This window comes from Crocinitomix catalasitica ATCC 23190 (genome assembly GCF_000621625.1).
Classification (GTDB): domain Bacteria; phylum Bacteroidota; class Bacteroidia; order Flavobacteriales_D; family Crocinitomicaceae; genus Crocinitomix; species Crocinitomix catalasitica.
The window spans coordinates 1-57,671 of sequence record NZ_JHXV01000015.1 but is presented as its reverse complement, the minus strand read 5'-3'; the positions used below and the strand labels follow the sequence as shown (position 1 = coordinate 57,671).

At 34.3% G+C, this 57,671-nt stretch carries 40 protein-coding genes and 1 tRNA gene (1 of these 41 running past the window's edge); 27 read left to right on the top strand and 14 right to left on the bottom strand.

Annotated elements, in window-relative coordinates; all coding sequences use genetic code 11:
* A protein-coding gene (locus T367_RS0110185; protein ID WP_027419748.1) for an aminotransferase class V-fold PLP-dependent enzyme crosses the window boundary here: on the top strand, positions 1 to 85 show its 3' portion. It extends 1,067 nt beyond the left edge of the window; the window shows 85 of its 1,152 coding nt (coding positions 1,068-1,152); its start codon lies beyond the left edge, outside the window; its stop codon occupies positions 83 to 85.
* 36 nt (positions 86 to 121) lie between these two features.
* On the opposite strand, the gene pepT is transcribed toward T367_RS0110185, so the two are convergent.
* Positions 122 to 1,369, bottom strand: coding sequence for a peptidase T (gene pepT / locus T367_RS0110180; protein ID WP_027419747.1), 1,248 nt, complete (start codon positions 1,367 to 1,369; stop codon positions 122 to 124).
* Between the two features lie 145 nt (positions 1,370 to 1,514).
* Between pepT and T367_RS0110175 the strand changes: the two genes are divergently transcribed.
* The 7 genes from T367_RS0110175 to T367_RS0110145 all read left to right on the top strand — a co-directional run bounded on the left by T367_RS0110175 (position 1,515) and on the right by T367_RS0110145 (position 19,370).
* Positions 1,515 to 2,774 (top strand): gliding motility-associated C-terminal domain-containing protein, encoded by a 1,260-nt coding sequence (locus T367_RS0110175; RefSeq protein WP_027419746.1) that lies wholly within the window; start codon positions 1,515 to 1,517, stop codon positions 2,772 to 2,774.
* Entirely contained in the window at positions 2,774 to 3,715 is a 942-nt protein-coding gene (locus tag T367_RS0110170) for a PorP/SprF family type IX secretion system membrane protein (protein ID WP_027419745.1), read from the top strand. Before T367_RS0110175 ends, T367_RS0110170 begins: the two co-directional genes overlap by 1 nt.
* 84 nt (positions 3,716 to 3,799) lie before the next feature.
* Entirely contained in the window at positions 3,800 to 12,790 is an 8,991-nt protein-coding gene (locus tag T367_RS24900; RefSeq protein ID WP_027419744.1) for a T9SS C-terminal target domain-containing protein, read from the top strand.
* Between the two features lie 10 nt (positions 12,791 to 12,800).
* Positions 12,801 to 13,691, top strand: coding sequence for a PorP/SprF family type IX secretion system membrane protein (locus T367_RS0110160; protein WP_072032188.1), 891 nt, complete (start codon positions 12,801 to 12,803; stop codon positions 13,689 to 13,691).
* Positions 13,692 to 13,745: 54 nt separating this feature from the next.
* Positions 13,746 to 16,181, top strand: a complete 2,436-nt coding sequence (locus T367_RS0110155) for a TonB-dependent receptor (RefSeq protein WP_027419742.1) — start codon at positions 13,746 to 13,748, stop codon at positions 16,179 to 16,181.
* Between the two features lie 9 nt (positions 16,182 to 16,190).
* Entirely contained in the window at positions 16,191 to 18,989 is a 2,799-nt protein-coding gene (locus tag T367_RS0110150) for an alpha/beta hydrolase family protein (RefSeq protein WP_027419741.1), read from the top strand.
* Positions 18,990 to 19,028: 39 nt separating this feature from the next.
* Positions 19,029 to 19,370 (top strand): T9SS type B sorting domain-containing protein, encoded by a 342-nt coding sequence (locus tag T367_RS0110145; RefSeq protein WP_084274375.1) that lies wholly within the window; start codon positions 19,029 to 19,031, stop codon positions 19,368 to 19,370.
* 53 nt (positions 19,371 to 19,423) lie between these two features.
* Here the strand turns inward: T367_RS0110145 and T367_RS0110140 are convergent, their stop codons facing one another.
* Positions 19,424 to 19,612 carry a hypothetical protein gene (locus tag T367_RS0110140; protein WP_027419739.1) on the bottom strand — a complete coding sequence of 63 codons (189 nt, stop codon included), beginning with the start codon at positions 19,610 to 19,612 and terminating at the stop codon, positions 19,424 to 19,426.
* Positions 19,613 to 19,707: 95 nt separating this feature from the next.
* Here T367_RS0110140 and T367_RS0110135 point away from each other — a divergent pair, with 95 nt between their 5' ends.
* Both T367_RS0110135 and T367_RS0110130 read left to right on the top strand, forming a co-directional pair.
* Positions 19,708 to 20,100 (top strand): hypothetical protein, encoded by a 393-nt coding sequence (locus tag T367_RS0110135; protein WP_027419738.1) that lies wholly within the window; start codon positions 19,708 to 19,710, stop codon positions 20,098 to 20,100.
* On the top strand, positions 20,100 to 20,813 hold the full coding sequence (locus T367_RS0110130) for a DUF2490 domain-containing protein (RefSeq protein WP_027419737.1): 714 nt from the start codon (positions 20,100 to 20,102) through the stop codon (positions 20,811 to 20,813). Before T367_RS0110135 ends, T367_RS0110130 begins: the two co-directional genes overlap by 1 nt.
* A gap of 5 nt (positions 20,814 to 20,818) precedes the next feature.
* Here T367_RS0110130 and rnr read toward each other — a convergent pair whose 3' ends face one another.
* Positions 20,819 to 22,951, bottom strand: coding sequence for a ribonuclease R (gene rnr, locus T367_RS0110125; RefSeq protein WP_035843203.1), 2,133 nt, complete (start codon positions 22,949 to 22,951; stop codon positions 20,819 to 20,821).
* A 112-nt stretch (positions 22,952 to 23,063) separates the two neighbouring features.
* Between rnr and T367_RS0110120 the strand changes: the two genes are divergently transcribed.
* The 5 genes from T367_RS0110120 to T367_RS23875 are packed head-to-tail and all read left to right on the top strand — an operon-like array spanning position 23,064 to position 30,955.
* Complete coding sequence (locus T367_RS0110120; RefSeq protein WP_027419735.1) at positions 23,064 to 23,573, top strand: ferritin; 510 nt, start codon at positions 23,064 to 23,066, stop codon at positions 23,571 to 23,573.
* A 52-nt stretch (positions 23,574 to 23,625) separates the two neighbouring features.
* Positions 23,626 to 24,171 (top strand): YfiR family protein, encoded by a 546-nt coding sequence (locus T367_RS0110115; RefSeq protein WP_027419734.1) that lies wholly within the window; start codon positions 23,626 to 23,628, stop codon positions 24,169 to 24,171.
* A complete protein-coding gene (locus T367_RS0110110; protein WP_157454193.1) occupies positions 24,168 to 25,184 on the top strand; it encodes a hypothetical protein in 1,017 nt (338 codons plus the stop codon). Before T367_RS0110115 ends, T367_RS0110110 begins: the two co-directional genes overlap by 4 nt.
* Positions 25,185 to 25,217: 33 nt before the next feature.
* Positions 25,218 to 27,059: a SpoIIE family protein phosphatase gene (locus tag T367_RS0110105; RefSeq protein WP_027419732.1), complete on the top strand. Its 1,842-nt coding sequence runs from the start codon at positions 25,218 to 25,220 to the stop codon at positions 27,057 to 27,059.
* A gap of 5 nt (positions 27,060 to 27,064) precedes the next feature.
* Positions 27,065 to 30,955, top strand: a complete 3,891-nt coding sequence (locus T367_RS23875; RefSeq protein WP_051568483.1) for an adenylate/guanylate cyclase domain-containing protein — start codon at positions 27,065 to 27,067, stop codon at positions 30,953 to 30,955.
* Here the strand turns inward: T367_RS23875 and T367_RS0110095 are convergent.
* Entirely contained in the window at positions 30,952 to 31,344 is a 393-nt protein-coding gene (locus T367_RS0110095) for a hypothetical protein (RefSeq protein ID WP_027419731.1), read from the bottom strand. The two genes, T367_RS23875 and T367_RS0110095, sit on opposite strands and share 4 nt — an antisense overlap.
* Before the next feature lie 151 nt (positions 31,345 to 31,495).
* Between T367_RS0110095 and T367_RS0110090 the strand changes: the two genes are divergently transcribed.
* From T367_RS0110090 to T367_RS0110080, 3 genes are read left to right on the top strand one after another with little or no spacing between them, the layout of a single operon-like run.
* Entirely contained in the window at positions 31,496 to 32,320 is an 825-nt protein-coding gene (locus T367_RS0110090) for a thymidylate synthase (RefSeq protein ID WP_027419730.1), read from the top strand.
* A gap of 1 nt (position 32,321) precedes the next feature.
* The gene (locus T367_RS0110085) at positions 32,322 to 32,837 is read left to right on the top strand and encodes a dihydrofolate reductase (RefSeq protein ID WP_027419729.1); all 516 of its coding nucleotides are present in this window, start codon (positions 32,322 to 32,324) and stop codon (positions 32,835 to 32,837) included.
* 11 nt (positions 32,838 to 32,848) lie between these two features.
* Positions 32,849 to 34,942, top strand: a complete 2,094-nt coding sequence (locus tag T367_RS0110080; protein WP_027419728.1) for a type IA DNA topoisomerase — start codon at positions 32,849 to 32,851, stop codon at positions 34,940 to 34,942.
* A gap of 182 nt (positions 34,943 to 35,124) precedes the next feature.
* On the opposite strand, the gene T367_RS0110075 is transcribed toward T367_RS0110080, so the two are convergent.
* From T367_RS0110075 to T367_RS0110055, 5 genes are read right to left on the bottom strand one after another with little or no spacing between them, the layout of a single operon-like run.
* The gene (locus T367_RS0110075) at positions 35,125 to 35,997 is read right to left on the bottom strand and encodes a class I SAM-dependent methyltransferase (RefSeq protein WP_027419727.1); all 873 of its coding nucleotides are present in this window, start codon (positions 35,995 to 35,997) and stop codon (positions 35,125 to 35,127) included.
* A 1-nt stretch (position 35,998) separates the two neighbouring features.
* Positions 35,999 to 37,873, bottom strand: coding sequence for a tRNA uridine-5-carboxymethylaminomethyl(34) synthesis enzyme MnmG (gene mnmG / locus T367_RS0110070; RefSeq protein WP_027419726.1), 1,875 nt, complete (start codon positions 37,871 to 37,873; stop codon positions 35,999 to 36,001).
* Between the two features lie 40 nt (positions 37,874 to 37,913).
* A complete protein-coding gene (gene ybeY / locus T367_RS0110065; RefSeq protein ID WP_084274373.1) occupies positions 37,914 to 38,345 on the bottom strand; it encodes an rRNA maturation RNase YbeY in 432 nt (143 codons plus the stop codon).
* A complete protein-coding gene (locus T367_RS0110060; protein ID WP_027419724.1) occupies positions 38,335 to 38,739 on the bottom strand; it encodes an ATP-binding protein in 405 nt (134 codons plus the stop codon). The genes ybeY and T367_RS0110060 overlap by 11 nt, the downstream gene beginning before the upstream one ends.
* Entirely contained in the window at positions 38,740 to 42,120 is a 3,381-nt protein-coding gene (locus tag T367_RS0110055) for a DUF4175 family protein (protein WP_157454192.1), read from the bottom strand.
* A 242-nt stretch (positions 42,121 to 42,362) separates the two neighbouring features.
* Between T367_RS0110055 and T367_RS0110050 the strand changes: the two genes are divergently transcribed.
* The 5 genes from T367_RS0110050 (at position 42,363) to T367_RS0110025 (ending at position 46,439) form a co-directional block, all read left to right on the top strand.
* A complete protein-coding gene (locus T367_RS0110050; RefSeq protein WP_027419722.1) occupies positions 42,363 to 43,712 on the top strand; it encodes a peptidoglycan DD-metalloendopeptidase family protein in 1,350 nt (449 codons plus the stop codon).
* A gap of 113 nt (positions 43,713 to 43,825) precedes the next feature.
* Positions 43,826 to 45,352: a glutamate--tRNA ligase gene (gltX, locus tag T367_RS0110045; RefSeq protein ID WP_027419721.1), complete on the top strand. Its 1,527-nt coding sequence runs from the start codon at positions 43,826 to 43,828 to the stop codon at positions 45,350 to 45,352.
* A 4-nt stretch (positions 45,353 to 45,356) separates the two neighbouring features.
* Positions 45,357 to 45,710 carry a dihydroneopterin aldolase gene (gene folB / locus T367_RS0110040; RefSeq protein WP_035843202.1) on the top strand — a complete coding sequence of 118 codons (354 nt, stop codon included), beginning with the start codon at positions 45,357 to 45,359 and terminating at the stop codon, positions 45,708 to 45,710.
* A gap of 95 nt (positions 45,711 to 45,805) precedes the next feature.
* Positions 45,806 to 45,879 (top strand) — tRNA-Cys (locus T367_RS0110030).
* Between the two features lie 221 nt (positions 45,880 to 46,100).
* A complete protein-coding gene (locus T367_RS0110025) occupies positions 46,101 to 46,439 on the top strand; it encodes a hypothetical protein (protein ID WP_169736047.1) in 339 nt (112 codons plus the stop codon).
* Positions 46,440 to 46,506: 67 nt separating this feature from the next.
* Here T367_RS0110025 and T367_RS0110020 read toward each other — a convergent pair whose 3' ends face one another.
* The 3 genes from T367_RS0110020 to T367_RS0110010 form a co-directional block, all read right to left on the bottom strand.
* Positions 46,507 to 48,849, bottom strand: a complete 2,343-nt coding sequence (locus T367_RS0110020; protein WP_084274372.1) for a CotH kinase family protein — start codon at positions 48,847 to 48,849, stop codon at positions 46,507 to 46,509.
* A gap of 141 nt (positions 48,850 to 48,990) precedes the next feature.
* Positions 48,991 to 50,130, bottom strand: a complete 1,140-nt coding sequence (locus T367_RS0110015) for a T9SS type B sorting domain-containing protein (RefSeq protein WP_027419717.1) — start codon at positions 50,128 to 50,130, stop codon at positions 48,991 to 48,993.
* Entirely contained in the window at positions 50,120 to 50,683 is a 564-nt protein-coding gene (locus T367_RS0110010) for an RNA polymerase sigma factor (RefSeq protein ID WP_245593041.1), read from the bottom strand. Before T367_RS0110010 ends, T367_RS0110015 begins: the two co-directional genes overlap by 11 nt.
* A gap of 101 nt (positions 50,684 to 50,784) precedes the next feature.
* Between T367_RS0110010 and T367_RS0110005 the strand changes: the two genes are divergently transcribed.
* Positions 50,785 to 52,053 (top strand): TlpA family protein disulfide reductase, encoded by a 1,269-nt coding sequence (locus tag T367_RS0110005; RefSeq protein WP_027419715.1) that lies wholly within the window; start codon positions 50,785 to 50,787, stop codon positions 52,051 to 52,053.
* 61 nt (positions 52,054 to 52,114) lie between these two features.
* On the opposite strand, the gene rpiB is transcribed toward T367_RS0110005, so the two are convergent.
* Positions 52,115 to 52,543: a ribose 5-phosphate isomerase B gene (gene rpiB / locus T367_RS0110000; protein ID WP_027419714.1), complete on the bottom strand. Its 429-nt coding sequence runs from the start codon at positions 52,541 to 52,543 to the stop codon at positions 52,115 to 52,117.
* A gap of 465 nt (positions 52,544 to 53,008) precedes the next feature.
* Between rpiB and T367_RS0109995 the strand changes: the two genes are divergently transcribed.
* Genes T367_RS0109995 through T367_RS0109985 form a run of 3 tightly spaced genes read left to right on the top strand, consistent with a single transcriptional unit; the run spans position 53,009 to position 57,203 of the window.
* Positions 53,009 to 54,589, top strand: a complete 1,581-nt coding sequence (locus T367_RS0109995; RefSeq protein WP_027419713.1) for a toxin-antitoxin system YwqK family antitoxin — start codon at positions 53,009 to 53,011, stop codon at positions 54,587 to 54,589.
* 16 nt (positions 54,590 to 54,605) lie between these two features.
* The gene (locus T367_RS23870) at positions 54,606 to 56,444 is read left to right on the top strand and encodes a histidine kinase dimerization/phosphoacceptor domain -containing protein (RefSeq protein ID WP_051568482.1); all 1,839 of its coding nucleotides are present in this window, start codon (positions 54,606 to 54,608) and stop codon (positions 56,442 to 56,444) included.
* Between the two features lie 6 nt (positions 56,445 to 56,450).
* A complete protein-coding gene (locus T367_RS0109985; protein ID WP_027419712.1) occupies positions 56,451 to 57,203 on the top strand; it encodes a response regulator in 753 nt (250 codons plus the stop codon).
* Between the two features lie 157 nt (positions 57,204 to 57,360).
* Here the strand turns inward: T367_RS0109985 and T367_RS22015 are convergent.
* On the bottom strand, positions 57,361 to 57,671 hold a 311-nt coding region (locus tag T367_RS22015), incomplete at its 5' end, for an integrase core domain-containing protein (RefSeq protein WP_157454191.1).

The following is a 57,671-nucleotide window of genomic DNA, read 5'->3' as shown; positions in this document are numbered from 1 at the left end:
TCAATCTTATAATACAATTCAAGAAATTGAATATCTACTTGACAGCATTCACAAAATTAAAAAGGAGACCAACTTAATTAAATAGGCTGGCCTCCTTTTTAAATAAATAATCTAATAAGTATTAAGCTTTTTCTTCCCAAATTTTAGAAATTTCAATCATCGTTTTAACAGCTTTTTCCATATCCTGTACACTACAATATTCGTGTTTAGAATGAATCGCCATTTCTCCTGTGAATAAATTCGGACAAGGTAATCCCATGAATGATAGTCTTGAACCATCCGTACCACCGCGAATAATAACCGGTTTCGGTTCAACTCCGACACGCTTCATTGCTTCAATAGCGTAATCAGTTACGAAGGGAACATCTTTAATTATTTCCTTCATATTTCTATATTGCTCTTTAGCTACAAATGTAGATTTAACACCTGGGTATTTTGCAACCGTTTCTTCTAGTAACGCTTGTAATCGATCTTCATATTCTTTCAATTTAGAAGTAATATGATCACGAATAATAAAACCAATCTGTACAGATTCCATTCCACCATTTATGAAAGTTGGATGAACAAAACCTTCTCTACCAGAAGTTGTTTCTGGCGACCAACTATCTTTTGGTAATGAATCTATAAAATCAGCCGCCACTTTTGTTGCGTGTACCATTTTACCTTTCGCATATCCTGGATGCGCACTTACACCAGAGATTGAAATCTCAACAGCATCTGCAGAAAAACTCTCATCTTCGATCGAACCTAAAGTTCCGCCATCCAATGTATAACCATAATCCGCATTTAATTTTTCCATGTCTAAATGCTCAACGCCACGTCCAACCTCTTCGTCCGGCGTAAATAGAATTCGAATAACACCATGCTCAACAGATGGGTTGTTCATAATATAATCTGTATAAGCCATGATACAAGCAACACCTGCTTTATCATCTGCTCCTAATAAAGTCAAGCCGCTTGCTGTGATTAAATCATCACCAATTTTCTCTTTTAAATAAGGATGCTTTTCTACAGTAATAACTTGTAAATTATCATCTGGTAAAACAATCGGTGCGCCAGTGTAATTTTTATGTAAAATAGGCTTCACATTCTTACCAGTTACATCGGGAGCAGTGTCCATATGTGCACAAAAACAAACCGTCGGCACATTACTTTTCTTGGTATTTGCTGGAATTGTTCCAAAAACATAACCATGCTCATCCATTTCAGCATCCGATATACCAATAGACTTCAATTCTTCTACTAATATTTTTGCTAAATCTTTTTGTTTCATTGAAGAAGGAAATGTAGTAGAATTGGGATCCGCTTCGGTATCCACTTGTACGTACTTCATTAATCTTTCTCCAACTTTGTATTTTGTTATATCCATGATTATATTTTATCTTTAAATGACGAAATTAATCATTCTTTAGAATTTAATTAAATTGTGTTAACTGCTTTTTAAACAAAGATTAAAAGATCGATGAAAAATTTAATTATCTTTACCCACTTGAATTCATCAATGGTTTTGCCACGTGAGATATACTTTCTTAATACTTTCTATAACACTTTTCTTTACTGGTTATGCACAACCAATAAATGACCGCTGCGAAACAGCCATTGCGCTGTGTCCTGGAGAGATATATGCTGGAAGTACAATCGATGCAACTACAAGTCCTGCCGACCCCTCTACATGCTACACTGCAACTAGCACTGTCTGGTATTTTTTTACAACTAATAGTTTAGGTGGTGGCGTTACAATTAGTCTAACTGATTTGGTTTTTAACCCAGATATAACCTATGGTAAAAAATTAGAAGCTTTCTTTTTTGAAACTGGAGGTGACTGTGATGACCTGCCATATACACCATATTCAAATTGTGGTGAAGGATCTGTAGCATTCGATTTAAATGAAGTTATACTATTAAGCCCTAACACCACTTATTATGTGCAAGTTAACGGAGCTAAAGACGGCGCATTAAACGCCGCAGAATGTACTTTTAATATAAGTATCAGTGGAACGGCTGTCAATTTTCCTACCCCAACAATTTCAATATCATCTGCCAATGACGAAATTTGTCAAGGTGAAGATGAACCAATAACATATGCAATAGAAGATTGTATTGACACTGTCAATTATCGTTGGATATACAATGGAGATATTGTTTATGAAGACAATGAAAACTCTTTCTCCACATCAATATTAACCGAAGACGGGACTTTACTTGTTGAAATTGATTGTGGGTCTAATTGTCCGCAAACAGCAACCTCTAATCCTATTACATACACACTCAAGCCAGTTTCGGCTGAAGCAGGAGATGATAAATATATTGACAGAGGAGACCAAACTACGTTAGACGGGTCTGGAGTTGGTGATCCACTTTGGACACCTGGTACAACACTTAATTTAGATAATGTATATGAACCAGTTTCTTCTCCTGAAAACACGACAATTTATTATTTAACAGTTGAGAATGACGGGTGTTTTGCTACTGATAGTGTCGTTGTTTACGTTGGCGAACTAGTCACAATTTTCGAAGCATTTTCTCCAAATGGTGATAATATCAATGACAAATGGCGGGTTAGAAATAGTGAAAACTTCCCTAATATGGTTGTTAACATTTATGATAGATCTGGACAAAACGTTTTTAAAGCAGTCAACTATACTACACCTTCGCAATGGTGGGATGGAACATTTAAAGGAAAAGATTTACCAACTTCCGTTTATTATTATGTAATTGAATTAAATGACCCTGACCGAACTGTTTATAAAGGACCTGTCCATATTATTCGATGATGAAATTTATAGTTGTTTACATATCATTATTAGTGGCATTTGGTTCGTTTAGTCAACAAACACAACATTATACGCAATATCAGTTCAATCAATTTGCCATTAATCCAGCAATGGCTGGTACAAAAAACTGTATTGATATCAGAACAGGTTTCAGATATCAATGGGCCGGTGTTACTGGAGCTCCACAAATTGGTTTCATTAATGGACACGGTCCAATTCGTTTCAAAAACAGAAAAAAGAATCTCTACGGCCCAAAAAGTGGAATTGGGTTAAGTGTAACCAGCGATAAGTTCGGTGCCTATTCTTTTTTAGATGCCAATCTTGCTTATGCTGTTCACATTCCAATGAGTCAATATTGGAAACTCTCTATAGGTCTTGCTGTTGGAATGAAGCAGACCACATTTTCAACAACCAATTTAACAACAGAGTTTATCGATCCAGTAATTCCTACTACAAGTCAATCATTCATTATTTTTCCTGATGCAAAGCTTGGTTTTTGGCTAGCTAACAAATCGAATTTTATAGGTATTTCTATTCATAATTTATTTGGGAATCGACTAGAGGGAATTGGAGATATTAGTGTTTTACAGCGTCATTTCTATATGACAGCCGGTAAACGATTCAAATTACAAAAGAAATGGTCTTTCCAACCTTCATTTTTCTTGATGAAAACGGGTGGAACGCCAATGGACTTCCATTTAAGTGCTTTATTTGATTTAGATAATAAATTCTCCATCGGAATGGGTATTCGAAGAACGGACGCTATCACGGCGCAGATTCGTTTTAAACTATTTGATTTTCTGAGCATAGGATATTCATTCGATTTTGTAATTTCGAAAATAAATAACAATATTTGGCAAACACACGAACTAACCGCTGGATTTAACTCTTGTTCTAATTACGGCAATAAGAGTACTACTTCTTGTGCAACATTTGAATAATGCAACAACCTTTACCATGATTTATCCGTATAGATTATACATAGTTGATAAAATAGCCCATTACTAAAAATTTGAAACTTCAATATGAAGCTACCCTTACTTAAGTCAATTTTCATTATTTTATCTTGCTTCGCATTGCAATTAACTGTAAATGCAACCGAGTTATATTGGGTTGGCGGTGCAGGTAACTGGAATGATGTTACCCAATGGTCATTAACATCTGGAGGACCATCAGCAGGAAGAACTCCGTTGATTGATGATGATGTAATTTTTGACAGCAATTCAGGAATCTCATCTAATGATCAAGTCATTTTAAATGCGACCGCCGAGATCAATAAATTATCTATTGAATCTACTCCATACTTTACTTTTTATGGAAGCGAACACAATTTAATACTGCATAGCGATCTTAAAATTAATTCGACTATTGGTTTCGAATTAGATGGAGATTTAATTTTTAAAAATGATAAGGCCATCACTGCAGAAATACAAACTAATAATGTTGATTTTGATGTCAATATTAAATTCGTAGAAGGAAGTTGGTCTTTGAAAAATCACCTAAGAGCAGGCCTTTACAATACTATATTTTTTAATAGTGGTGCTATACAAACGAACGGTTATTCAGTTCATGCAAACAATATATTTGCAAATACGGCCCCTGTTTCTTTAGATTTTACTGGTTCACATATTTCAGTTTATAATGATTTTGATATTTCTTCAGCGCGTAATATTGGTGGAAGAGCTACTTATATTGTACTTTCAGAAACGACAAGTCGAGAAGATGTCTCTCTATTTGCTTTAGACGGAGATGAGATTTATGAAATTGTTAGAACTTGTGGTGCTTTAACAGCAGAATATTTAGTAATTTCCGATTATAATGGTGCAGATATATCATGTAACGATTCATGTGATGGAAGTATAGAGGTAACAGCCTCGGGTTCTCCTGGTCCGTTTGCATACAGATTTGGTGCTGGCAGTTTTTTAGATATTACTGTATGGGATGACATTTGTGCTGGAGGCGTAACTGTTACTGTCAGGGATTCTTCTGTATTAATTAGTCCTGGCAACTACTTACAGTGTACGTTGACAGGTCTTACTTTGGCTGAACCAAGTGAAATCATATTAGACTTAAGAGCAGCCGAACGAATTTCATGCGAAGGTCTTTGTGACGGTAGTGCCACAGTCGAAATTTCCGGAGGTACTGAACCATATACCATCGAATGGGAATCAAGTGGGGAAACAACCGTCTCCCCTTCAGCATTATGCCCTGGCAATAATCCGGTTTCTCTTGTTGATATAAATGGATGTATAACTCAAGACACAATTTTCATAGCTGATCCAATTCAGATTGTTGCTGACGCAATTGCTACGAATCCTTCTTGTTTTGGTTTATGTGATGGCGAAATCGCAATCACACCATCTGGTGGAGACGGAGGCCCTTATGACATAAATTGGGCACCTGCTCCAATAAGTGGCGATGATTCTAATCCTGGAATTGGTTTTTGTGATGGCGACATTACTTTAACTATAACTGATGGATTAGGTTGTGACTTTGATACATTAATTACACTAATTGAACCTGACCCTATTACCCTATTAGTAACTGACGTTGAAGGTGTGAGTTGTCCAGGTGATTGTGATGGAACAGCCACTGTAATTCCTGGTGGTGGGGTTGCACCATTAACTGTAGAATGGTTTGACAATATTACTGGCTTAACTACAGGAATAACAGACCTAATTGCCACAGGTCTTTGTCCAGGCGAATATTTTGTTCGTGTTACAGATGCAGATCTTTGTTTTTTAGATAGTGACCCAGTTATTATAGACGAACCGCTCCCGATGATTTTGGATGCTGTTGGATATGATATTTCATGTTTTGGAATCTGTGATGGTTCAGCTGCAGTTGACGTTGAGAATGGTGCAGAACCTTATAGTTATAGTTGGACATTAATTCCCGGAGGAGTGGGTATTGGCGCTGAAGATTCTATTAGCGGTCTTTGTACTGGTGATTATCAAATTATTGTTGAAGATGATAATGGATGTTTTAGTGATCCAGCAATTGTAACGATAATTGAACCAACAGAATTAATAGTTGATTTAACATTTACAAGTCCAACTTGTTTTGACGATTGCAACGGAACAGCCGACGCTGTTGTTTCTGGAGGATCGGCACCTTATAGATATTCGTGGTCACCTGCTCCAGGCTTGGGAGCTGGTACACCAAATGTTTCGGAATTATGTCCTGGTGATTATATTTTAACGGTTACAGACGATAATGATTGTGAAGTAATTATTGAATTTACTTTAGATGAACCTCAAGAATATGACATTGAAGTTACAGTAAATGACTTAGATTGTTTTGGTGATGTTGATGGTTCAATTGACTTAAATGTGATCAGCGGTGGATCAGGAGCTCCTTATACATATACTTGGACACCTGCTCCTCCAGTTGGTGCTGGTACTCCAAACGTTTCAGGTCTTACAGCTGGCACATGGACGGTAACAATTGCGGATGCATTTTTATGCGACACTACATTAGAATTTATTATCACAGAACCAAGAGAATTAATTGCAGATGCTACAATTATTTCACATCCTAACTGTCATGATGCCTGTGATGGGTCTGTTGAAGTAGTAATAACAGGTGGAACTGGTCCTTATATTACTACATGGGACGATCCGCTTTCACAAACAACACTTGTTGCAAGCGACCTATGCGCTGGCACATATACTGTTAATATTGTAGACGCAAACGGTTGTACAGCAACAGATGTAATTACTTTAGTAGAACCAGATGAATTTGATATTGATGTAAGTCAAGTGGACATCGATTGTTTTGGAGAGTGTGTTGGAACAGCTACTGTTACAATGAATGCTGGCGGATCACCTCCTTATACTTATTTATGGGATGATCCATCTTTACAAACAACACCAACAGCCGTTACACTTTGTGCAGGAACTTATAATGTAACAGTAACAGACAATAGGGATTGTGATACTGTTTTAACCTTTATAATAACAGAACCAGCAGAATTAATCGTAGACATTGAAATAATCAATAGCTCGTGCTTTGATGCATGTGATGGAGCAGCCAATGTTGTTCCAACTGGCGGTGTTGGTCCATACACGTACGAATGGTACGACGCGGCTACTGACACACCTTTAGGAATAGATAACGATAGTATCGCAGACCTGTGTCCAGGATTCTATTATGCAATAGTTACTGACGCTAATGGTTGTGAAACCACTACCGACGAAATTGAGATTGAAGAATTGCCTGAGATTGAAACAACAATTGTATCAATCGTTGATGCTACATGTGGTGAATGTGACGGGACTGCAGAATTATCTTCAATTGGTGGAGACGGAGGTTTCTCTTATAATTGGGAACCGGATCCATTAACTGGTGACGGAAGTGAATCAGTTACTGGTCTATGTGCAGGTGCCTATTCGGTTACAATTACTGACGGTGCTGGATGTCAAGATATAATCACTGTTAGTATCGACAATATAGCTTTAGAAGTATTAGAATTAGATTCAGTTGATGTGAGTTGTTTTGGACTTTGTGATGGTGAAGTAAGTGTGACTTTTGTAGAATTAGATCCTCCTTATACAATTGAATGGTTTGATAATTTAACAGGACTCTCAATAGGGGAATTTGGACCAACTGCAATTGGTTTATGTGCTGGTGAATATTTAGCTGTTGTAACCAATAATACTGGTTGTATAACATCTGGAGTTGTCGTTGTTAATGAACCAGATGATATTACAGGGTCAATAACGCCAACACGAACATCATGTACCGCTGTATGTGATGGCGCAGCTGACGCATTAATTATTGGTGGAACAGGAGATTTAACCTATGATTGGGGACTTGCTTTACCAGGAAGTGGCGAAGGCACTCCTAATGTTTCCGGCTTATGTCCTGGGCCTTGGCAAGTAACAGTAACTGACGAACGTGGTTGTACAAAAATTTTTAGAACTACTATTATTGCTCCACCAGAAATTATTATCGCTTCCGAATTCTCAAGTGACATTACTTGCTTTGGAGAAATTGATGGATCTGCAACTGTAATTGCCTCAGGAGGTACTCCAGGATACACTTATGAATGGTTCGATTGTGCCACAGCATTGCCCATTGGACAAACGACACCTACAGCTGTTGGATTGGCTCCAGGAACATACAGATGTACTGTAACAGATATTAACGGATGTGATGTGTCTAGTTCATGTATAGAAATACTTGACGGCGATTTATTAACTGCAGATATTACAATAAGAGCAGTTAGTTGTTATGGAGAATGTGATGGTAGAATTGTTGTTATACCAGGTGGCGGTGTACCAAGCTATTTTTACCAATGGCTGAATGAAGCTGGTGATCCATTACCAGGTCAAACAAACGATACAATTTCTAACTTATGTCGAGGAGTTTATAATTTAAGGATCACAGACCTCAACGGCTGTACACAATTATTTGGACCATTCGATTTAACAAATCCGGATAGCCCGTGGGATGTAATTATTTCTACGACAAACCCAACTTGTGATGATGATTGTGATGCATCAGCAACTGCGATAGTCCTCGCAGGAAACAATCCTCCTTATACCTATTTATGGGATGATCCTTTAGTTCAACGAACACCTACTGCCAATTTTTTATGCGAAGGATTCTATACACTTGTAATTTCAGACGCTGGGGTCTGTGATACAACCATATTAGTTGAAATTGTTCCTAACGATCCTATTATTGCTAACATTACCTCTATAACTAGAAACCCTTGTTTCGGGGATTGTATAGGTGCAGTAACAGTTGAACCTCATGGTGGAACGGGACCTTATACTATTTTATGGTCAGATGGTCAAGTTGGAGGCACTGCATCAGACCTTTGTGCTGGACCAATTACATTATCCATTACGGACGCATTAGGATGTACAAAAGATACAATTATTAATATCATCGAATCTCCAGAACTAACAATCGCTTCAAGCTTCTCTAATAATTCATCTTGTGGAAGATGTAATGGTAGTGCAACGGTAAATATAACTGGAGGAGCAGTGCCTTACGATTACGATTGGATTCCTGATCCTCTTTTCGGCGACGGAACAAACAGCGCAGCAGGCATTTGTGCTGGCGTTACACGTGTAGAAATTACAGATGCAAATGGTTGTACGCTTACAGAAACATTTGCCATATCCGATGTGAGTTCTGAAGATGTTACTGTAACGACAATTGATGCAAGTTGTTTTGGTGTATGTGATGGCATTGCTGATGCTGACTTTACATGTTCAATTGAACCTTGTGCTCAATTGTGGTATGATGGAGAAACAGGACTTTCTATCGGTGAAACAAGTACGACGGCAACCGACTTATGTGAAGGTGAATACTATATTGAAGTGACTAACGGTGTTGGTTGTGTTAGTGTTACCCTCGCTGAAATTTTAGCTCCTGAAGAAATTATAATTGATGAAGTAATTACACCAATAACTTGTAACGGCGATGAAGATGCGACTATAACAATCACCCCTTCTGGTGGATCAGGAGGCGGTTACACTTATGCCTGGTCTCCAATTCCTTCAAATGGTGATGGAACAAACGAAGCATTAGATATTGGTGCTGGTATTTGGTCTGTAACAGTAACGGATAGCGATGGCTGTACTGAAGAATTCGATTTCAACATTACTAATCCATCGCCAATTGTATTAGTAGCAGATCCTTCAAATCCAACATGTTTTGGATATTGTAACGGAACAATTACTGTTTCGGCTTCAGGTGGCGGCGGCGCATACACTTACCAATGGTTTCAATCAGGCGTTTTACTGCCTGGAGAAGATGCACCTCTAATTGCTGGTATTTGTCCAGATAATTATAACGTAATTGTTACAGATGCTAATGGATGTACAGCAACTTTACCAATAGATATTACAATAAGCGAACCCGTACCAATTGTTAGTTCTTTCGAAAAAACTGATGTGACTTGTTATAGTGAATGTGATGGAACAATCTCATTGACTATTAGTGGCGGTGAACCAGGATATTTCATTAATTGGTACGATGGAATTACAGATCTTCTACTAGGTCTTGGTGGTCCTGTAGCTACTGATCTATGTCCAGGAACATACTATGCAGTTATCACCGATAATAATGGTTGTACGCATACCACCGACGACATAATTATAACAGACCCAACAGAACTTACATTCACTATTACATCAGCTGATGCAACTTGTTTTGGTACTTGTGATGGAGAAGCCTCAATTGTAGTTAGTGGTGGTACACCAGATTATAATTATTCATGGTTAACATTAGCAGGTGATCCAATATTAGGAGGTAATACACCTGATGTTGAAGATTTATGTGCAGGTAATTATACGGTAGAAGTTATTGACGATAATGGTTGTTCAATTGGCGTTCATAACGTCTTAATTAATTCTAACCCAGAAATTGAAGCAATAATATTTACTAACGATGCAGATTGTGGAATTGCAAATGGAAACGCAACCGTTTTTGTTAGCGATGGCATAGGACCTTTTACTTACCAATGGTACGATGCCGTTTTAGATCCTATTCCAGGTGAGATTGACGCAACATTAACGGACGTGGTATCAGGCATCTATTTTATCATCGTAACTGACGCTACAGGTTGTACGCAAGACTTCTTAATCACCATTTCTGATTTAGACGGACCAGACATCAATTTTGTAAGTCTAACTAATCCTTCATGTTTCGAAGGAAATGACGGAAGTATACAAGTTACCATCGAAGGTGATGATCCTCCATTTACAACAATATGGAATCCAGGTGGAATAATTGCTGAAGATCCAACATCTCTTAGCGCAAACGATTATATACTTCGCGTAGCTGATGCTCTTGGATGTATTAGTTTCTTTGATACTACATTAGTCGATCCAACTCCTATTCATTCATCAGCAACAATTGTGAATACTGAATGTGGAGAATGTAATGGATCTATTGAGGTTAGCCCTTTAGGTGGAACAGGAATTCTAACTACTGAGTGGAATACAGGTGCAATTACAAACGCAATTTCAGACTTATGTTCAGGTGTTTATGAAGTAGAAATTACTGACGCAAACGGTTGTACAAATTCAGATTACTATATCGTGGAAAACAGTTCAGGACTTACAGCTATAACCAGTATAAATCCTGTTACATGTCTAGACGCGTGTGATGGAACTGTATCTGTTGAAGGATTTGGAGGCGACGCCCCATACACATACTTATGGTTACATGACGGATCAGTTGATCCTGATCTAATAGATCTTTGTTCTGGTTCTTATTTCGTTCAAGTTACAGATTCTACAGGATGTCAATCAACAGTTGAAGCAACGTTACCGGATCTAAACGAAATAGAAGCAACTGCCACGATTATCAATCCTGGATGTGGTGAATCTAACGGTTCTATCACTGTAATTTCCGAAGGTGGAGTCCTTCCTCATACTTATTTATGGTCAACAGGTGAACCATCGAATTCAATAGATGGAGTTCCAGCTGGAATATATACACTGACTGTTACAGATATTAATGGATGTTCTAAAGACTTTACTTATTTCTTAAATAACATAAATGGCCCAATCGCAATATTAGAGGCAACCGATGTAAATTGCTTTAACGATTGTAGCGGTACTATTGATACAGTATCTATAGCAGGAGGTACAAGACCATTCTCTTTTAATTGGTTAGATGAATCAGGCACTGATATAGGTGAAACAGCGCCATTAGTAGAAGATTTATGTGTAGGTGAATATACCTTACAAATAACTGATGATATTGGCTGTATAACATTCAGCACAGCAATTATTGAACAACCTGACACTATTCTACCAAACCCTATTACAAGTATCGCAACAACATGTTTTAATACATGTGATGGAACACTTATTGTAAATCCAATCGGTGGAACATTCCCTTTTACTTATGAATGGGATGATCCTGAAGCACAAACAACTGCCTCTGCTGTCGATTTATGTGGTGATACATATAATGTAACCATTACTGATGCGAATGGTTGTACAGTTCAACAAGCAGGCACGGTAATAACACCAGACGAAATAATAATTTCTCTAGACAGTATTAAAGCCGCAACTTGCCCTGATGCAATAGACGGCGGTATATTTATTACAATTATTGGCGGCGCTGAACCTTTTACGTATGAATGGACTGAGGAAACTAGAACTGAAACTTTCGATACACAAGACTTAACAGACCTTACACCTAAAGATTATTACCTAAAATTAATCGATTCGAACGGTTGTGAGGTGATTGATACATTTACAGTTACTTCCCTTATTGATTTAATTGCTTATGCTGGGAATGATACTTTATTATGTTTAGGAGAAGACCTTCTCCTTATCGGATCTAGTAACTTGGAGGAAGAAGTTAACTATACATGGTATGACAGTTCTATGAATGTCCTTTCCAATATAGATTCGCTACTTATAACTCGAGAAGAAACTGGTGAGACATATTACATTCTCGAAGTTGTTTACATTGGATGTACAGCTTATGACACTGTCTTTATTAACACACCGGAACCTCCTTTTGTAGATGCTGGTGATGATTTTGAAATGTATCCTGATCAAACGGAATTACTAGGAGGATCACCAACAACTGATCCTGAGAATACGGTTGTTTGGAGTCCAGCAGATTTCTTAGATGATACTTTAATATTTAATCCATCAATATATAAACCAGACAATTCAGGAACTTACTATGTAACTGCGACAGATACAAATGGCTGTATGAATATTGATTCCATTTATATTGAGATTCTTCCGAACTTTATTATTCCAGATGGCGTATCACCTAATGGCGATGGTTTAAATGATACATGGATTTTAAAATTCATTGAACAATATCCAGGAATTAATATTTCAATCAACGTATTTAACCGTTGGGGAGACCTATTATTCGAAAGTGATCAGAGCTATGCAGATGATTGGGATGGTACTACTAAAGACGGAAAAAGACTGGCTTCAGGAACATATTATTATGTAATTGATATAGAACATGAAGATTTTCCTGACCCAATTACAGGTCCAATTACATTAATGTGGTAAATTTAGGCACTTGAAAAAATTAATTATCATATCATTCTTATTCATTGCTCACACTTTGCAAGCACAACAGCTGCCGCAATTTACACAGTATATGATGAACAAATATGTCTACAACCCTGCTATTTCAGGTGATAAAGACTATTGGGAAGTTGTATCGAATAACCGCGATCAATGGCAAAGAATTACCGATGCACCGAGAACATTTACACTGTCTGCTGCTGGTCCATTAAAGAATAAAAAATTAGCAATGGGAGGATATGTCTATACGGATATTACTGGCCCAACAAGACGTCTAGGTTTTCAAACTTCTATTGCCTACCATTTAAAACTTTCAGAAGAAATCAAATTGTCATTCGGATTGTCTCTAGGATTTAACCAATGGATATTGGACGCTGATAAAGTAACAACTGTTCATGATGGGGATTTTTACTTCTCAAATGGTTTACTAAAATCATTCGACCCAGATGGTAAATTTGGATTCTATTTATACCACGAAAATTGGTATATTGGTGGATCAATCGAACAAATTTTTAGAGATAAGGTTTCATTCCTAGCAACGCAAACTAGTTCAGAAACATATATGGAAAATCATTTCTACGCTACGGCGGGATATACATTTAACGTAAGTGATTCGTGGAAAGTAGAACCTAGTTTATTGTTCAAATATAACAACCCAGCAACGCCAAAACTAGATGGGGTATTACGCATCTTATATCAAGACCAAGCATGGATCGGAGCCGGGTTTAGAACAAATGATGCTTACACTTTAATGGCTGGATTCAATTATAGAAACATGTTGCAAATTGGATATGCATATGATATTACCAATACAAAACTTAAAAACTATAGCTTCGGTACACACGAAATTAGTCTAGGTATTAGGTTTGGTAATTCTAAATAAGGCTCTTTCGAGTTTTTTCATTAAATTCACTTTCATATCTCAACCACGCAATTTATGAAAAGTGTTCTAACATTTTTGCTGCTATTTTCAATTAGTCTGATCCCTCATTCGCAAATTATTACACAAAACATTCGCGGTACAATTGTAGACAGTGAAACAAAATTTCCGCTTATAGGCGCTAAGGTTAGAATTACAACCATAACCGATAAAACAATTGGGGCAGTCTGTGATATAGATGGAAACTTCACCTTGAATAATATTCCAGTCGGTAAACATATATTAGTGACCAATTTCACCGGCTACGAAGCTAATTCTATCACAATCGAATTGACATCAGGAAGAGAATACATCACAACAATCGAATTGACTGAAAAAATCATTACTGGGCAAGAAGTAGTAGTAACGAATGTCAAAAATGATGAAGTACTGAACGATATGGCAGTGGTTAGTGCTCAAAAATTTTCAGTCGAAGAAACAAATAGATACGCAGGAAGTCGAGGTGATCCAGCAAGAATGGTATCCAACTATGCTGGAGCATCCGGAACAGATGACTCAAGAAATGACTTAGTTATTCGTGGTAATTCTCCACTTGGAATTATTTATCGAATTGAGGGTGTATCCATTCCGAATCCCAGTCATTTTGCTATTGCAGGATCAACTGGAGGACCTGTTTCTCTATTGAACAATAAAATCCTAGATAATTCAGATTTCTTTATGAGTGCCTTTCCAGCGGAATACGGTAACAGTACTTCCGGCGTATTCGATCTGAGATTAAGACAAGGAAACAATCAAAAACACGAATTCACTGGACAATTCGGATTATTAGGAACAGAAATTCTAGTTGAAGGTCCCCTGAGCAAAAATTCTAAAGCGAGTTATTTAATCATGGGACGTTATTCAACCCTCACAATGATTGATAAACTCGGAATAAAATATGGTACTGATGCTGTTCCAAGATACGGAGATGGTGCCTTCAAGTTTAATTTTCCTACTAAAAAAGGTGGGCAAATTTCTTTTTGGGGAATGGGTGGTACCAGTCAAATTGATATCTTAATTTCAGATCAAATTGAACCAGCCCAAGATGCATTCGGAGACCAAGATAGAGACCAATATTTTGGATCAGATATGATTGTTACCGGCCTTACGTATAAAAAACCAATCAATAAAAGTCTCTTCCTCAAATCTACATTGTCGTATTCATTACAAAATCAACATACCAATCACGAATATATTTTGAGAACATTAAACGAAGATAATACATGGGAATATAACGCAGATCCTTTTACAATGATGGGCTACTCGTATTACATTACGACCTTAGCAGGTTATGTAAGTTTGACCAAAAAATTTAATGCTAATCATATCGTCAAATACGGAATCAACGTCGATGCGTATTCATTCAATATGCGTGATTCCATTCGAACAGACATCTCTGATTCAACAGCCAACTTTTATTATAGATGGAACTATCAATCTGACAATCTCTCATATATGATTCAACCATTTGTACAATGGAAATATAATATCAATAGAAGGTTGACAATGAACCTCGGTTTACATGCACAATATTTCACGCTAAGTAATTCGTTCTCGCAATTAGAACCTAGATTTGGAATGAAATATGAGGTATCCGAAAAAGGAAGTATTGCTGCTGGAGCCGGTATGCATTCACAAAGTCACCCATTATATATCTACACTTATCAACTGAACGGAAATACAGCACCACATAATTTAGGAATTGATTTCTCAAAAAGTATACACACAGTTCTAAGTTACAGCCATAACTTTAATAAAAGCACTAAGTTCAAAACAGAAATCTACTATCAACATTTGTACAATATCCCAGTCGAGCAGAAATCATCAGCTTTTTCCATTCTTAACCAAGGAAGTGGATTTGCAAGATTCTTCCCTGACACGCTAGTCAACGAAGGTACAGGCACCAATATGGGGTTAGAATTAACACTACAAAAATCATTCGATAAAAGTTTTTATTTCATGACAACTGCCAGTTTATACGATTCTAAATATAGAGGCAGTGACGGCATTCAAAGAAATACAGATTTTAACGGTAATTTTATCATTAATGGTCTTATAGGTAAAGAATTCAAGGTTGGAGAAAACAAAAAAAATAAAATATCATTGGGATTAAAAATCACTTATGCCGGAGGTAAAAGGTATGGAAACGTTAACCAGGTTATGACAGATTCGATTAAGGAAATTGTGTTTTTAGATGAAGGTTATAATGAGCAACAATTCGCTAATTACTTTAGATTCGATGTGAAAGTAAACTACATTTTAAATGCTAAAAAAATGTCACATGAAATTGGAATCGACTTGGTGAATTTGCTTAACACAAAAAACATACTTGGGTTAACCTATTCACCTGATAGCCCAACTTTAATCGCAGAAAGATATCAATTAGGCTTCTTGCCGGTATTCTATTATAAGATCGACTTCAAAATTGCACGAAAAAACCCAAAACTTAATTAACCTCACCCAATGAGTAAACACATAAGACTTTCTTTAACCTTCTTTCTTTTCCATTTAATAAGCTTCTCTCAAAATAAAATTCCTATTGATGCCAAAGCATACGACGAATGGAAAGCCATAGAAAATGTCCATCAAAGTAAATCGGGGCTTACTATCACTTACGAAATAAATCCTCAAGAAGGAGACGGATATCTATTCGTTAAAAATCCTTTACAAAATGATAGCATAGTAATTAGTCGAGGTAAAAACGCAGCCATTCATTACCAGGACAAATTCGTTGTCGGTATTATCCAACCGCAACATGATACCGTAAGAAAATTAAAATTAGCCGATACTAAAAAGGATAAACTACCCAAGGATTCATTATTTATATATCTAACAAACAAAGACACCCTTTTAACTTTTGAGGAGATTAAATCGTTTAAAATTGCCCCAGAAGGAGACTGGATCGCCTATCTCTCAGAAAACGATAATCAACCTCAATGCAAAAAGAAAAAATGTACGCTATTTAAAAAGAATAAATGCGAAGAACAAAGTACTTCAGGCACTACTTTAACCTTGTTTAATCCAATAAATAATGTAAGTCATACTATTCATTACGTAAAGGATTACGCAGTAGACAAGTTTGGTAAAAATTTAGTTTATACTAGCAGTAATAAAGGTGAAACGGATACCCTCAGCGTATACAGAATAGATTTGAATACTTTACAGGAAACAAAATTACAGGATCATCAGTTAGAAGTGAAAAACATCATTTTTGATAAAGCAGGAAATTATTTTGCTTACATCTTCAGTGCTGATACGAACAAAATAAAAAATTATGCTTTAAATATTTTCAATGTAACTTCACAATTACCCTTCGCAAGTATAGACACACTCAGTAAAAACATGCCTGACAGCTCTGCAGTTTCGAGTAACTTTAAACCTTACTTTTCCGATGATAGTAAAAAATTATTCTTCGGCACGGCCTCTATCAATAGACCAGAACCAGAGGACACATTACTTGACACTGAAAAGGCCGTTGTCGATATTTGGGGACCGAGTGACTTGCGTATTCAACCTCAGCAGTTAAATGAAAAACGGAAAGATGAAAAAAATTCTAATCTAGCTCTTTATCATCTACAAGAGCAAAAAATAACACCAATTGGAATTGATTTATTCGAACGCATTTCTGTTTCCTCCAAACCAGCTATTAATTATGCATTGGCTTATGCATCGAATAAATATAAGAAAGAAGCGACATGGGACTTCCCTTGGAAGAATGATGTTTATCGCGTTGATCTTCTAACAGGAGATACTTTACTTTTAAAAGAAGGCATCGCTTATTCCAATGCCCTATCTCCAAATGGAGATGTTTTTATTTATTATAATGGCATTGATTCATCTTGGTATTCTTATTTAATTGAAAAAGAAATCACTATTAATCTTACAAAAAAATTAGGAGACTTGTTCGCTTCTGACAATAACGGAAACCCTTTTATCACATTTTCAAATAGAGGAAGTGGATGGACTAAAATTAATAATGAAGTATACTATTTGGTGAATGCAGAATATGATATTTGGGCTTTGCATCCAAGTGAACCGAATAAGACATTTTGTATTACAAATGGAATTGGAAAAGATCAAAAAATGATCTACAGATATCAACGATTTGATTATGACAGTACCTATACAAATATCGAAACTGGTTTAATAAAAAGCACGAATGACGATACGAAGCAAGAAGGTTATTCTAAAATTCAATTAAATGCAAATGGCCCTATCCTTACCCAGCTAATTGAGTCACCTCATCGTTATACCTATATAAGTAAAGCTGATGATACAGACAATATTTTATTTAGAAGAATGAGTTTTGAAACATATCCAGAATTAGAAATTACAGATTTAAATTTTAAAGAAATAAAGACAATAACATCGACAAATCCGCAACAAAAAAATTACAATTGGGGAACAGTTGAACCCGTTAAATGGACTTCCTATAAAGGTCTTGAATTAGATGGACTTTTATACCGACCTGAAGATTTCGATTCAACAAAAAAGTATCCAATGATTGTTTACTTCTATGAAAAATACAGTGACAACATCCACTTTTATTATACACCTAAACCAACAGCTTCAATAATCTATCCGACCGAATATGTGAGTAATCAGTATATTGTTTTTATTCCAGACATTCTTTATGAACCTGGTCATCCGGCAAAATCAGCTTTTGATTGTATAGTAAGTGGAACAGATTATTTATTGGACAAATACGAATGGATTGATAGCAATAAACTTGGTTTACAAGGCCAAAGTTGGGGCGGTTACCAAACGGCTCAACTAATAACAATGACAGATAAATATCATGCAGCAATGGCAGGTGCACCTGTTAGCAATATGTTTTCAGCCTATGGAGGCATTCGTTGGGGATCAGGTTTAAGCAGAATGTTTCAATACGAGAAAACGCAAAGTCGAATTGGTTTTACGATTTGGGAACGTCCAGATTTATACATAGAAAATTCGCCACTATTTGGATTGCCTAATGTTAAAACTCCGTTATTAATTATGCACAATGATGGAGATGGTGCAGTTCCGTGGTACCAAGGAATAGAATTATATATGGGACTTCGCAGATTAGATCAACCCGTATGGCTTTTGAACTATAATGGAGACGAACATAACCTAATGAAAACGGCAAACAGAAAAGATTTATCGGTTAGAATGAAACAATTTTTCGATTTTTACTTACAAGATAAGGAGATGCCTATATGGATGAAAGATGGTGTTCCCGCAATTGAAAAAGGAAGGAACAATGGTCTAAGCTATTAGCAAACGAGATTTTTTAATATCTTTACTTTTTATTAATCAATGAAAAAACTTGTATTCATAACTTTTCTAATGTGTTTGTCCGCAAACATATTCGCTCAAGATTTGGTTAAAATCCCCAATGTTATCACGCCCAACGATGATAACATTAACGATACTTTTATCATTGATGCCGAGAATTATGCCGCTTTAACTTGTACTATTTTTAATAGGTATGGCGAAATGATTTATCGTTTTTTCGGCACAAACGGAAGTTGGGATGGATATACTCATGCGGGTGTAAAAGTTAGCGCTGGAGTTTATTATGTTTATGTTGAATTGCAAGAAGAATTGAATGACGAAAGCATAATTACCATGCAATCCATTTTACACGTGCAGTACTAAAAACTGTTTTTATTGAATAAGACGAAGATGATCCTTCGTGTAATACCTAGTCATTATTCGCTAATATTAATTTCAAAATCATCTGTTTTTTCAACTTGGCTTGTTATACTTCTAAAATAATAGAGTAAACCAATAGCAAGAATTACCACCACAACTTTAACGATTAAGTTCCACGGTAATTTTCGATTGAACTTCTTATATTTTTTAATATCAATATTGTGAATCTCTTCTTCCTTTTCCATTAATTTTTAATTGGTCCAGCATATTTTTTTAAAATTAATTCAAACATTTAATAATTGCTTAACTTTGACAAGTTTAAAAGCAAATAATTATCAAAATGAAAAATACATATTTAATCTTAGTTCTGATTTTTGGTTTCGGAACCATTAGTTGTAAGAAAGAAGCTGGAGAAGGCGGTACATCTACCATAAATGGTAAGGTTTGGACAGTTAAAGTAAACGGTTCAGGAGACACAACAGCTCAATATGACGCTTGGGATCAGGATGTTTATATTATATATGGAACTGATGATTTAACTTACGATGACAAATTTTCTACGAGTTTAGATGGTTCTTATACTTTTACGAATTTAACAATTGGTACATATACCATTTTCACTTATTCCGAATGCGATTTTTGTGTTGAAGGTTTAGAAATTGTTCAACGAACAGTTGAAATTACCGATAAAAAACAAGTTGTTGAAGTTGAAACAATGAATGTAATTGAATAATGAAAGCGATAATTTCAATATTTATTTTATTGCCTTTTATTAGTTTCGGTCAGAACAAAAATGACGCCGAATTATGGACTGGTATTTCTCTACAATACGACGCGAGTAAAAAATTAAGCTTCGGATATGACGCCCAAACAAGGTTCGATAAAAATTTCAGTAATCTCAAAACATTTTTTAATGAAATTGAGGCAGAATATGAAATTCTAAACGATGTTGATTTTGGAATAAGTTATCGATATTCACAACGTTTTAAGACGGATTATTTTGAAAATGACAATAGGATAGCCTTAAACCTATCTTATGGTTTTAAACTCAGCGAAACCGGCCTTAAATTTAAAGCAAGAGGACGTTACCAATGGGGATTCGATCGTTTGACAGCAATCAACGAATATATTTACCCAGAAAACGAATATGAATTGCGTCTTAAATTGAATCTTAAATACGAAAATGACGCTTTTAAACGCATCATTCCTTTTGTAGAGTACGAAATGTTTAAGCCAATTCTAGACAGCCCCAATATTAACTTCTTAACCGCATATAGAATAGCAGGTGGTTTAAAGTTTGACTTGGTTAAAAAACACGAATTTGAAATCAGTTATATTTTTGATCGTACAATACAAACGGGTGAAACAAGTCATATCTATGCGATTAAGTATGCTTACGAAATCACAGATAAACTTTTCAAGAAGAAGAAGAAAAAGAAGAAGTAAACACGTTAATCGTCAGCTAATTCGAGATCAATTTGTTTTTTCGCAATATTCACACTTGCCAATACAACGTTTAATTGATCACCTAAATTAAAAGTACGACCTGTTCTAGAACCTACTACAGCATAAGTTTTCTCATCAAAAGAAAAACGATCACCCTCAATTGATTTTAAAACAATCATACCTTCACAGTGATTTTCATTCAATTCGACAAACATTCCCCAATCAGTTAATCCTGTCACTACACCGGTAAAAGATTGTCCAACCTGATCACGTAAAAAGTGTGCTTGATAAAATTTCTTTGAAGCTCTTTCAGCCTCTACAGCTCTTCGCTCCGTTAAAGAAATATGTTTAGCTGTTTCAGTCAGTTTGCCATACTTCATGCTATGCTTTTCTAAAACATCAAAAAGTACACGATGAACAATCAAATCGGCATAACGTCGAATAGGAGATGTAAAATGCGCATAATATCTGAATCCTAACCCATAATGACCTATATTATCAGTATCATAAATTGCTTTCGCCATGGACTTAATTGCCATTTGTTGGATGATTGAAAAATTCGAATCATCTTTCATCTCAGCAAATAGCTCATTCATTTTAGTTGCTATTTCTCGATCACTTTCATAAGTGAAATTCTTCCCGAACTTCTCTACAAAAACTCTAAACTGTTCAACCTTATCAGAGTCCGGTAAATCATGCACACGATAGATAAATGGAATTACGGTTTTTCTTTTAACATCACCTACGTATTGGCCAACTTTTTTATTCGCCAATAACATAAATTCTTCCACCAATTTATTCGCTTCTTTCGAAACCTTTTTTACAATTTTAATTGGTTCTTTATTCTCATCCAATTCGAATCGTAGTTCGGCACTTGTAATTTCCAAACCACCACTACTCAATCTCTCACCGCGCATAATTCGCGCAATATTATTTACTTTATTGATTTCCTCTGACAAATCACCTTCACCAGTTTCAATTCTTATTTGTGCTTCTTCGTAAGTAAATCGTCTTGCAGAACGAATGACTGTTTTACCAAACCATTCATTTATAACTTCACCTTGATCAGTCAATTCAAAAACTGCTGAGAACGTAAACTTATCTTCATCAGGACGAAGAGAACAAACCCCATTCGATAGATGCTCAGGTAACATTGGCACAACTCTATCTACCATATAAACAGAATTCCCTCTGTCATAAGCTTCCTTATCCAAGGCAGAGCCAGGCTGAACATAATGGCCAACGTCGGCAATATGAACACCTACTTCAAAATTACCATTCTTCAATTCAACAAAAGAGATGGCATCATCAAAATCCTTAGCATCAACAGGGTCAATTGTAAAAGTTAATACCTTTCTAAAATCTCTCCTTTTTGCGATTTCCTCCTCGTCTAATTCGATTGAAATTTTATCTGCTTCCTCTAGAACTTCAGCAGGAAAGTCCGTAGGAATTCCATAAGTTGCAAGAATGGCTTGCATTTGCACGTCAATAGCTTCTTCGCTACCCAACACTTTAATTATTTCACCAAATGGATTTTTTGCATCACGTGGCCAATCTGATATTTTAGCAACTGCTTTATCACCAGATTTTGCATCATTTAATTTTGAAGTTGGGATAAAAATATCGATATCAATTTTCCGATCATCCGGAATTAAAAACGCATATTTCGCTTGTTTATCGATTGTACCGACAAAAACACGTTCGTTTCTACCTATAACTTCAACTATTCTTCCTTCTTCTCTTCTTTTCGACTTACTCTTAAAAATTTCTGCCCTTACTTTATCGCCATGAATTACGCGATCCATTTTACTTGCAGGAATATATAAATCTTCTTCCAAATCGTCAGAAATAACATAACCCGCACCCCGTTTTGAAATATCAATTGTACCTATAATCGTTCGAACGTTTGAGCTAGCTTTGAACTTCCCTCTTTCAGTTTCTTTTAATGAACCTTCATCCGCTAAATCAACCAGCGCCTCGTATACAAACTTTCTCAAATTGTTATCTGTGATATCTAAAAAACTAGAAATCTGTTTGTAATTGAATACGCCCTCTTTATTTTCTTTAAAAAAATTTATTATTTCTTTTCGAATATCTCTACTCTTCTTTTGCTTTTTTTTCCTTATTTTCTTTGTCATTCGGCTTTTAAAATATGATTAAATTTATGAATTATTTGGCGGTATCAGCCTATAGTTAATTATTTTTAGATTATTTTTAGGCAAAGATTTATTTAATTAAAACCAATTTACTTTGAATACGCGCATCGAAAAAATTCTAAATAAGCAGATTAAAGCAGAAGCAACATCTTCACAATTATATTTAGCCATGGCTTCATGGGCTGAATGTGAAGGCATTAACGGAACTGCACAATTTTTATATGCACATTCTGACGAAGAGCGACAACATATGCTTAAGTTGGTAAAGTTCGTAAATGAACGAGGAGGCAAAGCAGAAATTCCTTCAATAGAAATACCACAAAAAGAATTCGAATCGCCTTCACATGTATTTACATTGTTATTAGAACATGAAATTCAAGTAACAAATATGATAAATGAAGTAGTCTTTGTTTGTTTAGAGGAGAAAGATTATTCTACCCACAATTTTATGCAATGGTTCGTTGCTGAGCAACTCGAAGAAGAAGCTTTAGCGAGAAACATTCTTGACAAATTAAAATTAATTGGCAATGATAAAGGAGGCCTTTATTTATTTGATAGAGACTTAAATACATTAATTAGTAAACCAGAAACTCCAACCAACTAAAATAGTTTGGCACATTTTTGGTTATGAACGGTCAAAAGCGATTAAAAGCACCTTGAGAAAACACGTATACATACTATTAGCAATTTTTTCATTTACTCTTATAAGTTCCAATAAGGAAGTTAAAAGGGTTAATCAACTCACAGATACGCAATCTGTAATTAAGGCTTTGTATATATATACATTCGCTACATTAATTGATTGGCCTGCCAATTTGCGTAAAGGGGATTTTGAAATTGCTGTACTGGGTAGTAAAACAGCTGTATTTAAAGAGTTAAATGACAAATACGCTGGAAAATCTATTGGCAGTCAAGAAATTGTAATTAAAAATTACACCAACCAAAGTGAAATAAATAACGCACATATTTTATATATTACCGAAGAAAAAAGTCAATACATTTCAAGTTTGGCTGAACAATTAAAACCAAAAAGTACTTTAATTGTTTCAGAAAGACCAGGCGGTTTGAGTAGAGGCGCAATTGTCAATTTTATAGTTGAAGGTAATATACAGAAATATGAAATAAACTTAAAAAATGCTAAAAGACATAGCCTAGTTATTGCATCAAAACTAGCCAACTTAGCTGCCAATCGCGTCGAATGAAAATATTTAAACACATATCGCTAATCATGCTAATCTTCCTCGGAATTGGAAGTTTTGCACAGCCGACCTTTACGGGGAGGGCTTATGAGCAGTACAAAGGAAAGAACTTTGACGGAGCTCGAGAACTTATCGATTCTGCAATTACTACAAATGAGAGGTTTGATTCTCAAACGTGGCAACTAAGAGGGATCATATATAGAAATCTTGAAACTGCCGACCTAAGTTATTTTAGAGAAATTTCTATCGAATCTTTTGTTCAAGCTAAAAACGTTGATTCAACTAATATCTACACAGAAAAAATTAACGAATATATTCAACAAACTATTATCCGATACTATAATGATGCTGTGCGGTTAATGAATGAAAATAAACAGTTAAAACGATCTGAAGAATCATACGAATTATACAAAGACCAATACAAAAGACTATTAGACCCTAAACATGACTTTAAACAATTCGACATTGATTACTATAATGCATTAGGAGCTGAGTATTTAGCATTAATCAAAACTGTACCTACAGTTAAACAAGACGAAGTAAGAAAAAACGCATTAGAGAAATGTGATAAGGTAATATCAATTGACAGTTTAAATTATCAAGCGAATTATAATGCAGCTATTATTCAATATAATTACGGAGCTGAATTGATAACTGATGCCGACCCAACAGGAGGACTAGAAAGATTGATGGAAAGTTTGCAAAAAGCTGAAGAACAATTCCTCAAAGCTTTACCTTATGCGCATAGAGCTGAAAAAATTAAACCGAATAGCTTCGAATTATTAATCTGTTTAATGAGTTGTTATTATGGTCTAAACAACAGCGAATTATACATGAAATATCAAACTAAGTTTGACGAATTGACCATAAATGATTTAGAAGAAAGTTTTCAAATAAACCCTAACGATCTAGAGGTTGCAGAAGATTTGTTGAGAATTTATACGACTAGCATTCCAAACGAAACTAAAGCGGCAGAATTCCAAATTATAGTAAAGAAATTAAAGGATAACCAATAATAAATTATACTTTAGGAACACCCAAAACCAGAGATGAGTTTTAGATTTACCATAGGAAAAAAGATTGGTACCGGTTTCGGTATTTTAATACTTTTAATATTTGTTGTTTTCGGAGCGACCTTTGTTGCCGTGAACAACGGTATACAAACCTTTAAGAAGAATGATAAAACATCTAACGAGTTAATCCATAACCTTACACCGTCAAAAGAGGAGGTTGTAAAACTTAAGTCGTTAATTATCGAATCTCGCCAGCTTGCCGTTCAATGGGCAAATGACCAAACTAGAAATGATGTAGGCTTTAAAATAAGACTAAAGCACCTTATTAATGATGACATTCCCAATACTATCGAAGATTTACATGGTTTGTCAAAATTGTGGGAAGCCAAAGAAAACAGTGAAGATGATATCGATCTGCTCAATGATATTTCAGACAACATTGTAAAACTATTCGAACAGTATAAAGAGATCATGAAATTATTGCCGGATATTAGTAGCTATGACGATCCGTTAAGTTTCATATCCGTACGATTAATTACAGACCAAAACGGAGAAGTTGTTAATTTAATCAGTCGTATCAATAATAACCTTATCCGTCTACAAAACAGCATTGAAACAAAAGAAAAAGATGCGTTATCATTGGTACGCACGTCTTCTGAAGAATCGCGTTCACAGTTCCAAAGCTTAAGTCTTTATTGGTGGTTAGCTGGATGCTCAATTATATTCGCCATTTTAATTGCAATATTCACGACAAACACCATCGTAAAACCCCTAAATAAGCTTCGCGATGTGATTTTATCCTTAGGGAAAGGTATTTTCCCAGAAAAGCTTGTACGTGTCCGTAATGACGAAGTTGGTGATATGTCAAATGCCATATTTGAGTTGGTAGGAGGATTACAAAAAACAACTGATTTTGCAAGAGAAGTAGGTCAAAGTAACTTTAGTGCTCCATATACACCTCTAAGTAGCGAGGATGAACTTGGTCATGAGTTGCTAAAGATGCGTGACGAACTTGCCGAAACTGAAAGAATTCTAGAAAAAAAGGTAGAACAACGTACAGAAGAGGTTGTAAAACAACGGGACGAAAACGAAAGACAAAGATTAAAATTAGAGGATTTATATAAGGCGGTAACAGCAAGTATACGATATGCAAAGCGATTACAAAACTCTATCCTTCCTCCTGAAAATATAATTAATTCTATTTGTCCAGATTCGTTTGTTTTATACAAGCCTAAAGACATTGTCTCAGGCGATTTTTATTGGTTCGAAAAATTGGGTAGTAAAAACTTTTTTGCCTCTGTAGATTGTACTGGACACGGGGTTCCAGGAGCATTTATGAGTCTAGTTGGTGCCAATGGATTAAATGCAGCGATACGTGTAAACAAATTAGATAGTCCAGCTGCTATCTTAAATAACTTAAATACATTCGTTTCCGAATCATTAAACAAAAGTCATGAAGAAAACCATATCCGCGACGGAATGGATATTAGTCTTTGTGCTATTGATTATGAAAAAATGGAACTGTATTATGCAGGGGCAAATAACCCGTTGTATATGATTAGAGATGGGAAAGTAATGGTTACCAAACCAGACAAATTCGCTATCGGATCTTTTGAGCCAGATACAAACACCTACTTAGAACATAAAATAGACCTTCAAAAAAATGATCTCATCTACTTATTTAGTGATGGATATGCCGATCAATTTGGTGGTGAAAAAGGTAAAAAATATTTATATAAACGATTCAGAGAAAGCTTATTAGAAATTGCTGACAAGAGTATGTCTGAACAAAACGTAATTCTTGATAAAAGAATTACTGATTGGCAAGGTTCTTTCGAACAGGTTGATGATATTCTTGTAATTGGTGTAAGAATTTAATAAATATGAAACAATCAGTTTTAAGCATATTGTGTCTTTTGCTGGTTTCATGGTCCATAAATGCCCAACAAAAAAGCATTCAATTTGACAAATTTACGCTAGAGGATGGTCTTTCACAGAGTTCAATCACAAGCATCGTTCAAGATAATTTTGGTTTTATTTGGGTATCTACTCAAGACGGAATTAACCGTTATGACGGCTATAGTTTTTTGACATTCAAGTCTGAACAAAACAACGAATCATCTATCCCAAACAATTATATTCACTGTCTAACCAAAGACTCTAAAGGTGATATCTGGTTCGGGACAAACAGAGGAATAGGAAAAATAAATCCGAAAACCTTAAAAATCACTCGTTACAACAATTCTATTCTACAAGACGTTGGCGGCTATATTTATACGCAATTAACATTTGACAAGCATGGACATCTATGGCTACTTTCAGAAAAAAACGGTATCATTCGTATCGATTTAGAGACTAACGAAGTCACCGCTATTAAACAAGTATTAGGAAATAGTGAAATTACGGCCATTCACATATCCAATACTGACGAACTTTGGGTAGGATCTCAAACTGGTCAAATCTATTATGCTAGTCCACCCTACTCTCATTTCAAAGATATTGACTACAATTCTATATTTACAATCGCTAAAGTCAACCAGTTCTATTATAAACAAGGTTTTCCGCTATTAATAACAACTGAAAGAGGATTGTTTTCCGTTGATGAAGAACATCGTTTACAAACCATAAGTGAAGCTATAGAAATCAGATACAGAAACATTAATACGGTCTACTCAGAAAACAGAACAAGTTTATGGGTTGGAACTGCAGACAATGGATTGTATCTTTTAAAAAAATCTGCTGACAATACATACACTTTTTCAGATTATAAGAAAAACGCATACGATAACTCCACGATTTCTGACAATAATATTTCAGCAATTTTCGAAGACAAAGAAGGTGTTTTTTGGATCGGAACGAATAAAGGATTATCCAAATTCGATAAATTCAAACAAGGATTTACAACAATATCATTGAATAATGATCCTGAAAAAGGATTGATTGATTATAATGTTTGGTCATTTGCCGAAGACAAAGAAGGTAATATGTACATTGGTACAGAAAAGGATCTGACGATATATGATAAAGAAGAAGATCAATTCCGACATATCATCCGAGACCGTAATGATGTTCATTTTTTACTAAGTATTTATGTTGAAAATGAAAACAAAATATGGCTAGGTTATGATGATGGGTTATACCTTTTAAAAATTATCAACCTCCAAACACTTGATTATACCTTTCAGAAAATAGATTTTCTATCTGAAGAAATTAAGAGAGATGTTAGAACCTACTCTATTGTTCCTACTGATACTAATCACTTATGGGTTGGATCTAGAGCAGGATTAACATATATCAATAAAGATAATTTAGAATATAAATTCTATGAAAGCAACGGAGAACCGAATAGTCCCGGTCAAGGATCGGTAAAAATTGTTTATCAAGATTTAAACAATAATACTTGGATTGTGTCGAGTAATATGGGCTTATATCGTATTGAAAAAAGCGATATTCATGGCCACAACTTTATCTATTATAAGATAGAAAACCATAATGAAGCCAATGCACATATCACTTGCATGCTTCAAACCAAACCTGGTATAATGTGGCTAGGAACATACGGAGAAGGAATAAAAAAATTAGATATAGTCTCGGGAAAAGTGAAGACTTATACTGAAAAAGAAGGACTGTCTAACAATGTGATTTACGGCCTTTTGGAAGACAATGATGGCAATTTATGGGTTAGTACGAATAAGGGTATCTCTAAGTTTAATCCACAAACTGAAAAATTCTCGACTTTTAGCACTAAAGATGGACTTCAAAGTAATGAATTCAACACAAATGCTTACCACAAAAACCAAGATGGTCAACTATATTTTGGTGGAATAAATGGATATAATATTTTTGATCCACGAGATATTACCATTAATCCTCATCCTCCAGTCGCAATTATTTCTAGATTAATTCTCGCCGTTAAAGGTGACCAAAACAAAGAAATCATTGCAAGGAATATTACAACAACCGAGGACCTCACTTTAGAATACGATCAAAACGATTTAGCATTCGAATTTGCCGCATCTAATTTCTCAGAACCTAGTAAAAACAAATTCAAATACATCTTAGAAGGGCACGAAACAGAATATACATACTTAGAAAATGAGAATAAGGTGCATTATATGAATATCGCCAATGGTTCATATACCTTTAAATTATATGCCCAAAGTGCAGACGGAATTTGGTCGAGAGAGGCGACAATGATTCATATTACCATTACTCCACCATTCTGGTTGACGTGGTGGTTTAGGATAATGGCAGGATTGATTCTGATAATTTTTGGAGTCATATTCTATCGAAGAAGAGTTGATAAAATTAGAAGACAAAAGGTTAGACTAGAAATTGAAGTTGTTAAGCGAACCCGCCAAGTAACTGAGCAGAGTAAAAAGATACAAGATCAGAAACAGAAAGTAGAAATTCAAAAAGCTAAAATAGAGCACTCCAATGAACTATTAGAAAAAGAGAAAGAAAAGGTAGAGCAACTTCTATTAAACATTCTTCCAGTTGGAACAGCAGAAGAATTAAAGAATAAAGGCCGTTCTAAAGCGCGTTATTATAAAAATGTTTCTGTATTATTCACTGATTTCGTTGGATTCTCGAAGATTGCTGAGGACATGAAACCACAAGAATTGGTTCAACAATTGGATGATTATTTCTCTGCTTTTGATGGTATTATCGAGAAATACGATCTCGAAAAAATTAAGACAATTGGTGATTCTTACATGTGTGCAGGTGGTGTACCCATCCGTAATAAAAGTAACGCCATAGAGGTAACTTTAGCCGCGCTAGAGATCAAAACTTTTATGCACGAATCTGCCGAAAAGGCTAAAAAACGTGGAGAAAAATCATGGTCGATACGAATTGGGATTAATACTGGTGAAGTAATTGCCGGTGTTATAGGTCTTAAACGATTCGCATACGACATTTGGGGCTCAACAGTAAACCAAGCCCAACGAATGGAAATGCATGGGCAACCAGGCACTGTAAACGTTTCAGGAAATACATACGAATACATTGCTCCTTACTTTGATTGTGTTTATAGGGGTAAAATTCAAACCAAACATAAAGGTCTTTTGGACATGTATTATGTCAAAGGAATCAAACCTGAACTTTCAGTAGATAAAGAAGGTTTTGAACCTAATGACAAATTTTGGAAAATCGTCGACTTGCACTTATATAGCTCAATCAACTATATGAAAGCTGAACGACATATTATGAAACTTTTGGAAGATGAATTGTCTCCAAAATTATTGTATCATAGTATCAATCACACTATTGACGTAACACAAGCAGTAGAACGATTAGCGATTATGGAAGGTATTACCGATGAAGATTTATTCTTACTAAAATCTGCAGCCACTTATCACGATGCTGGATTCGTTGAAAAATACGACAAAAACGAAGAGATTGGAATAAAAATGGCCCGCGAAATATTGCCTAAATATGGTTATACCACCGATCAACTTAATATTATTGACGGCTTAATAAAATCAACGGAGATTCCACAAAGTCCTAAAACACATCTCGAACAAATTATGTGTGACGCCGATTTAGATTATTTAGGACGAGATGATTTCCATGTTATTGCAGATTATTTACGTCGTGAACTTCGTGAACACGGAAAATTAAATAGCGATAGAACATGGGATGAAATTCAGATAAAGTTCTTGAATCAACACACGTATTTTACAGCTTCAGCGATCCAACTAAGACAAGCTAAAAAGGAAAAACACATTCGTGAAATAGAAGAAAGATACGCTAGAAACGAATACAAAGATTAACCGTCAATTCGTTCTAAATTGGCAGCTGATTGACCGTTATTCGGTGAAAGATAAATCTTTTGTTCTTCTTTAAAATAAATAAGATTCAATTCATACTCTAATGATCTACCATTAGATAAAATACACTTCACAACATATTCATTTTTACCTTGTTTCAAAGCGGTATATGTTCCACTTAATTCAATAGTACCTGCGGTATAGATCAATTTGCCTTCTGACAACGTTAAGTATACATCATGTCGATCAATTTTAATCTCGCTTCCGTCTAACATAACAAAATAAGCAGGCATTTCGCCCCCGTATTTACCAAAACAATTCTTCGGCAATTCATCCGCAAAACTTGGGATAATACTCAAAACTAATAAGCTAACTAATACAAACTTTTTCATAGAACTTAATTTTAAAACATTTAATTCAAATTCAGAATTTGGGCTTTAATCATATTGTTGATAAAATTAAAGCCAATGTTTAAGTTTTAAACATCAAAAATGAAGAATTACAAACAGTAAAACGTTAATTTTATAGTCCAGAAACACTCCTATGCAAAATTACCTCGAGTTATTACAGTTAATTAAAGACAAAGGTCTAGAGAAAGGCGATAGAACCGGAACAGGAACCAAGAGTTTATTTGGTCATCAAATGCGTTTCGACTTAAGTGAAGGTTTTCCAATGGTTACCACGAAAAAACTTCACTTAAAATCTATTATTCACGAACTATTATGGTTCTTAAAAGGTGATACAAACATTAAATATCTTCAAGAAAATCAGGTTAAAATTTGGGATGCTTGGGCAAATGAAGATGGCGATTTAGGACCTGTTTATGGTTCTCAATGGCGGAATTGGAATGGCGAAGGGATTGATCAAATCACTGATTTGATTGCACAAATAAAGTCCAATCCTAACAGTAGAAGGTTAATGGTCACAGCATGGAATCCAAGCGTTATGCCCGATACTTCTGTTTCATTCGAAGAAAATATAGCCAATAATAAAGCAGCTTTACCACCTTGTCATGCATTTTTCCAATTTTATGTAGCTGACGGAAAACTATCTTGTCAACTCTACCAAAGAAGTGCAGATGTGTTTTTAGGTGTACCCTTTAATATTGCATCATATGCATTATTTACAATGATGGTTGCCCAAGTTTGTGATTTAGAACCGGGGGATTTTATTCATACTTTTGGAGATGTACATATGTATTTAAATCATCAGGAACAAGTTGATTTACAATTGAGTCGTACACCGAAAAAACTACCTCAAATGAAGATTAACCCGAAAGTAAAATCAATATTCGATTTTACTTTTGAAGATTTTGAATTGGTCAACTACGAATTTCACCCACATATTAAAGGACAAGTTTCTGTATAACATGAAAGTAAAATTAATAGTCGCAAAAGGCGAAAATAACGCAATCGGTAAAGACAATGATCTTATTTGGCACCTACCTGCTGATATGAAATTTTTCACCGAAACAACAAAAGGAAATATCGTGATTATGGGTCGTTTGAATTGGGATTCTATTCCATTAAAATACAGACCATTATCAAACAGAATCAATGCTGTAATCACTAGAAATAAAGAATTTAGTGATCCAGACGCTGTCGTTTTTCATTCAGTTGAAGAAGCAATTTCATTTTATAAAATCCAAGAAAATAATCCAGAAGCGAAAGACATCTTTGTAATTGGTGGTGGACAAATTTTCAAATACAGTTTAGATGAAAATCTACTAGATGAGATGTTTATTACATTTATTAACGAATCATTCGACGCTGACATATTCTTCCCTGAGTTCGACGAAACATTATGGAATAAAACCGAAATAATGGAACAAGCAATTGACGAGCGTAATCAATATTCATTTAAAGTATATCACTACACAAAATAAGGAGTCAAAACATGAAATTGTGTATTGCCGAAAAGCCAAGTGTTGCACGTGAAATCGCCGCTATATTAGGCGCAAATATTAAAAAGGACGGATATTTCGAAGGAAACGGATATTGGGTGTCTTGGACATTCGGACATCTATGTACATTAAAAGAACCTCACGATTACACAGGTATGTGGAAATGGTGGAACCTTGCAACTTTACCAATGATTCCATCAAAATTTGGTATTAAATTGATGGAAAATTCTGGCTCACAAAAACAGTTCAGAACCATAGAGAGTTTAGTACAACGATGCGACGAAGTCATCAACTGCGGGGATGCTGGCCAAGAAGGAGAGTTAATACAACAGTGGGTATTATTAAAAGCTAAGAACACCAAACCCATTAAACGACTATGGATATCTTCCCTAACAGAAGAGGCCATTAGAGAAGGTTTTGAAAACTTAAAAGATGGAAATGATTTCCTCAATCTTTATGCAGCTGGAAGCTCACGCGCGATTGGAGATTGGCTTTTAGGCATGAATGCCACCCGTTTATACACTTTAAAATTCGGTCAAAACAAACAAGTATTATCTATTGGAAGGGTTCAAACACCCACCCTAGCGATGATTGTTGAAAGACAGAAAACAATAGAAAACTTTAAGTCAAAAAAATATTGGGAACTTAAAACGACATATAGAGAAACTTTATTTTCAGCGACCGTCGGTAAATTAAACACTCAGGAAAGAGGTCAAAAAGCACTCGAATATGTTCAGAATAAAGACTTTGTAGTAAAAGACTATGAACAAAAAGAGGGTAAAGAATCACCTCCTAGATTATTCGATTTAACATCAATACAAGTAGAAGCCAATAATAAATTCGGTTATTCTGCGGACAATACATTACAGCTCGTTCAAAATTTATACGAAAAGAAAGTAGTAACTTATCCAAGGGTAGATACAACTTTCCTTTCTGAAGATATATATCCAAAAATTCCTAAGATTTTACAAGGATTAAAATTTTATTCGAAGTTAACGGCACCACTTTTAGAGAAACCAATTGTTAAATCAAAAAAAGTCTTTAATAACAATAAAGTTACGGATCACCACGCTATCATTCCAACAGGAATAGCACCTTCAGGATTATCTCCAGAAGAGCAAAAGATTTATGCGACGATCACCAAACGATTTATTGCTGCCTTTTATCCTGATTGTACTGTTTCGAACACTACAGTTTTAGGTGAAGTTGAAAAAGTAGAATTCAAAGCCACAGGTAAACAGATCATTGAGCCCGGTTGGCGTGAGGTTTTTGCAAATGAAGGCAAATCAGAAAAGAACGAAGACAACTTAATGCCTCTTTTCGAGGAAGGCGAAAAGGGACCACATACGCCAGAATTACAAGAAAAGGAAACGCGACCGCCAAAATATTTTACGGAAGCGACATTATTACGAGCGATGGAGTCAGCCGGTAAAAACGTTGATGACGACGATTTAAGAGAGGCAATGAAGGAAAATGGTATTGGTAGACCATCGACACGTGCAAACATCATAGAGACGCTATTTAGACGTAAATACGTAGAAAAAAAGAGAAAAAACTTACATGCAACTGTAACAGGGGTAGATTTAATTGATACTGTACACTCTGATCTTCTAAAATCTGCAGAATTAACCGGCCAATGGGAGCATAAACTAAGACTTATCGAATCTGGTGAATATGATGTGAATCAATTTAGAAAAGAATTGATAGAAATGGTTGTCAACTTAACGAATGATGTTATGTCGTCAAAACAAACATCAATTGCGCTAGTAGATGATAAAAAACCAAAAGAAAAGAAACCAAAAGAGAAAAAATCTACTGAAGTGACGGATCTCGTTTGTCCAAAATGTAATACCAATAAATTAATTGAAGGAAAATCTGCTTTTGGATGTAGCGGTCATAATAAAGGATGTGATTTTCTAATTCCTTTTACAATCATGGAGAAAAAATTAACCAAGAAACAAATTCATGATTTAGTCTCAAAAAAGAAAACCACAAAATTAACCGGCTTTAAAATTCCCAATTCTACAAGTACCAAATCTGGAAAATTAATTCTTACGAACGAGTTCAATATTGAACTCGAGGAGTGATTAGATCATAATGAGTTACGCTATAAATTAGAAATTTTACACAACGTCCTTACTATAAGACAGTTACGTTTTTTAAATGACTAAAAAATACATCGCACAGAATCAACGATCTCGAAAAAGATGGTGTCTAACATTAGAACAAAAAAATAAGCGCTTAAAAGCGCTTAAAATGAAAAACTGAGTTAGGATTTACTCAAAATGTAGATTTGACTTGAATATTTATTCCCTCTCGCCTTTAAATTCGATTTTAGCCCAATCCAAAAAGCTTTTAGAATATTTCCTCCTTTATATTTTTCACTTAACATTGAAACATAAAATGAATCAAATTTCATTGGAAAAACTTTTTCCACTTTCATATTAAATTTATCAGCCAAAGCATTTATATCTTTTGGTTGAAAATGATAAAGATGAATCGGCAAATCGTAAGCAGCCCAGAATTCTTTATAATGTTTAGCATCATAAGAAGACATATTTGGAACGGCAATAATCAATTTTCCATCAGGTTTTAAGATATTACGAATCTTTTCGAAATCAGTATTCAAATTATAGACATGTTCTAACACGTGCCACATCGTAATAACATCTCTTGAATTTTCAGGCAAAGTATGCAATTCGTCTGTCGATTTCATGTCTAAACCAAAATTCTTCTCTGAAAATCCACGTGCATCAGCATCCGGTTCTAGACCCAAAGCATTTATTCCAGCTAATTTACAAGCATTCATAAAATGTCCAGTGCCCGCACCAATGTCTAATAAGTCTTTACCCTTACTTTCTTGTTGAACCAATTTCACTTTTTGTTTCAATGTAATCGTTCGAACGAGTTGATATAATTTATTAATTAAACCTTTATTCGAAGATGAATGAGAAATATATGATTCACTTTTATAATACTCCCCTATTTCACTTTCTAAAGGAATTGGGTTCGTAAAGTGGAAACCACAACTATCACAAGAAACGATATTGAAACTTGCATTTGAAACAGTATAATCTATTGCAGAAAGAAATTTACTAAACGTTTCACTATTACAAATAGGGCAATTTTTAATCTGATTCATTTTATCTACCTAAATAAACTAATAATATTGAAATATCTGAAGGAGAAACACCACTAATTCGACTCGCTTGACCAATTGTAACCGGTCTAATTTTTGTCAATTTTTCGACAGCCTCTGCCGACAAAGAAGATAATAAACTAAAATCAGTATCTGGTGGAATTTTAACATCTTCTAGCCTACCCATTTTACTTGCTACATCTTCTTCACGTGAAATATAGCCAGCATATTTAATTTGAATTTCAGCTTGCATCAAAGCATCATTACTTAAATCACAAACTTCATTCAATTGATTATCGAGATCAGCACATAATGATCTTAATTTAATAAGACTTACATGTGGTCTTAATAAAATAGAATTTGCTTTTACCTTTTGTTTTATTGTAGATGTTTTAATCTCTGTCAAAAACTCATTCATCTCTTCAGGAGTAACACTGACACTTCCCAAAATTTCTTTAATTCTATTCGTTGTAATTATCTTTTCATTGACCAAAGCTAATCTTTCATCTTTTGCTAAACCAATATTGTTAGACAAAGCCGTTAGTCTTAAATCGGCATTATCTTGTCTTAAAAGAATTCTATATTCAGCTCGAGAAGTAAACATTCGATATGGCTCTTCCGTTCCTTTTGTAATAAGGTCATCAATCAACACACCAATATAAGCATCCGATCTTGTTAAAATAAACGGTTCCTTTTCATTCAATTTTAAATGAGAATTAATTCCAGCCATCAAACCTTGGGATGCTGCTTCTTCGTATCCCGTTGTTCCGTTTATTTGACCTGCGAAATACAGGTTAGGAATTAACTTTGTTTCTAAAGTATGCTTTAATTGTGTTGGCGGAAAATAATCATATTCGATTGCATATCCTGGACGGAACATTCTAACATTCTCAAAACCTGGAATTGTTTTCATTGCTTCCAATTGTACATCCTCAGGTAAAGAAGTGCTAAATCCATTCACATAAATCTCTACCGTTTTCCAACCTTCAGGTTCGACAAAAATTTGATGACGATCACGCTCAGCAAAACGATTTATTTTATCTTCAATAGAAGGACAATATCTTGGTCCTTTCGACTTTATTGCACCATTAAACATTGGACTACGATCAAACCCCGTTCTTAAAATATCATGTGTTTTTTGATTCGTATAAGTGATATAACAGCTTCTTTGTTTCGTCAACTTTTCAGTCTCCGTTCCATAAGAAAACTTCACAGGATTTTCATCACCGGGTTGTTCTTCCATTTTTGAGTAGTCCAAAGACCTTCCATCAACACGCGGAGGCGTCCCTGTTTTCATTCGACCAGACTCAAAACCTAGTGCTTCTAATTGCTCAGTAATTCCATAACTCGCCCCTTCACCTGTTCTACCTCCTTTAAAGTTCTTTTCACCCAAATGAATCAACCCATTCAAAAACGTTCCGTTTGTCAACACGACAGATCTCGAATAAATTTTCTGACCCATGCTCGTTGTGACACCCTTTAATTCGCCCTCTTCAACAATCAATCCATTGACCATATCTTGCCAAAAGAAAACATTTTCATTCGATTCCAAAAGCAAACGCCACTCCTCAGCAAACCTCATTCTATCGTTCTGCGTTCTTGGAGACCACATCGCCGGACCTTTTGAAAGGTTCAACATTTTGAACTGGATAGCAGAACGGTCAGTCACCATTCCTGAACCGCCACCCAAAGCATCAATTTCTCGAACGATTTGGCCTTTGGCTACTCCTCCCATCGCTGGATTACACGACATCTGTGCAATGTTCGCCAAATTCATGGTGACCAACAATACTTTCGACCCCATATTGGCAGCAGCAAATGCGGCCTCACATCCTGCATGACCACCTCCAACAACTATAATATCATATTCTGGCAACATATCTTTCTATTTGTTTCACGTGAAACATTTCGAAATTGTTTCACGTGAAACTTTTTCTTAATGCTAAACTTTTATTCTCCTCTTCCGTCATTCGCTCTTGATCCTCGTCAGTCTTATCATCAAAACCTATTAAATGTAATAAGCCATGAACAATAACTCTGCTCAACTCATCGTCAACACTAAAACCTAAATCTTTTGCATTGTCAACGACACGATCGTAGCTAATGAATAAATCACCACTTAAACTATTTTCTTCGTTATAATTAAACGTGATGATATCCGTATAATAATCATGATTCAAATAAGACTTATTCATATCCAATAAATACTCATCCGTACAAAAAACATAAGTTAATTCACCTATTTGTTTTCCGTGATTAGTCGCTATACCAGATAGCCATAAACAAAAAAATTCCGAATTAAAATCCGGAATTTCTACATCTATAAAATTAAAATCTATATTAGTTTCCATGATCGGCGACAAAGGTAATATTAACTTTTGAACCATTCAAATCAAATACTACCTCATCTGACAAGTTCTTCATTAAAAATATTCCTCTACCGTCTGGTCGTTCGATATTCTCCGGAGCAGTAGGATCGGGTAAATTATTAAAATCAAATCCTTTTCCCTCGTCCATTACCATAAAGATAACACCAGTGTCAATCTTTACAACATCAACCTTAACCTTCTTGGTCGGTTGATTTTGGTTACCATGTACAATCGCATTATTAACAGCTTCTGTTACCGCGATTAAAATGTTCCCATAACTATCTTCACTCACCCTGAGATCTTCACAAACCTGATCAATTAAAGACTCCACTTGTGTAAGGTTTTTTAATTGCGATTCAATTTCGATACTGTGCATTTACTCCGTATTTACTGAATTAAAATATTCATTTACTAAGGTCTTATAATAAACCTGTAAACCAACCGGAAGTGACCTCAAAAATTCGACTTCAGCTTCCTTCTTTTTATTATACTCAACAAATTCAACAAGGTTACTTAGATTCTTCTTTTTTCCTTCTTTTGATTCTCTCTCATCACTAAAACCACGCTCTCTTAAGGCTTTTTCACTTTCTAACAATCGGGTGTAAATATCTTGTTGCCTTTTCTGAAATTCTGATCCGACCCTACCATTAATTAAATCATCCTGTAAATCTTCTAAGTCTTTTATCAAATCATCTAAAGGGTTTCCCGCACCAGAACCATCTTTATTCAAATCTTCTTTTAACTGTTTTAACCCATCTCGAATCTTTACTTGTTCAGCAGCCATTTTTGCCATTTCTTTCGACGTTAACTGTGGAATACCCCCTTTACCTTCTCCAGGTTTTTCTCCTAATCCCATACCACTTCCCTTGCCTTTTTGACCACCTGGATTTGAACCTCCCTGCATCTTTTCTATCTGCTTTGCTAAGGCATCCTTCATTTGTTGTAAAGACATTTTTCCTGGACCTGCACCTGAACCTGATCCACCAGGATTATCACACGAACCACTTCCGGGAGGACCTCCCTGCATTTGTTGTTGCTGCATCTGATCTAAAACTTCAGACAACATCAAAGCCAAATTATTATAATTGGTCATTGCATATTGTTGGTGCTGACTTAAATTATTTGTTTTACGCGATTCAGCAATAGTTAAAGACTTGTCCAAATTATAAGATAAATCATTTAATTCTTCCGTGATAAACGCAGACAATTCTGTTACCCTCTTACTCAAAGCCACTAACGAATCTTTGACAACCACTGTTGCTTTATTAATAGCCAATTGTTCTCTATTTAACGATAAGTATTTTGGATCACTCGATTTTACAGCTATGAATTCATCCATCAAATCTTCCTGATCATAAGATAACGCCACTAAATTTTCTAAAAGGAATCGTAAAGCCTCCATATCTTCTTTCTGTTGCGCAGCCGCTGCCTGCGATTTCATTGCAGCAACATCATCAGCCATCTTCTTCATCATTTCTGAAGACTTACTTTGATTCTTTTCCGATTTTTTAGATTTGTCCTGATCAAGATTTTCCTTCGCATCTTGCATTTCTTGATCGATTGATTCTTCCATTTCTTTATCGAATTCTAAATCTCTTGGTTTATCTAAATCATCATTCTTTTCTTGTACTTCATCAATATCTTTTTGAATCTCATCAAACTTTTCGTTTAATTTCTCTTGCTCTTTAGCCAATTCCTCATTCGACTTCTTTCCTTCTTCAGTTTCTTCCTTTAAAGCATCTTGTTCTTCCGCTAATTCACGAATTTGTTCCTCTAAGTTCTCTAGCTTCTGATCTAATTCTAGATTTTTAAATAACTCCAAAGTACGATCCAATTCGTCCTCAACATTCTCAGCATTCTGCTCCATCTGTTCCAAGTTCTCCACCAATTCCTCTTTATTCATCTCCTCCATTAACTCTTTCAACTTTTCAAACAATTCCATTAACTCTTCATCCATTAATTCGTCCATTAACTTTTGAAGCTGTTCTTGCTTTTCTTTTAACTCATCAGAATTATCCAATAAATTCTCCTTCTCCTGCTTATTTTCTTTAAACTCTTCTTGAAGCTTTTCGATGTCCTTTTCAAACTTTTCTTGTTGTTCAATTAAGTTTTCTAATTGCTGTTTATCCTTCCAATCTAATGACGGTTTATTAACCAGTTCTTGTTTTAATTTCTTAATCTCTTTCTGCATTTTTTTAGCGTCCTGTGCAGCCTTATCCATGTTAGATTTTAAACTCTCATCATGTTCTCCAATTAAATCCTCCAACTCGTCCATCTCAGGAATCTTAAACTCAAGGGAAGTTGAACTAGTCGATTTATAACCATTTGGTGCATCATTATCACTAACTACAAACGAATAGGATACACGGTCACCTGCCTTTAAATTGTAATCGCCAATATCGATGCTATAAGAAAACAATTGATTGGTGTTTTTACCATTTACTTTGATGACATCATTTATTGTATAAACAGAATCCTTTCTCGTCACATTAATTCTAGCTCTTAAACCAGAAAACCCATAATCATCTTCAATATTTCCCTCAATAAAACGCATAAAAACATTAGATGAATCAAATCTTTCCAGCACTTTAATCTTTGGATATTTATCTGGAATTACATTGACTAAATAAGTAACTGAATCTGCATTAACGATGTCTGAAGAACTCAAAACAAGGTTATAATTCTCGTCTTTAAAAAATTGTTTTACGAACCTGTAATTATTCGCTTTTTTATCGTTTAATACAAATGCCGTATCAGCAAAATAAACATTTAGACTTTTCAAATTCGTAGCCCCAATCTTCCATTCAATAGTCGAACCTTCCGGTATAGTAATATCACCTGTATTTGTAAAAGCTTCAGACGACTTTCCCGTATGTTTGGGATAATTCACCATCAAATTTATATCATCAATCACTGGGCGTTTTAAAACATCCACTTCTATTTGCTGAGAGGAATAACCATTCGCATGAAAATAAAAATCGATTGATTCAGACAAATTCACAAAATCATATTCAAATTCTACATTAGAAACTTTGGTTAAATTGTAGGTGCCTAAATTGGAATAAATCATTACCTCATTCGGTATTTCCTCACCAGATAATTTCACTCTCAGTTTATACGTTTCACCTTGTCTAGCAGAATGAGGACTTAATAAATCGAAATTAAAAGGCGCAGGCGCAACAAATTCTTGATTGAAATACATAACTCTTTTTGTGCCATCAGTAAACCAATTCGGCAGAAAAACCATCAATACAGCACCCAATAATAGCACGGGTAATAAATACTTAATATACTTTTTATTTTCAGAAAGGTCTATAGCTCCCTCAAAAGAAACAACAGATAATTTCTGTGCTCTTTGTTCAATACTCGCATTTACAAGCTCCAAATTATTAGAAACATCTCCCTTATCATTATTCAACTGTAAAGTGTTCTTCAGTTTATCACCTATGTCTGGAAAAATTTTTCCTATCATATCTGAAGCCTCCATCATAGATAAACGCTTACCTAATTTATTTAAGTTAAGCAACGGGATTATAATAAACCTGAAGAGAAGAATTAAATTCAACCCTATAAAAGTGATTAATAAAAACAGCCTCGTACTTTTTCCAAATCGTCCTAAATATTCAAGACCGGAGACTAAAATATAAGAGGACAAAAAGAGACCTAAGAACAGAATAATTCCTTTTAAGATTTTATTCTTATAATACTTGCGAATAAACAATTCGACTTGCGATATGACTTTTTGAAACTGATTCAAGGTAAATAATTTTTTAAGAAACTCTCTAAGTTACACTTTTATAAAACAGTATACAAAAATCATGCTAATAAGTTCGTTTTATTAACATTTGTTTATAAGTGATAGATCCTATAAATAGAAAACAGCAAACTGAAAGATTTTTATTTACTAGCGCCTAGCCTACAAAATCTTAGACAAATATGTTAACGAATAGCAAATAAAAAATATTGTATATTGCATTGCGCTATTAATAACTAATTATCATGAAGTATATCATCTTTATAATTTTAAGCATCGTTACAAGCATTTCAAATGCACAAAACATTATAGCGCCTGAAGGTGGTGGAGAATATATAGTCCCTCAAAATGATGATAATTGTTTAAATGATATAGATCGTTCAAACATTCAGAATAGACTTACTATTAACCAAACTCATCTTCAAAGGAAAGGTTTATTAAATCCTCCATCTAATAGAGAAGACATTCAATTCGCCTGGCCATTACAAGCCGCAGAAACACATGCTTGGAATAATTATTATGGCATATCGAATTATATAGATCAAGATTCAACGGTTGGCATAAAAGATTTTAATTGCGGCTCAAGAACTTATGACGGACACAAGGGAATAGATATTTTTTCTTGGCCATTCCCTTGGTACCAATACGAAAACAATTCGATAGAAATAATCGCCGCTGCAGATGGTGTCATCATCGAAAAGGATGATGGTTTTGAAGACGATCATTGTGAGTGTATAGGAAGTTGGAACGCTGTTTATGTTCAACATACTGATGGTTCAGTTGCTTGGTATGGACATATGAAAATAGGTTCATTAACAGAAAAAGCGATAGGTGAATCAGTCGAACAAGGCGAATATTTAGGGATAGTTGCAAGTTCAGGTTGTTCAACAGGACCCCACCTCCACTTAGAAGTTTATGATAGTGAAATTAAATTAATAGAACCTTTTACAGGAGAATGTAATCGATTTAATGAAGACACATGGTGGGAAGATCAGCAAGATTACCGCGAACCAAAATTAAACTTGCTACATACACATGATGCAGTTCCAGAACATGGTTGTCCCACAGTTAATGAAGATCCACATTTTCAAAACGAATTTTATCCAGGAGACAGAATTTACACCGCTTTTTATTATAAAGATGCCCTTGCTGGATCAATTTCTAATTATAGAATACTTACACCCGACGGAGAGGTTTGGTCGGAATGGGAACAAGAAATGGAAACCACATTTAATGCCTCTTGGTGGTATTGGTCAGAAATTTTACCAGACGATGCTCCCTTTGGAATATGGACATTAGAAGCAACATATTCAGGTGAAGTACTAACACATGAATATAGTTACGGTGTTTATGCTAATGTTGAAAACAACGATATTCAAATTAAAATCTATCCTAACCCCGCAAAGAACCTTCTGAATATTACAGGTATTAACAATACATTTAAAATCATTATTATAGATCTATCTGGTAAAACAGTCTTCACTGAAAACAGCAAAAATAATAAAGTTGATATTACATCAATCGCTGCTGGTCTTTATACGATACAGATACAAACGGAAGATAAATTATACGTTGAAAAATTCATTAAGAATTAATTGATTTTAAGAACAATTTTAGTCTACATATTTTGATCGGTACAGAATAGAATGAAATTCAGTCCAATATTGTATCTTTGCGCCTTTATACGTATAAGATATCAATATAAGTCATGTCAAAAAAAGTTAGAGTTCGTTTTGCACCCAGTCCAACAGGACCATTACATATGGGAGGAGTAAGAACTGCCCTTTACAATTATTTATTCGCTAAAAAAAACAACGGTGATTTTATTCTAAGAATAGAAGACACCGATGAGAAGAGGTTTGTTCCTGGCGCAACTGAGTATATCATTAATGCTTTAAAATGGTGTGGAATAGAACCAAATGAAGGTGAAAGTTATGGCGGAGAATATGGTCCATACACCCAATCACAAAGATTAAAAATGTACGCTCCTTATGCACAAGAATTAGTAGATAATGGACATGCATATTATGCTTTTGACACTGCTGACGATTTAAATGTGGTAAGAGATCAAGCAAAAGAAATGGGCTTGGCGAATTGGCAATACAATGCCATTACGCGTTCATCAATGAAGAACTCTACTACTTTATCAAAAGAAATAGTAGCAGAAAAAATTGCCAATGGCGATCCATATACCGTTCGAATGAAAATGCCACGTAACCAGGAAGTAAAATTCCATGACGACATTAGAGGATGGATTACGGTTAACACAAATAATCTTGATGATAAAGTTTTATTAAAAGAAACTGGAATGCCAACCTACCATTTGGCAAATATTATCGATGATCATACAATGAATATCACTCATGTTATTAGAGGTGAAGAATGGTTACCTTCTGCCCCTTTGCATGTTTTATTATACGAAGCGTTTGGTTGGGAAAGTCCTGCATTTTCACATTTACCATTAATCCTTCGTCCAGATGGAAAAGGAAAATTAAGTAAACGTGATGGTGATAAATTAGGCTTCCCTGTATTCCCTATTGATTGGATGAGTGCCGAAGGTGAAAAATATAGCGGTTATAAAGAGGGCGGATATTTTCCAGAAGCATTTATCAATATGTTAGCATTGTTAGGATGGAATCCAGGAGACAATCAAGAATTGTTTTCTCTTGATGAATTAGTTAACCTTTTTTCTTTAGAGCGCGTTGGAAAATCAGGAGCTCGATTCGACCCAGATAAAACAAAATGGTTCAATCAACAATATTTAAGAGCAAAGTCAGACATAGCATTAGCTGAATTAATCATTGCTGATAATTTAGTTCCAGCTGATACTGATAAAAATCATTTAGCTATTGTTTGTAGTCTTATGAAAGAGAGAGCTACATTCTTACAAGATATTATCACAGATGGGGATTATTTCTTCAATGATATTGAAAGCTACGATGAAAAGACACTCAAGAAAAAATGGAAAGAACAAACTCCAGCTATAATGGAGGACTTGATTTCGACATTAGAAGGAATAGAAGATTTTAATACAGCATCGATTGAAGCGGCATTTTCAGCCCTTCTATCAGAAAAAGAGTTAGGTTTTGGACAAGTTGGTCCAGGGTTTAGATTACTTGTAACAGGAAAAGGCGCAGGCCCTTCTATGTTCGATATCTGTTCTGCCTTAGGAAAAGATAAAGTATTAGACCGAATGAAAACTGGATTAGTTAAAATTAACGCAATAAAAGCTTAATTACATGATTAACAAAATTAACGTTACTGGCATTGAGTTATACGGCTATCATGGCTGTATGAATGAGGAATCGGTTTTAGGTGGCAAATATATAATTGACGTCGAATTATTTACAGATTTTTCTAAGTCGGCAGCTACAGATCAATTAATTGATACGATTGATTATGTACAGGTAAGAAATATTGTTGTTGAAGAAATGGCAATCAGATCAAAGCTGATAGAACATGTAGGATACAGAATTATGAAGAAATTCAAACAAGAATTTACTTCATTACTCACTGCAAAAATTACAGTTCGAAAATTAAATCCACCTATTCAAGGTGTTGTTAAAGAGGTTGCTATCGTAATTGAAGGGTAAGAAATTCAAATTAAATTCATTTCTTGCATTTCTTGATCTCTTTTATGATGCCACATTAGGAATTTATTTTTATCTTTGCTCTCCATTGAAAAAATGGTCCTGTGGCCGAGCGGCTAGGCAGTGGTCTGCAAAACCATCTACAGCGGTTCGAATCCGCTCGGGACCTCCAATAAAACCTGCTCTATAAATAGAGCAGGTTTTTTTATGCGCTAATAAATATTAAAGCTTGCTTTCAAATATTTATTAGCGCATAAAAAAATTGTTTCGCAGAAACAGTGTTTTATTGGGTATTGATTTAACCATGTTACGGATCACGGCAGTAATCCTTATAAACCTCGTTTAGAAGAAATGGTGATTTCAAACAAAAACCAAAGAGCTCATTTCAAAGAAATGGCGGTTACAGAAAGTTACGAAAAAACAACTTCATCAATCAAATATTCTCAACCTCGTTTCGAAGAAATGGTGCTTTCAAACAAAAACCAAAGAGCTCATTTCAAAGAAATGGCGGTTACAGTAAGTTACGAAAAAACAACTTCATCAATCAAATATTCCCAAACTCGTTTCGAAGAAACAATGCTTTCAAACAAAAACCAAAGAGCTCATTTCAAAGAAATGGCGGTTACAGTAAGTTACGAAAAAACAACTTCATCAATCAAATATTCCCAAACTCGTTTCGAAGAAACTGTGCTTTCAAACAAAAACCAAAGAGCTCATTTCGTAGAAATCTAAAATCAATAAATTGCATAAACAAAAAGTCCCCCTGTACAAGATTCCACACAATTAAACTACCCCAACCCTACTCTACTAACTTTCTACTCTTTCTTTTTCTATAATACAGGAAGGAGAACAACCCAGCGACCAAGATAAAAAAAAAGCTTCCTCCAGTTATGAATAAAGTATCTCGCCATTTCTTTTCGTCTGCCTTTTCTTTTAAAAAGGAAAGATACTCTGTACTTAATTGCCCCGGATTAGGTTCTTCTAATCGCCAATTTTTCCAACCAGTTGAATCGGGATGAATGAGATTATAACTAACACTTGAATCAGGATCAATTCCTAAGTAACTCAACGAATCGACGATTAAACCATCGTTATCATAAAGTTTAATTCTGCCCCCCTCTTTTGGTAAACCAAATTCAAAATCACCAATTATATGAATCGAATCTGTATCATAAGTAGACTGAAAATTCTCAACCTTTCTTGATATAACCAAGTATTGACCTTTCACTAAATTCGTTCCTGCAGGTAAAAAATAGGCAGATTTATAACCAGCCTTAGTAAACCCCCATCCACTTATATCTATCGTTGCATTAGATCGATTATAAAGCTCTATCCAGTCCATACTGGTGTCAGAATCCATTTGAGTCACATTGATTTCATTAAACACGATTGAATCATGCCAAATACTTAATTCTTTCGCCAAAATTATCGGTTCCAACACTAAATTCTCATTTGACACAACCGTTATCTTATTCGATGTTTCTGATCTACCCTTCCATCCTTTAAATTCAAAATCGTGTTTAACATCTACTTCAATAGTAACTGGAACACCTTTAAAATAAACACCCTCAAAATTTCGTTGAATCTTTAAACTATTGAATTGAATACTAGCAGTGTCTTTTCCAGGATAAACAATACGAACATTAATCGTTCCAGCTAAATCAAATTTCTCTTGAATATGTTCACGAACATAAGTCGGCCTTTCTTTAATAAACGTCGTAACGCGTTCCTGTTGTTGAATCCAATTGTCATAAGATGAATGCCATCTTTTCTGATGAAAATGCATCTCAGCATCAATGGTAGCCGTCATCTTTTTCCATAAAGTTAACGCTGTATCAGGATGATAAACCGTATTCAAATGATCCGCGAAAGTATTGATGTACTGATATTCTAATTCCTTATTTTTTAAAAGACTTCGAATGATAAATGTAGACCAAGCTGGATCTGGCCAGGCTTCACCATTTGCATTTGTAAATTTTTTAAGCGTATTATTTTTATACCCATTCGGTTCATTATTACCTAGACCAAGATCTAGATCATAAAAAATCCAACGCCATTTTGCTGAATCATTCCGTTCTCTCCAATATCTAATATTCCCACCAGCATCTCTATTATCAGAATACGTTTCAGCGATATTATAAGCAATATAATCTTCAATATCCATAAATTTTCTCAGTGCTTCAACTTTTGCATCATCAGCTAAATCGTTCGCTCTCAAATACGCTAAAAACTTTTTATAATTTGTAGAATAACCATGTCGTTTTACACCATTATGTCTAAGTATATCAACATTATCCTTATCAACATCATAATTAGATTTTAAATAATGTTCACTGATTTTTTCACGTAGATTTTGAATTCCCCAATATTCACCATTTAAAAAAACAACTGCAGGTCGATAAGCTTGAATAGCTATTCCAGTTGGTTTTGCCAATTGCGTCATATAAGCATCCCTTAAATGGGTATGTAAAAAATCACCTCCAGCATTTCTTATAATAAAAGACTTGTACTTAGAGAAGTCTCGCTCAGGAAAAATAGGGTATCTGAAACGTTTATCGCCGTATTTAGATCTTGCAAAAACAGCTAATGATTTCTGTGGAAGAATTCTACTAAAACCTCCGAATAAATTAATTCCAGCTAATTGATTAAAACATAATTCACCTGAAGGTTCGTACATTTCAATATTCGCACTTCGTTCCCAATCTTTCCAATAATTTGCACCCACGTATGGTTCAATTGTGTCAGCACAACAACCTTCCACATAAATACCTGTATTAAAATCCCATAAATTACCTGGCTCAGTAGAAATGGAAACTATTGGTAAATTATAAGATCTATCACAGAAATAAGAATTGGTAATTACAATAGATCTTTTACCGTTCAAATAAGCTATTGCACGAATAACTGCAACACTTTTAACCTGAATAGGATTTTTATAAGCATTATTACTACTATTGGGACTCGATCCATCAAGTGTATAGAAAATTCTAGCCCCTTCGGGTGCAGTTAATACAACTGTTTGTTCTGATTGATAAGGCCCACCTTTTGGAGAAAAATCAACGAATAAACTATCCGTTTGTGCCACACCCAACATACAAAGTTGAATGCAAAAACAAGACCATATCGTTTTTAGTAAGCTCATATAAAAATACTAAAATAGCATAAAGGAAGTTGCTCTCAACCATTACCCATCACTTACTTATTATCCGTAAGGTGTTGATAATAATTCGCAAAAAAAAAGGCCTAGTATAAACTAGGCCCTCTTTTAGATAATTATAAGTTATTATTTTTGGATATGTATTGCTCCTGGTAATTTAAAGACACTACCGTCACTTCCTTCAGCAACAATCATATAGCGATAAGTTCCTACATCTAATTGATTTCCAGACATATCAGTACCATTCCATCTAAAATCAACATCACTTGATTCGAACATCGATTGACCTGATTGATCAGTAATTACGATATAAAACTTAACGATTTCAGTCGATTCAATTTCAAAATAATCATTAATTCTATCCCCGTTAGGCGTAATTACATTCGGTAAATTATCAATTGAAGATTTTGCTTCAATCTTTATTTCCTGAACTTCTTCATAAATTTCAGAATCTCCAATTACAATCATTTTAACTTGATATTTCCCTGGGCTTGCGAAACAATATTGTAATGTTTCGCCTTCGAATGTTTTACCATTACTCAGTTCCCATTTGATACTGTTATAATTGCTCGCGTTTGCACTAAAAGTATAAGTTGTTATAGTAGATTTTTCTGTTGTACTATAAGTCATTCTTCCGGTAGGTAGATCTTGATCGATAACCTTTTTGTCTGGTGCTACTTTTGCATCAACTTTAGGATCTTCAACAATAATATTATTATCATTTACAACAGTTACATTCTTATTGTTACCGTTTTGTTTATCCGAAGATTTATTGTTTGAAGGATTAACCGTTTTATCCGCTTTATTATTGATGTCTGATTTATCAAGATTACCAATAGAATCGGTTTTGCGATTTTCTTCTCTTAATTCTTTTTCTATTGATGCTTTATTCTGGTGAATTATAGGATCATTCTCATTTTGGACATGAATAACATCCGCATCCATTTCATAAACATCTGCTGGAATATCTTCACTAATTGTACTCGGATTTGATGGAACAACATGCTCAACAAATAAATTTTCTGTAGGTGTTTCTTCAGGATAAAAATAATATCCTGCGATACCTGCAGTTAATAAACCACCTGTAATAATAGCAGTTTTAGCCAAAATGGATAATCCTGTTTTACTTGCACTAACGGCAGCAGTTCCTGCTCCGGGTGCATTAATACCTTGCTGAATGTTCGCCCATAAATCTGGACTTACTTCACTTTCAAAAGAATCAAACTTATCCTTAAAAAGCTCTTCAATATTAAAATTATCTTTCACCTGCTTCTACTAAATTATTATCAACTAATAGTTTTCTCAACATTTTTTTCGCCCTTGAGTACTGCGATTTTGAAGTACTTTCCGTCACCCCTAGCCTTTCTGCAATTTCTTTATGCGAATAACCTTCAATCGCAAATAAATTAAAAACAACCCGATAACCTTCTGGTATCGTTCGAATTATTTTTAATAAATCTTCTGCGTGGATAGTCTCTAAAATAAATTGGCTTTTTTCCAGTTTATAATCAACAGAATCAATTTCAACATTCTTTTGGAATTTCAAATTTTTTCTATATTGATCAAGCGCGGTGTTAACCATTATTCTTCGCACCCAACCCTCTAATGAACCTTTGCTTACAAAGTCAGGCAGTTTATTAAAAACTTTTATAAAACCGTCTTGTAAAACATCTTGAGCTTCATCATGGTCTTTCATGTACCTTAGACAAACCCCCATCATTTTATTCGCATATAAATCATAGAACGCTTTTTGGGCTGTTGCATCGCCGGAAACACATTTCTTTACTAATTGTTCTTCCGTCATAAACACACTTTCCATTTACAAAACTTATTATTCACCATAAAAGTTGCATATCACATTAAATAAATAATTATTACATATCTTTAATGCCCAATAAAACGCTTAAAAATAAGCAAAATATGTCCTTACTCCCTGTCAAAACGATGTCTTCTTTACAATTATTGCTCTTAATATTTACTTTATTTACGGGTATATTTGCAAAAGCAGATGAACGTAAGAACTTTTGGCATACCGAATTCCAATTAACGGAGAATCAAGTATTACCTGTAACTTTTTATTTTGACGAAACAGATCCAAGTCAACTGATAATATACAATGCTGAAGAACGCATACCTTTAAATAAAATTGAAAGACGGAACGATTCTATTTTTGTCAAAATTGAATTATTCAATAGTGAACTCAAATGTAAAATTGTTCACCCTGATACAATTCAAGGTGCTTGGTTTAATTATAACCGTGGAACATCTTATTCCATACCATTCATTTCATATCATACCTATCAACCACGTTTTAAAAAAATCGATCCAACAATAGATATTATTGGAAAATGGGAAGTCACTTTTAATTATAACTCTGGTCCAACAAAAGCAATTGGTTTGTTCAATACCATTGACGAACCTTACGCTACAAAAAATTCTAATAAAATTAAAAATATCAAAGGTACTTTCATGACCGAAACTGGAGATTATAGATATTTAGAGGGTGGAATTTCTCATGATACATTGCATCTTTCTACTTTTGATGGTGTACATGCTTATTTGTTCAATGCTAAATTAGTTAACGATACTTTATATGGTAAATTTTATTCAGGTAATCATTTCCAAGTTGATTGGTTTGCTGTAAGAAATGAAACATTTGAATTAACAAATCCATTCGATCTAACCTACTTAGTAAATGAAGAAGAATTAAATTTTAGTATACCGGATTTAGATAATAATATTTATACCTACCCGAATCAAGAAACAAAAAACAAAGTCACACTAGTACAATTGATGGGAACTTGGTGTCCGAATTGTTTAGATGAAAACAATTATTTAAAAACTGTAGCTAAAAACTTTGGTGACGATATTGAAATTATATCCCTTGCATTCGAAATGGGAAATTCACAAAGTGAGTCTGCCGCTAAAGTTAATATCTACAAAGAAAGTTTAGGGCTTGATTTTACTTTTTTAATCGCAGGAAAAGCTTCTAAAGACATTGCTTCAGAACTATTCCCGATGGTCAATAAAATTATTTCTTTTCCTACCCTTTTCATTATCGATAAACAAGGCATTATTCGACATATCCATACTGGCTTTAATGGTCCGGGTACTGGAGAATATTATACACATTTTGTGAGTGAAACCAACTTGTTGATAACTGATTTAATTCAAGAGAAAGTTAAATAATTAACTAACTCCATCCTCAATAACAGTTTCAATCCTTTTAAATTTTAAGAAGCTATTCTTATTAACAAGGAATTTTATCTACTCTTTTTTGATGTCTACCACCTTCGAAAGCTGTTGAAAAGAAAACATCAACCATTTCTAAAGCCAATTCTTCAGATACGAAACGAGCTGGAATAGCAATTATATTAGCATCATTGTGAAGTCTTGCTAATTCCGCAATTTCAGTTGTCCAACATAAAGCAGAACGAATTGCTTGATGTTTGTTCACAGTCATATTAATTCCGTTTCCACTTCCACAAATAACAATACCCAAAACACCAGCATTATTTTCAACATTCAAAGCAACTTGGTGTCCAAAATCAGGGTAGTCAACACTATCTCCGTTAAAAGGTCCGTAATCTTTGACTTCAAAACCTTTAGATTTTAAAAATCCAACAACTTTTTCCTTCAATTCAAATCCAGCGTGATCACCACCTATTGGAACTATCATAATACACAGTTTATATTTATTACAAAGCTATCGTTTTAACCGTATAAAACCAAAATATGCATGTTCATAATTAATGATTGATTTTTCCATATTATTCAAAACACATCAAGATTAGTACTTTAGATTAGTACTGTTATCAACAAAAGAAGATTAACTTTGTTAATAACTGTATTCATAACTATGTATTAATAATTACTTATAAATTTGAATTATCTAATTTTAATTTCAGGTATACAATAAATCGAATAAATGAAAAAAGTTAACCTTTATTTAAACATTATTTATTGACACAAAAAATAGAAGTTCGAAAAATTAGTTATACACTTTTTAAAGAAGTACAAAATTGTTTAAAACTATGCTAAAGCATTAATAATAATCTAATTCAAGCGATTTAAATTGTTAGTAATTTATTTAAAAAAAAAAGTAATTTAGAAAACCTAATCCATCAACACTACTTATCAACAAATGAACAGCCCTAATAATAATAATAACCTCTCTCTCTCAAAAAAAAAATTATTCTATTATAATTATATAGTACTTCTGTTTTTATTGAATTCTTTTGGTGTTGTTGCGCAAGAAATTGATCCGAATGGTTGGAATGTTTTTCATCATGAAAATGGAAGAATAGCAAGTGAAGGAAATTTTGAAAATGGATTACCTGTGGGAGTTTGGAAAAACTATTATGATGATGGTACGTTAAGATCGACAGGAAAAAAGAAAAATGGAATGTCTGACAGTATTTGGGTTTTTTACGATGTCGAAGGTCGCAAGAAAAACAAATTCGACTATGCGAACGATATGAAGAATGGTTGCGCCACTTTTTATGATACATTGGGTAATACCATTAAAGAAATATTTTACGTCGATGACGTGGCTCAAGGAGAAGTTTTAGAATATTATGCCGACGGTCAAATTAAAAGTCGTGTTCAATACAAGGATGGTAAAAGAGTTGGATTATTGCTAGAATACGGTGAAAACGGAGATATAATCACTGAAGAGATTTACGATAACGGGTTTTTAAAGGATAAAAATGAATACAATAGGCGGAATGAAAATGGAGAAAAGATTGGAAAATGGAGAAAATTTCATCCAAACGGGACTATTGAATCTGAAATAGAGTTCGAAAATGGGGAGAAGAGTGGGATCTCAAAAACATACAATAAAAAAGGAAAATTGATTGACTTACAAAAAATGCAAGGAGATACCGTTGCTGGTCATGTTGATGAATTGGTGATTATTGAAATGTATAGGGCTTATGATGAGGATGGTAAACTTAAGTTGATAGGTGGATTAGACAATGGATTAAAATCTGGTATTTTTAGAGAATACGATAAGGAAGGAAATATTATTAATGGATATATTTACGAAAAAGACACAATAATTGGCGAAGGAATTATTCTTGGAAATGGCATTTATACCGGAGAATGGAAAACCTTTTTTAAAAATAACGGTAAGATAAAGTCAACCGGTAATTATAATGAAGGTTTAAAAGAGGGGAAATGGACATATTATTATCCTAATGGAAATAAAGAGCAAGAAGGAGTTTTTAAAGATGATTTATTAAAAGGTGAATGGAAATGGTATTATAATAATGGCCAATTAAAACGTAAAGAATATTACAATTCAAAGCAGTTGTTGGAAGGAACAGTGGTTGAATATGATTCGTTAGGTAAAGAAATTACAAGAGGTGATTATTACAATGGCAGACAAGAGGGAGAGTGGTTTTATTATGTAAATGACTTTAAGGAAGTTGGGTCTTATACAATGGGCTTAAAAGATGGTGTTTGGAAACATTATTATTTGAATGGGAAGTTAGCATTTATAGGGACCTATGATGAAGGGGAAGCTAAAGGAAAACATATTTATTACCATAAAAATGGTGCAAAGCAGTTGGTTGGAAAGTATCTTGGTGGCGAACGACACGGGACATGGAAAACTTATAGTACCACTGCAGAAATAGTAAGAATAGTAGATTATAAAAGAGGTGAAATTTATAAAGTTGACGGATTTAGGGTTGAGGAATATCAAGAGGAGATAACAGAGTAAATAACACTACAGGAAAATGGGTGTATTTGTAGATTTAATTAAGAAAAAGAAACTTGGCTTCATAAAGGCTACACGTGATAATTATATATTATCGTGTGATGATGTAACCCGATCTTTATTAAATTGTCCCAAAGATTTTGCGATTACTCAAAAATCATTACAAGAAATATTTTTCAATTCAAACGACTTTAAATATTTAGGTGAACAATTAAACAGGTACGGTTTCATCAATAACTTTAGTTTTTTAGGTTTAAAGATTGATGGAACTACGAATTCTCTTAAAGGAAATTTTTATCTCGAACCTGATAGTGAGGGAGATTTAAATATTATTTCTGCTTATATTTTTGAAAATATTTCCAATGGAAATAATAATAATGCCTTAGATTTTATAAGTAATTTTGAATCGTCAAATGCGGATAGTTTTAAAAACTTTGTTGATAATTCTCCTTCTTGTATTTTGGTATTTACGAATTCGCAATTGGTTTATAGTAACTCTTTAGGAAACGATTTATACAATGAAAGATTAAACAATAAATCTGTTGACTTATTCGAAGTTTTCCCACCCAATTTAAAGTATATTCTAATCGAGTTAATTGAAGAAGCAAAGAACAATACAAGTTCTTATACTGAGATTTCTTTAGATAAAGAAGGGGATGAAAAACGCTACAGTATCAACGTTGTAAAAGTCTTACATGAGGATAGAGATTCTCTCTATTTTATGTTGACTGATATTACTTTACAAAACGAATATAATATTCAAAAAATCAGGGCAGAAATTGCTGAAGAAACGAATAAAAAACTTTTTGAAGAGATAAGAAAACATCGCCAAACGCAGATTAATTTAATTAAAAATACCTCTAAATTAAATGCCTTATTCGAAAGTTCTGGGAACTTATTTTTATTAACTGTTGATAAGGATTTAAAGATAACTTCATTCAATAGTAGTTTTAAGAATTTAGTAGAAGAATTATTAAAAAAGACTGTTGTAATAGGATCTGATTTCTTAAAAACTTTTCCCATTGCGGAGAGTGCTTATAGTATGATGATTAAAAAAATTAAACAGGCCATTCGAGGTGAATCGGTTGAGTTTATCAATGAATACAATTTGAATGATGAGAACTATCATATCGAATCATTTATCAGTCCGGTTCGAGTTGAAGGAGAAGAGATTAAAGAGATCGCCTTTATTGCACATGATATTTCTGACAAAGTAGAAGTCGATCGAAAAATGATCGAATCTGTTAAAGAAAAAGAAGTTTTATTAAAAGAAGTTCATCATAGGGTTAAAAATAATTTGCAAGTGATTAGTAGTATTCTTAACCTACAATCATCTTATGTTGAGGATGTCAAAACTTTAGAGATTATTAACGAGAGTCAGAATAGGATTCGAACAATGGCATTTATTCATGAAAGTTTATATCAAACGAAAAACTTTTCATCTATAAATTTCCATGATTATATCACGAATTTAGTCCAGAATCTAATTCATTCATATCAAATTTACAATGGTAAAACTGTATTGAAATTAGAAGTAGATAAAATTGATTTAGTACTTGATCAGGCGATACCATGTGGTTTAATAATGAACGAATTGGTATCAAATTCGTTAAAACATGCGTACCCGAATGAAATGTCAGGTGAAATATTGATAGGCTTAAAAATTAAAAACGGAAAAGTGATCTTAAGGGTTGAGGATGATGGGATTGGATTGCCTGAAAACTTTAAAATTGAGGACAGTGAAAGCTTAGGTTTGGGACTTGTAGATACATTGGTGGATCAATTAGATGGTGAACTTGAATTAAAAACTGTTAACGGAACCAAATATTTGATTATATTTGAAAAGCAAGATTTTTAGGCAGTTATGGCAAAAACCAATGTATTAGTAGTTGAGGATGAAAGTATTGTATCTAAAGATATACAACATAGTTTAAAAAAACTAGGTTATAATGTTGTAGGTGCAGCCTCTACAGGTGAGAAGGCGTACGAACTAGCAATGAGTGAAACGCCAGATATTATTCTGATGGATATCATGCTTAAAGGTGATATTAACGGAATTGAAACGGCCGAACGAATTAAAGCCGAACTAAGTATTCCAGTGATTTATTTAACTGCTTATGCAGATGAGTCAACCTTAGCAAAAGCAAAAATTACCGAACCTTACGGATATATTATCAAACCATTCAAAGAAATTGATTTACATACTTCAATTGAAATGGCTTTGTATAAGTACTCGAAAGAAAAAGAAGTATTAAAAGAACGCGATTTATTTTATTCGCTAATTGAAAATAAAAATACCAACGATTTTATTTTTGTGAAATCAAGAAGTCGATTGGTAAAAATCAAAACTAAAGATATCTATTTTATTGAGGCATTGAAGGATTATGTGGTGATTAACACCCTTAATAATCGCTATACAATTCACTCTACAATGAAAGATATTGTCAGTAAAATTTCATCTGAAGATTTTATTCGTGTACATCGATCTTTTATCGTTCGTATTGATAAAATTGATCAGATCGAATATCCTAGCCTTCGCCTTGAAGATGCCAAAAAAATCATTCCTATCGGGGGTTCTTTTAAAGAAGAATTGATTGAGAAGTTGAATCTTATTTAGTTATTAGTTTATAGTTTTTAGTCGTTAGTAAATAGTTATTAGCATTGAGGTTTTTGTTGAGTTGAATAAAGATTTATTTTCTTTGTTTTAAGCGTTGAGTTTTTAATATTTGATCAGAGCTGCGAGTTGATAGTCGTTAGTTTATAGTTGTAAAGTTTCACAAGGTTGTTAACGGAAGTTGATTAATCTTGTCTTGTAAATTTAGTAGTTTATTTTCAAACTTTTTTGGTTCTACAATAAATATTTCAGGTTCTAATTGATACCATTTATAAATTGCTTGAATTGGTGTTTTAACATCAAGTTCTTTTCTCAGTGAGCCATGTCTTCTGTATAAATTGTAGTTACACATAAAATTAAAGAGATCTTTATGCATCTGGTCGTATGAATTATAAGAGTGTTTTAAAATTGTATTAGACTTAATGGTTCTATTTACTCTTTCTACCATGCCATTCGTCTGAGGGGACGCAG

What these genes read in the sequence shown, in the direction of transcription:
- T367_RS0110080 (WP_027419728.1), top strand. Translation starts at nt 32,849, where the DNA reads ATGAAATTGTGTATTGCCGAAAAGCCAAGTGTTGCACGTGAAATCGCC.
- T367_RS0110025 (WP_169736047.1), top strand. Translation starts at nt 46,101, where the DNA reads ATGGCGGTTACAGAAAGTTACGAAAAAACAACTTCATCAATCAAATAT.
- T367_RS0110170 (WP_027419745.1), top strand. Translation starts at nt 2,774, where the DNA reads ATGAAATTTATAGTTGTTTACATATCATTATTAGTGGCATTTGGTTCG.
- T367_RS0110060 (WP_027419724.1), bottom strand. Translation starts at nt 38,739, where the DNA reads ATGCACAGTATCGAAATTGAATCGCAATTAAAAAACCTTACACAAGTG.
- ybeY (WP_084274373.1), bottom strand. Translation starts at nt 38,345, where the DNA reads ATGGAAACTAATATAGATTTTAATTTTATAGATGTAGAAATTCCGGAT.
- rpiB (WP_027419714.1), bottom strand. Translation starts at nt 52,543, where the DNA reads ATGATAGTTCCAATAGGTGGTGATCACGCTGGATTTGAATTGAAGGAA.
- T367_RS0110145 (WP_084274375.1), top strand. Translation starts at nt 19,029, where the DNA reads ATGAAAAAACTTGTATTCATAACTTTTCTAATGTGTTTGTCCGCAAAC.
- folB (WP_035843202.1), top strand. Translation starts at nt 45,357, where the DNA reads ATGATTAACAAAATTAACGTTACTGGCATTGAGTTATACGGCTATCAT.
- T367_RS23870 (WP_051568482.1), top strand. Translation starts at nt 54,606, where the DNA reads ATGGGTGTATTTGTAGATTTAATTAAGAAAAAGAAACTTGGCTTCATA.
- T367_RS0109985 (WP_027419712.1), top strand. Translation starts at nt 56,451, where the DNA reads ATGGCAAAAACCAATGTATTAGTAGTTGAGGATGAAAGTATTGTATCT.
- T367_RS0110050 (WP_027419722.1), top strand. Translation starts at nt 42,363, where the DNA reads ATGAAGTATATCATCTTTATAATTTTAAGCATCGTTACAAGCATTTCA.
- T367_RS0110090 (WP_027419730.1), top strand. Translation starts at nt 31,496, where the DNA reads ATGCAAAATTACCTCGAGTTATTACAGTTAATTAAAGACAAAGGTCTA.
- T367_RS0110005 (WP_027419715.1), top strand. Translation starts at nt 50,785, where the DNA reads ATGTCCTTACTCCCTGTCAAAACGATGTCTTCTTTACAATTATTGCTC.
- T367_RS0110010 (WP_245593041.1), bottom strand. Translation starts at nt 50,683, where the DNA reads ATGGAAAGTGTGTTTATGACGGAAGAACAATTAGTAAAGAAATGTGTT.
- T367_RS0110130 (WP_027419737.1), top strand. Translation starts at nt 20,100, where the DNA reads ATGAAAGCGATAATTTCAATATTTATTTTATTGCCTTTTATTAGTTTC.
- T367_RS0110105 (WP_027419732.1), top strand. Translation starts at nt 25,218, where the DNA reads ATGAGTTTTAGATTTACCATAGGAAAAAAGATTGGTACCGGTTTCGGT.
- mnmG (WP_027419726.1), bottom strand. Translation starts at nt 37,873, where the DNA reads ATGTTGCCAGAATATGATATTATAGTTGTTGGAGGTGGTCATGCAGGA.
- T367_RS0110110 (WP_157454193.1), top strand. Translation starts at nt 24,168, where the DNA reads ATGAAAATATTTAAACACATATCGCTAATCATGCTAATCTTCCTCGGA.
- T367_RS0110095 (WP_027419731.1), bottom strand. Translation starts at nt 31,344, where the DNA reads ATGAAAAAGTTTGTATTAGTTAGCTTATTAGTTTTGAGTATTATCCCA.
- T367_RS0110085 (WP_027419729.1), top strand. Translation starts at nt 32,322, where the DNA reads ATGAAAGTAAAATTAATAGTCGCAAAAGGCGAAAATAACGCAATCGGT.
- T367_RS0110150 (WP_027419741.1), top strand. Translation starts at nt 16,191, where the DNA reads ATGAGTAAACACATAAGACTTTCTTTAACCTTCTTTCTTTTCCATTTA.
- T367_RS23875 (WP_051568483.1), top strand. Translation starts at nt 27,065, where the DNA reads ATGAAACAATCAGTTTTAAGCATATTGTGTCTTTTGCTGGTTTCATGG.
- T367_RS0109995 (WP_027419713.1), top strand. Translation starts at nt 53,009, where the DNA reads ATGAACAGCCCTAATAATAATAATAACCTCTCTCTCTCAAAAAAAAAA.
- T367_RS0110020 (WP_084274372.1), bottom strand. Translation starts at nt 48,849, where the DNA reads ATGAGCTTACTAAAAACGATATGGTCTTGTTTTTGCATTCAACTTTGT.
- T367_RS24900 (WP_027419744.1), top strand. Translation starts at nt 3,800, where the DNA reads ATGAAGCTACCCTTACTTAAGTCAATTTTCATTATTTTATCTTGCTTC.
- pepT (WP_027419747.1), bottom strand. Translation starts at nt 1,369, where the DNA reads ATGGATATAACAAAATACAAAGTTGGAGAAAGATTAATGAAGTACGTA.
- T367_RS0110155 (WP_027419742.1), top strand. Translation starts at nt 13,746, where the DNA reads ATGAAAAGTGTTCTAACATTTTTGCTGCTATTTTCAATTAGTCTGATC.
- rnr (WP_035843203.1), bottom strand. Translation starts at nt 22,951, where the DNA reads ATGACAAAGAAAATAAGGAAAAAAAAGCAAAAGAAGAGTAGAGATATT.
- T367_RS0110140 (WP_027419739.1), bottom strand. Translation starts at nt 19,612, where the DNA reads ATGGAAAAGGAAGAAGAGATTCACAATATTGATATTAAAAAATATAAG.
- gltX (WP_027419721.1), top strand. Translation starts at nt 43,826, where the DNA reads ATGTCAAAAAAAGTTAGAGTTCGTTTTGCACCCAGTCCAACAGGACCA.
- T367_RS0110075 (WP_027419727.1), bottom strand. Translation starts at nt 35,997, where the DNA reads ATGAATCAGATTAAAAATTGCCCTATTTGTAATAGTGAAACGTTTAGT.
- T367_RS0110135 (WP_027419738.1), top strand. Translation starts at nt 19,708, where the DNA reads ATGAAAAATACATATTTAATCTTAGTTCTGATTTTTGGTTTCGGAACC.